The organism is Pseudoalteromonas sp. 2CM39R, assembly GCF_023161845.1.
In genome coordinates this window covers 528,253-585,350 of record NZ_JALNTM010000002.1, presented here as the reverse complement: position 1 = coordinate 585,350, position 57,098 = coordinate 528,253, and the positions used below count along the sequence as shown (strand labels likewise).

59 protein-coding genes and 2 riboswitches (2 of these 61 only partly in view) are annotated in these 57,098 nt (G+C 40.6%); of the genes, 36 read left to right on the top strand and 23 right to left on the bottom strand.

Annotated features, from left to right (window positions below; all coding sequences use genetic code 11):
• A protein-coding gene (locus MTF66_RS06740) for a S66 peptidase family protein (protein ID WP_248526843.1) crosses the window boundary here: on the top strand, positions 1-152 show its end. It extends 892 nt beyond the left edge of the window; 152 of the gene's 1,044 nt are visible here — the last part of the coding sequence; its start codon lies beyond the left edge, outside the window; it ends in the stop codon at positions 150-152.
• 36 nt (positions 153-188) lie between these two features.
• Here the strand turns inward: MTF66_RS06740 and MTF66_RS06735 are convergent, their stop codons facing one another.
• Positions 189-845 carry a nitroreductase family protein gene (locus tag MTF66_RS06735; RefSeq protein WP_054562008.1) on the bottom strand — a complete coding sequence of 219 codons (657 nt, stop codon included), beginning with the start codon at positions 843-845 and terminating at the stop codon, positions 189-191.
• A gap of 102 nt (positions 846-947) precedes the next feature.
• On the opposite strand from MTF66_RS06735, the gene MTF66_RS06730 reads away from it, so the two are divergent.
• Together MTF66_RS06730 and ribB are read left to right on the top strand one after the other, a co-directional pair.
• The gene (locus MTF66_RS06730; RefSeq protein ID WP_248526929.1) at positions 948-1,886 is read left to right on the top strand and encodes a LysR family transcriptional regulator; all 939 of its coding nucleotides are present in this window, start codon (positions 948-950) and stop codon (positions 1,884-1,886) included.
• A gap of 47 nt (positions 1,887-1,933) precedes the next feature.
• Positions 1,934-2,081, top strand: a riboswitch (FMN riboswitch).
• 106 nt (positions 2,082-2,187) lie between these two features.
• Positions 2,188-2,841, top strand: a complete 654-nt coding sequence (gene ribB, locus MTF66_RS06725) for a 3,4-dihydroxy-2-butanone-4-phosphate synthase (protein ID WP_248526928.1) — start codon at positions 2,188-2,190, stop codon at positions 2,839-2,841.
• A gap of 56 nt (positions 2,842-2,897) precedes the next feature.
• Here the strand turns inward: ribB and MTF66_RS06720 are convergent, their stop codons facing one another.
• From MTF66_RS06720 to MTF66_RS06695, 6 genes are all read right to left on the bottom strand, one after another.
• Positions 2,898-4,340, bottom strand: a complete 1,443-nt coding sequence (locus tag MTF66_RS06720) for a serine hydrolase domain-containing protein (RefSeq protein ID WP_248526842.1) — start codon at positions 4,338-4,340, stop codon at positions 2,898-2,900.
• Positions 4,341-4,362: 22 nt separating this feature from the next.
• Positions 4,363-5,364, bottom strand: coding sequence for an alpha/beta hydrolase (locus MTF66_RS06715; RefSeq protein WP_248526841.1), 1,002 nt, complete (start codon positions 5,362-5,364; stop codon positions 4,363-4,365).
• 71 nt (positions 5,365-5,435) lie between these two features.
• A complete protein-coding gene (locus tag MTF66_RS06710; RefSeq protein ID WP_248526840.1) occupies positions 5,436-6,299 on the bottom strand; it encodes a D-Ala-D-Ala carboxypeptidase family metallohydrolase in 864 nt (287 codons plus the stop codon).
• 8 nt (positions 6,300-6,307) lie between these two features.
• Positions 6,308-7,924 carry a murein L,D-transpeptidase gene (locus MTF66_RS06705; protein ID WP_248526839.1) on the bottom strand — a complete coding sequence of 539 codons (1,617 nt, stop codon included), beginning with the start codon at positions 7,922-7,924 and terminating at the stop codon, positions 6,308-6,310.
• Positions 7,925-8,080: 156 nt separating this feature from the next.
• Positions 8,081-11,233, bottom strand: a complete 3,153-nt coding sequence (locus MTF66_RS06700) for an efflux RND transporter permease subunit (RefSeq protein ID WP_248526838.1) — start codon at positions 11,231-11,233, stop codon at positions 8,081-8,083.
• A gap of 3 nt (positions 11,234-11,236) precedes the next feature.
• Entirely contained in the window at positions 11,237-12,409 is a 1,173-nt protein-coding gene (locus tag MTF66_RS06695) for an efflux RND transporter periplasmic adaptor subunit (protein ID WP_248526837.1), read from the bottom strand.
• A 158-nt stretch (positions 12,410-12,567) separates the two neighbouring features.
• On the opposite strand from MTF66_RS06695, the gene MTF66_RS06690 reads away from it, so the two are divergent.
• On the top strand, positions 12,568-12,816 hold the full coding sequence (locus tag MTF66_RS06690; RefSeq protein ID WP_054562006.1) for a YkgJ family cysteine cluster protein: 249 nt from the start codon (positions 12,568-12,570) through the stop codon (positions 12,814-12,816).
• 166 nt (positions 12,817-12,982) lie between these two features.
• Here the strand turns inward: MTF66_RS06690 and MTF66_RS06685 are convergent, their stop codons facing one another.
• From MTF66_RS06685 to MTF66_RS06665, 5 genes are all read right to left on the bottom strand, one after another.
• Positions 12,983-14,821 (bottom strand): TonB-dependent siderophore receptor, encoded by a 1,839-nt coding sequence (locus tag MTF66_RS06685; protein ID WP_248526836.1) that lies wholly within the window; start codon positions 14,819-14,821, stop codon positions 12,983-12,985.
• Between the two features lie 162 nt (positions 14,822-14,983).
• Entirely contained in the window at positions 14,984-15,538 is a 555-nt protein-coding gene (locus tag MTF66_RS06680) for a DUF4136 domain-containing protein (protein ID WP_248526835.1), read from the bottom strand.
• 122 nt (positions 15,539-15,660) lie between these two features.
• Positions 15,661-18,447 (bottom strand): ATPase, encoded by a 2,787-nt coding sequence (locus MTF66_RS06675; RefSeq protein WP_248526834.1) that lies wholly within the window; start codon positions 18,445-18,447, stop codon positions 15,661-15,663.
• Positions 18,447-18,992, bottom strand: coding sequence for a hypothetical protein (locus MTF66_RS06670; RefSeq protein WP_058585203.1), 546 nt, complete (start codon positions 18,990-18,992; stop codon positions 18,447-18,449). Before MTF66_RS06670 ends, MTF66_RS06675 begins: the two co-directional genes overlap by 1 nt.
• 2 nt (positions 18,993-18,994) lie before the next feature.
• Positions 18,995-20,269 carry a hypothetical protein gene (locus MTF66_RS06665; protein WP_055196777.1) on the bottom strand — a complete coding sequence of 425 codons (1,275 nt, stop codon included), beginning with the start codon at positions 20,267-20,269 and terminating at the stop codon, positions 18,995-18,997.
• A gap of 148 nt (positions 20,270-20,417) precedes the next feature.
• Between MTF66_RS06665 and nhaD the strand changes: the two genes are divergently transcribed.
• Complete coding sequence (nhaD, locus tag MTF66_RS06660) at positions 20,418-21,668, top strand: sodium:proton antiporter NhaD (RefSeq protein ID WP_248526833.1); 1,251 nt, start codon at positions 20,418-20,420, stop codon at positions 21,666-21,668.
• A gap of 88 nt (positions 21,669-21,756) precedes the next feature.
• Positions 21,757-21,929, top strand: a riboswitch (Lysine riboswitch).
• Between the two features lie 81 nt (positions 21,930-22,010).
• Entirely contained in the window at positions 22,011-23,390 is a 1,380-nt protein-coding gene (lysC, locus tag MTF66_RS06655; RefSeq protein WP_248526832.1) for a lysine-sensitive aspartokinase 3, read from the top strand.
• Here lysC and MTF66_RS06650 read toward each other — a convergent pair.
• Complete coding sequence (locus MTF66_RS06650; protein WP_248526831.1) at positions 23,367-24,104, bottom strand: 4'-phosphopantetheinyl transferase superfamily protein; 738 nt, start codon at positions 24,102-24,104, stop codon at positions 23,367-23,369. The genes lysC and MTF66_RS06650 overlap by 24 nt on opposite strands.
• 148 nt (positions 24,105-24,252) lie before the next feature.
• Here MTF66_RS06650 and MTF66_RS06645 point away from each other — a divergent pair, with 148 nt between their 5' ends.
• Positions 24,253-25,578: a sodium-dependent transporter gene (locus MTF66_RS06645; protein ID WP_055020819.1), complete on the top strand. Its 1,326-nt coding sequence runs from the start codon at positions 24,253-24,255 to the stop codon at positions 25,576-25,578.
• A 111-nt stretch (positions 25,579-25,689) separates the two neighbouring features.
• On the opposite strand, the gene MTF66_RS06640 is transcribed toward MTF66_RS06645, so the two are convergent.
• Complete coding sequence (locus MTF66_RS06640) at positions 25,690-26,673, bottom strand: 2-hydroxyacid dehydrogenase (RefSeq protein ID WP_054561682.1); 984 nt, start codon at positions 26,671-26,673, stop codon at positions 25,690-25,692.
• Positions 26,639-27,154, bottom strand: coding sequence for a glutathione peroxidase (locus MTF66_RS06635; protein ID WP_248526830.1), 516 nt, complete (start codon positions 27,152-27,154; stop codon positions 26,639-26,641). Before MTF66_RS06635 ends, MTF66_RS06640 begins: the two co-directional genes overlap by 35 nt.
• Before the next feature lie 114 nt (positions 27,155-27,268).
• Between MTF66_RS06635 and MTF66_RS06630 the strand changes: the two genes are divergently transcribed.
• Positions 27,269-28,150: an NAD(P)-dependent oxidoreductase gene (locus tag MTF66_RS06630; RefSeq protein ID WP_248526829.1), complete on the top strand. Its 882-nt coding sequence runs from the start codon at positions 27,269-27,271 to the stop codon at positions 28,148-28,150.
• Between the two features lie 39 nt (positions 28,151-28,189).
• On the opposite strand, the gene sbcB is transcribed toward MTF66_RS06630, so the two are convergent.
• Positions 28,190-29,641: an exodeoxyribonuclease I gene (sbcB, locus tag MTF66_RS06625; protein WP_248526828.1), complete on the bottom strand. Its 1,452-nt coding sequence runs from the start codon at positions 29,639-29,641 to the stop codon at positions 28,190-28,192.
• 138 nt (positions 29,642-29,779) lie between these two features.
• Here sbcB and MTF66_RS06620 point away from each other — a divergent pair, with 138 nt between their 5' ends.
• From MTF66_RS06620 to MTF66_RS06605, 4 genes are all read left to right on the top strand, one after another.
• Positions 29,780-30,976 (top strand): site-specific integrase, encoded by a 1,197-nt coding sequence (locus MTF66_RS06620; RefSeq protein WP_248526827.1) that lies wholly within the window; start codon positions 29,780-29,782, stop codon positions 30,974-30,976.
• Between the two features lie 80 nt (positions 30,977-31,056).
• Positions 31,057-31,893, top strand: coding sequence for a DUF2971 domain-containing protein (locus MTF66_RS06615; RefSeq protein ID WP_248526826.1), 837 nt, complete (start codon positions 31,057-31,059; stop codon positions 31,891-31,893).
• A 273-nt stretch (positions 31,894-32,166) separates the two neighbouring features.
• A complete protein-coding gene (locus MTF66_RS06610; protein WP_248526825.1) occupies positions 32,167-32,916 on the top strand; it encodes an Eco47II family restriction endonuclease in 750 nt (249 codons plus the stop codon).
• Between the two features lie 202 nt (positions 32,917-33,118).
• Positions 33,119-34,357, top strand: coding sequence for a DNA cytosine methyltransferase (locus MTF66_RS06605; RefSeq protein WP_248526824.1), 1,239 nt, complete (start codon positions 33,119-33,121; stop codon positions 34,355-34,357).
• Here MTF66_RS06605 and MTF66_RS06600 read toward each other — a convergent pair whose 3' ends face one another.
• The 4 genes from MTF66_RS06600 to MTF66_RS06585 are packed head-to-tail and all read right to left on the bottom strand — an operon-like array spanning position 34,358 to position 37,519.
• Positions 34,358-34,636 (bottom strand): helix-turn-helix domain-containing protein, encoded by a 279-nt coding sequence (locus MTF66_RS06600; RefSeq protein WP_248526823.1) that lies wholly within the window; start codon positions 34,634-34,636, stop codon positions 34,358-34,360.
• Positions 34,636-35,688 carry a putative phage abortive infection protein gene (locus tag MTF66_RS06595; protein ID WP_248526822.1) on the bottom strand — a complete coding sequence of 351 codons (1,053 nt, stop codon included), beginning with the start codon at positions 35,686-35,688 and terminating at the stop codon, positions 34,636-34,638. Before MTF66_RS06595 ends, MTF66_RS06600 begins: the two co-directional genes overlap by 1 nt.
• 1 nt (position 35,689) lies before the next feature.
• A complete protein-coding gene (locus tag MTF66_RS06590) occupies positions 35,690-36,874 on the bottom strand; it encodes a hypothetical protein (protein ID WP_248526821.1) in 1,185 nt (394 codons plus the stop codon).
• Between the two features lie 30 nt (positions 36,875-36,904).
• A complete protein-coding gene (locus MTF66_RS06585) occupies positions 36,905-37,519 on the bottom strand; it encodes a LexA family transcriptional regulator (RefSeq protein ID WP_130167120.1) in 615 nt (204 codons plus the stop codon).
• A 190-nt stretch (positions 37,520-37,709) separates the two neighbouring features.
• On the opposite strand from MTF66_RS06585, the gene MTF66_RS06580 reads away from it, so the two are divergent.
• The 8 genes from MTF66_RS06580 (at position 37,710) to MTF66_RS06545 (ending at position 43,907) form a co-directional block, all read left to right on the top strand.
• Complete coding sequence (locus MTF66_RS06580) at positions 37,710-37,928, top strand: YdaS family helix-turn-helix protein (protein ID WP_130167121.1); 219 nt, start codon at positions 37,710-37,712, stop codon at positions 37,926-37,928.
• Complete coding sequence (locus tag MTF66_RS06575) at positions 37,925-38,218, top strand: AlpA family transcriptional regulator (RefSeq protein ID WP_248526820.1); 294 nt, start codon at positions 37,925-37,927, stop codon at positions 38,216-38,218. The genes MTF66_RS06580 and MTF66_RS06575 overlap by 4 nt, the downstream gene beginning before the upstream one ends.
• Before the next feature lie 11 nt (positions 38,219-38,229).
• Positions 38,230-38,631, top strand: coding sequence for a hypothetical protein (locus tag MTF66_RS06570; RefSeq protein WP_248526819.1), 402 nt, complete (start codon positions 38,230-38,232; stop codon positions 38,629-38,631).
• Between the two features lie 9 nt (positions 38,632-38,640).
• Positions 38,641-39,231 carry an SAM-dependent methyltransferase gene (locus MTF66_RS06565; RefSeq protein WP_248526818.1) on the top strand — a complete coding sequence of 197 codons (591 nt, stop codon included), beginning with the start codon at positions 38,641-38,643 and terminating at the stop codon, positions 39,229-39,231.
• 29 nt (positions 39,232-39,260) lie between these two features.
• Positions 39,261-39,542, top strand: a complete 282-nt coding sequence (locus tag MTF66_RS06560) for a hypothetical protein (RefSeq protein WP_248526817.1) — start codon at positions 39,261-39,263, stop codon at positions 39,540-39,542.
• Positions 39,543-39,544: 2 nt separating this feature from the next.
• Complete coding sequence (locus MTF66_RS06555; protein ID WP_248526816.1) at positions 39,545-41,974, top strand: replication endonuclease; 2,430 nt, start codon at positions 39,545-39,547, stop codon at positions 41,972-41,974.
• Between the two features lie 93 nt (positions 41,975-42,067).
• Positions 42,068-42,979 carry a hypothetical protein gene (locus MTF66_RS06550; RefSeq protein ID WP_248526815.1) on the top strand — a complete coding sequence of 304 codons (912 nt, stop codon included), beginning with the start codon at positions 42,068-42,070 and terminating at the stop codon, positions 42,977-42,979.
• Positions 42,980-43,139: 160 nt separating this feature from the next.
• Positions 43,140-43,907: a hypothetical protein gene (locus tag MTF66_RS06545; RefSeq protein WP_248526814.1), complete on the top strand. Its 768-nt coding sequence runs from the start codon at positions 43,140-43,142 to the stop codon at positions 43,905-43,907.
• Here MTF66_RS06545 and MTF66_RS06540 read toward each other — a convergent pair.
• From MTF66_RS06540 to MTF66_RS06530, 3 genes are all read right to left on the bottom strand, one after another.
• Entirely contained in the window at positions 43,893-44,135 is a 243-nt protein-coding gene (locus MTF66_RS06540; protein ID WP_248526813.1) for an ogr/Delta-like zinc finger family protein, read from the bottom strand. The two genes, MTF66_RS06545 and MTF66_RS06540, sit on opposite strands and share 15 nt — an antisense overlap.
• A 74-nt stretch (positions 44,136-44,209) precedes the next feature.
• The gene (locus MTF66_RS06535; protein ID WP_248526812.1) at positions 44,210-45,223 is read right to left on the bottom strand and encodes a phage portal protein; all 1,014 of its coding nucleotides are present in this window, start codon (positions 45,221-45,223) and stop codon (positions 44,210-44,212) included.
• Positions 45,202-46,977 (bottom strand): terminase large subunit domain-containing protein, encoded by a 1,776-nt coding sequence (locus tag MTF66_RS06530; RefSeq protein WP_248526811.1) that lies wholly within the window; start codon positions 46,975-46,977, stop codon positions 45,202-45,204. Before MTF66_RS06530 ends, MTF66_RS06535 begins: the two co-directional genes overlap by 22 nt.
• 131 nt (positions 46,978-47,108) lie before the next feature.
• On the opposite strand from MTF66_RS06530, the gene MTF66_RS06525 reads away from it, so the two are divergent.
• The 16 genes from MTF66_RS06525 to MTF66_RS06450 all read left to right on the top strand — a co-directional run.
• On the top strand, positions 47,109-48,110 hold the full coding sequence (locus tag MTF66_RS06525; protein WP_248526810.1) for a GPO family capsid scaffolding protein: 1,002 nt from the start codon (positions 47,109-47,111) through the stop codon (positions 48,108-48,110).
• Between the two features lie 44 nt (positions 48,111-48,154).
• The gene (locus MTF66_RS06520; RefSeq protein WP_248526809.1) at positions 48,155-49,162 is read left to right on the top strand and encodes a phage major capsid protein, P2 family; all 1,008 of its coding nucleotides are present in this window, start codon (positions 48,155-48,157) and stop codon (positions 49,160-49,162) included.
• A 66-nt stretch (positions 49,163-49,228) separates the two neighbouring features.
• Entirely contained in the window at positions 49,229-49,837 is a 609-nt protein-coding gene (locus MTF66_RS06515) for a hypothetical protein (RefSeq protein ID WP_248526808.1), read from the top strand.
• Positions 49,838-49,839: 2 nt separating this feature from the next.
• Positions 49,840-50,496, top strand: coding sequence for a phage terminase small subunit (gene gpM / locus MTF66_RS06510; RefSeq protein WP_248526807.1), 657 nt, complete (start codon positions 49,840-49,842; stop codon positions 50,494-50,496).
• Positions 50,497-50,604: 108 nt separating this feature from the next.
• Positions 50,605-51,054 carry a head completion/stabilization protein gene (locus MTF66_RS06505; protein WP_248526806.1) on the top strand — a complete coding sequence of 150 codons (450 nt, stop codon included), beginning with the start codon at positions 50,605-50,607 and terminating at the stop codon, positions 51,052-51,054.
• The gene (locus MTF66_RS06500; RefSeq protein ID WP_248526805.1) at positions 51,051-51,533 is read left to right on the top strand and encodes a phage tail protein; all 483 of its coding nucleotides are present in this window, start codon (positions 51,051-51,053) and stop codon (positions 51,531-51,533) included. The genes MTF66_RS06505 and MTF66_RS06500 overlap by 4 nt, the downstream gene beginning before the upstream one ends.
• The gene (locus tag MTF66_RS06495) at positions 51,530-52,186 is read left to right on the top strand and encodes a phage virion morphogenesis protein (protein WP_248526804.1); all 657 of its coding nucleotides are present in this window, start codon (positions 51,530-51,532) and stop codon (positions 52,184-52,186) included. Before MTF66_RS06500 ends, MTF66_RS06495 begins: the two co-directional genes overlap by 4 nt.
• A 4-nt stretch (positions 52,187-52,190) precedes the next feature.
• Entirely contained in the window at positions 52,191-53,297 is a 1,107-nt protein-coding gene (locus tag MTF66_RS06490) for a DUF2586 domain-containing protein (protein WP_248526803.1), read from the top strand.
• A gap of 11 nt (positions 53,298-53,308) precedes the next feature.
• A complete protein-coding gene (locus MTF66_RS06485) occupies positions 53,309-53,758 on the top strand; it encodes a phage protein (protein ID WP_248526802.1) in 450 nt (149 codons plus the stop codon).
• Between the two features lie 12 nt (positions 53,759-53,770).
• The gene (locus MTF66_RS06480) at positions 53,771-53,971 is read left to right on the top strand and encodes a TraR/DksA C4-type zinc finger protein (RefSeq protein WP_130167137.1); all 201 of its coding nucleotides are present in this window, start codon (positions 53,771-53,773) and stop codon (positions 53,969-53,971) included.
• Positions 53,972-53,975: 4 nt separating this feature from the next.
• Positions 53,976-54,524: a glycoside hydrolase family 108 protein gene (locus MTF66_RS06475; protein ID WP_248526801.1), complete on the top strand. Its 549-nt coding sequence runs from the start codon at positions 53,976-53,978 to the stop codon at positions 54,522-54,524.
• Positions 54,525-54,534: 10 nt separating this feature from the next.
• Entirely contained in the window at positions 54,535-55,089 is a 555-nt protein-coding gene (locus MTF66_RS06470) for a hypothetical protein (RefSeq protein WP_065978201.1), read from the top strand.
• Positions 55,086-55,340: a hypothetical protein gene (locus MTF66_RS06465; protein ID WP_065978200.1), complete on the top strand. Its 255-nt coding sequence runs from the start codon at positions 55,086-55,088 to the stop codon at positions 55,338-55,340. The genes MTF66_RS06470 and MTF66_RS06465 overlap by 4 nt, the downstream gene beginning before the upstream one ends.
• A complete protein-coding gene (locus MTF66_RS06460) occupies positions 55,337-55,600 on the top strand; it encodes a putative phage tail assembly chaperone (protein ID WP_130167141.1) in 264 nt (87 codons plus the stop codon). The genes MTF66_RS06465 and MTF66_RS06460 overlap by 4 nt, the downstream gene beginning before the upstream one ends.
• 41 nt (positions 55,601-55,641) lie before the next feature.
• Positions 55,642-55,791, top strand: a complete 150-nt coding sequence (locus MTF66_RS06455) for a hypothetical protein (protein ID WP_248526800.1) — start codon at positions 55,642-55,644, stop codon at positions 55,789-55,791.
• A protein-coding gene (locus MTF66_RS06450) for a phage tail tape measure protein (protein ID WP_248526799.1) crosses the window boundary here: on the top strand, positions 55,788-57,098 show its 5' portion. Its footprint extends 444 nt past the window's final position; only the first 1,311 of its 1,755 coding nucleotides appear in the window; it begins with the start codon at positions 55,788-55,790; the stop codon falls past the right edge of the window. Before MTF66_RS06455 ends, MTF66_RS06450 begins: the two co-directional genes overlap by 4 nt.

Below are 57,098 nucleotides of genomic sequence, written 5' to 3'. Positions count from 1 at the left end.
TTAAAGGTAATTTATTCCCAGTTATCGTTGATGCCGACATTGGACACGTAGCCCCTAATTTAGCATTAATTAATGGTGCTGTTGCCACAATAACTGCAGATTTGTGTGAAGGTATGGCGAGTAATGTGGTTGTGAAGACTGACCTTAAATAACAATTATGCAGGCCAAGCCTGCATAATCTTTAGGCTTTAAACTACAGTAATCACCGCATCTTTATCTAAACGCGATTTTGGTAATGCAGCATTATAATCTTGCTCTGGCTCGTGATAACCAATAGCGAGTGCCACTTCACATACATAACCATCTAACTCATCAGCGAATAGCTCTCCGAGTAAGTCTTTATCGACACCTTCCATCGGTGTTGAATCTAAACCTAAACGAGCCACTGTGTGCATGGTATTACCTAATGCAATGTAGGTTTGAGCTTTAGTCCAAGCGGCGTTATCACCTTGCTCATCAGTATTTAAATCAACAAAGGCGAAGGCACCAAAAGCCTGTTCTTTGTTTTCTGCTTTTGTACGGCCATTAGCAATATCGGCATCAATTACTTTCTCATAATCAGCACGTTTATAGCTTGGGTTATAAGCAAATAAAATGGTGTGTGATGCCGCTTTTGCATGAACTTGGTTAAACTGAAACTTATTTGCAAAACTATCATGCAGACGCTGTTTACCTTGCTCTGATTCAATTACCACAAATTTCCATGGTTGAGAATTAATAGACGATGGCGACAGGCGTAATGCTTCTAAAATTACAGCTAAGTCTGCTTGGCTAATTTGTTTTGAAGCGTCGTAACGTTTACTTGTATAACGGCGTTGTAAGTCAGAAATGATTGGGTGTGTCATGATTTGCTCCCGCATGTATAACAATTAGGTGCAGTTTACGCCTTGCATACTTTACGATAAAGCGCATAATTGAATAAACATTATCAAAAATTTTTAGTTAATATGTTGGTTGAAGATCTCAAATTAATCCTCAAGGTTGCTGAGTTTCGTAGTATTACAACCGCAGCAGCCAAATTAGACATGCGAGCCGCTACCGCCAGCGCTGCTATTAAACGTGTTGAAGCAGCGCTGGGTGCTGAGTTATTTGTTCGTACAACTCGTCATTTGCGGTTATCTGCGGCTGGGGAGCGCTTTTTACCTCAGTGTCAGCAAGCAGTGCTCATGCTAGACCAAGCCACACTTGCCTTAAAAGGTGAGCATGATGAAATTGAAGGGGAGCTAAGAGTCGCATTATCTTCAGATTTAGGCCGCAACATCATTATCCCATGGTTAGATGAGTTACTTGATGAGTATCCAAAGCTGAGTATGCGCCCGCATATTAGCGATAGTAATGTCGACTTTTACCGAGACTCCGTTGATTTTGCACTTAGGTATGGCTCGCCATCCGACTCAAATTTATATGGCTTTAAAATTTGTAATGTTCCGCGGCTGTTATGTGCAACCCCAGAGTACATTGCTGAACATGGCGCGCCGACACATCCAGATGAATTAAATCAGCATCAAGGCCTATTTTATCAACTACAAGATATCATCAATAATGTTTGGGAATTTACCGATGGAACCGAGCGTTTTAAAGTGAAAATGCAAGGCCGTCGAGCATCTAATGATGGTGATTTGGTAAGGCGTTGGTGTGTGGCTGGTAAAGGCCTAGCGGTTAAATCATGTATTGATATCAGTGATGATTTACTAAGTGGGCGGGTAGTGCCAGTGATGCAAAATTATCCTCACTTATGTGCAGAGCTTTGGCTTATATGCCCAAGTCGACAGTCCATTACACCCGCGGTTCGTCTAGTGCGTGATATATGCCGAGCAAAAACCAAGGCGATACTCAATCAACTGATTGAAAAAGGCATATTAGATAAGCGGGTACTCGATAACTAATTACTTTAGGTATAGAATAGCTTGGCTTATTCATCTTATTGATTAAGCAACATTCTCAGGGCGGGGTGAAATTCCCCACCGGCGGTATACTTTGAAATTAAGTGAGCCCGCGAGCGCTTTAACTTCGGTTAAAGGTCAGCAGATCTGGTGAGAGGCCAGAGCCGACGGTGATAGTCCGGATGAAAGAGAATATAGTTTATCTATAAAACAGTAATTGGCTGCCTGCGGGTGGTCTTTTTTGCTGTGCCTTTCAATGTCCTGAATCTTTTCATATTTAATTTAATAGGTATTAAAAATGATGATTCAGTCTTCTTTACTCAGCCAATTTGGCGAACCACTCGAACGCGTTGAACGTGCGATTGCTGCTTTGCAGCAAGGTGAAGGCGTACTTGTGGTAGATGACGAAAACCGTGAAAACGAAGGTGATTTTGTGTACTCAGCACAGCACCTGACCACAGAGCAAATGGCCATGATGATCCGTGAAGGCAGCGGTATTGTGTGTCTTTGCATGGGCGATGAGCGTGTTAAACAGCTTGATTTACCGCAAATGGTTGAGCATAACACCAGCCAGAACAAAACAGCTTATACAGTGACTATTGAAGCTAAAACGGGCGTGACAACCGGCGTTTCAGCGGCTGATCGTGTAACCACCATTAAAGCGGCAACAGCAGACAATGCAAAGCCTGAAGATTTATCTCGCCCAGGGCATGTGTTTGGACTGCGTGCACAAACCGGTGGTGTATTAGTTCGTCGTGGCCATACTGAGGCATCGGTTGATTTAATGCAGTTAGCGGGTTTAACACCGTTTGGTGTTATTTGCGAATTAACGAATCCAGATGGTTCAATGGCTCGCTTGCCTGAAGTTAGCAAGTTTGCCAGTGAGCACACTATGCCCGTTGTATCGATTGAAGATTTAGTTGCCTATATCCAAGCAACGCAAAAACAAGCATGTTAAAAGCTTTAAGCTATAAGCTGTAAGTAAAAAAATAAGGCCACTATTGTGGCCTTTAATTATTGTAATTTCTCAATTGCTTGTTTAGCACTTTCACTGTCAGGATTAAGTTTTAGCGCACTTTTGTAACTTGCTAATGCTTTTTGTTTATCACCTGCTGCTAAATATGCTTCACCTAAACTGTCAAACGTATTTGCTGATTCTGGATAAGATTGATTATTGAGTTCAAACACCGTGATTGCCGCGTCTAGCTCATCCATCTGCATTAACTCATAGCCAAAGTAGTTTAGCGACCTTTCTCTAGGCGTATTACCCTCACTCACCATTTGCTGATAGGTATTCTTCAGTCCAGCAATACCTTCACGTTTAAATACGTTATAAAGTTTACTATCTACATGCTCTGTCGCTTTTTCGTAGGGTTTGCCATAGTAGATTGCAAGTAAGCCATTAGTCATGGGGGTGAGTGGCGCACCACCGGTGTTATTTAAAATGACAACCAGTAATTTGTCTTCGATTATTCTACTTATAAACGCATTAAAACCATTGATGCCACCGCCATGTTGAATACGGGTTAGCGGTTTTCCGTAGGTGCTTTTATCAAGGTTTGTAACTTCCCAACCAAGCGCATAATTTCTTTGCTCAGAAACTTGATACATCTGCTTCTTATATTCTTTTTTCAATAACTTATCCGTGTAGAGAGCTTGATCCCATTTTAGTAAATCCTGTGCTGTTGAGTACATTGATCCTGCAGCATACGGGATAGACATATCTAAATAATCAGTATTGCTATAACCTGCTAGGCCATTGTCGTAACCCGATACGCGAAATTTAATGATTTTATTGTGAGAATCATAGCCTGTATCCTTCATATCGAGTGGATCTAAAATATTCTTCTGTAATACGTCTTGATATTTTTGACCTGTTACCTTTTCGATTACCGCACCCAAAATAAAATAGCCAGAATTGCTATAACGAAATTCAGTGCCAGGCTCGAACACTAGATCATCACTACATAGCAAGCGAATAAATTCATCAACACTATAAGGGTTTCGGCTGTACTCATCACGAAACGATTTTGCCTGAGTATAATTTCCAAGACCAGAGGTGTGATTAAGTATTTGGCGAAGGGTAATTTTAGTGGCTATATCTTTTCTGTAATCAGGGAGGTATGTTGCAAGGTGATCATCGAGTTTAAGTTTTCCATCTTGTGCCAATTGCAGAATTAACATGGCGGTAAATTGTTTGGTAATTGAACCAATTCTAAATTTACTTTTATTACTATGTCTTATATCCCATTCAAAGTTGGCATAGCCAAAGCTTTGTTCAAACAGTACTTTTCCATCCTTAGCAACTAATACATTGCCATTAAACTGCTTAAAGTTATGAAAGCCACTAATAAAGTCAGCCATCTCTGCTTGCATGTTTTGGCTATGTGCGAGGCTTGAAATTGCGACTAAATAAAAAACTACAAGCAACCTTAGTTTATTAAAGAATATGTTCATTGCTGTCCTTGTTATTTGTTGGTTACATTAATCGATGTAAAACCTCATTGCGCATGGCTTGATTAATAAAGCTTACCATTCTGGTGTGGTCTAAATTACTGTAATGCACTATGGATACACTCTTATTTTGAAGTGCTTGCCAATAACCAGCAGGGCTTATTGGATCTGCGTTACTGACATAGAGTGTGGTTCTATTAGCTGATTGTTTGCCGTTCAGTAGGGCGATTAAATCAAGTTGTGTTTCATCAATACCACTGCCTTGAATTACATTTTTTGCTGCGTTTTTAAAATCATTATCTTTGACAAAGTAGCTTAAGGTTGGGTGATAACTTTTAGCTACGGACATTAATGCGGTGTCAAAGTGCACCATTGGTGCAACCATTATCTGTTGCTTTACATTAGGTATTTTCTTTGCAAGTTGCATAGCAGCAATACTGCCCATTGAATAACTTAAAATATCAATTTGTTGGTATTGGTTGGTATTTAAAAAATGCTTTAATACATCAAGACTATTTAGACTAAACTTGAATTCACTATACTGATTGCTCGCGGGCATGAGGATGACATCTTTGCCGGTAAAATGGCTAAGCCAACGGGCTTGAAAGCTATAAATTAAACTACTCACACCATAACCTGGGAATACTATAATTGCTGAATCGTTTTTCTGTTTGGCACCATTTATAGAGGTCAAAGTTGTTTCAAATGTTTCCATTTCCTCTTTAGATTTTAGTTTAAAAGTTATGCCAAATTGTTCACCTTGCTCAAAATATTCTATTAAATCGTTATGGGAAAATATTCTAACTGCTATACAGTTATGCGTAGTGTTACATGTTTTGTGAGGTATACCTTCGTAAACGGTATTTAACATTGGGTCGTCAGGGCCACCGTAAGATATCTCTTCTACAGGTTGAGTGATTTGATAAGCAATAAAACTTTGACAACCACTAAGGACTGAAATATAAAAAATGCAGAGGATAAAGCGCATAATTCCCTTTGTTGTTATTGTAGTATTTCCATTAATCACAACAACTTACCAATCAAGCAGTAATAATGCAATTGGATAATATTTCTTCAAGGGTTATATGAAGCTTGCAATTACCACCTAGCGGTAAATCCACGGTTATCTATGTGAACAAAACCACCGTGATGGGAGGCGGGTTTATAGCGGCCAATACCGCCATTATAGCGGCTCTGTTTTTGGAACTTTTCAAACACTTTATAAAGCACATCAACATCTGCAATCGTTAGTTTGCCATCACCGTTTAAATCGTCCATCCGCCCATCACCATCTTCATCTATATATAGGTCAAAGGCATCGCCGTATTGGTGTCGGCTGTGTTTGCCATTACCAATTGAGCGATTGTAATGGGGTGTTCTATAGCCGCTGATAAAGGCAAATTTACTGACTTTAATCCCTTCACTTTGTACAAACGAGAGCAGATCTTCGAGCATCATCAAGCCATCGTTGTTGACATAAACGTACTTCGGAAAGCCACTTACTTGCTTACAAATTACATTTTTAACTTGCACATGAGGAGTCAGCTGGCGTGTTAGGTCTTTCTCAAAAATTTCTATAAACCCGTTTGGTGCACTGTATTGTGTATAGCCTTTATAAGGGGCAGGGTAGAGGCCTATTTGATAATTATTCAATTGCTTATTGTTAGCATTGAATGGCTTTTTCACTATAACGAGTAAGCGTTTGCTGGTTTTGTTGTTACTCAGAACTAGGCTATAAAACCCTGCATTTTCTGGGGCATAAACGGCAATGCTATTTGGCCCTAATCGCTCAGTCTCAACATCTGATACTGCCGTAGCTGTAAAATCAGCCGTGTTATCAAGTGTTAGCACTTGTTTTGCATCAAGTACAAGGCTGTGCAGCGAGTCAGTTAACTCAATGGCAGCAACAGAGCATGTAGTTAACGCTAAGCACACACTAAAAATAATACGGCTGAAATACATAGTGACCTCTAAATTGTATTGTTTGCTAATGGCGTGGTGAGAGCTTTTAATAACGCGCCATCGCGATTATAAACGTCGGTATAAAATTGTAGGCCCTCGTCGTTACCCGCAACGGTCCAATACATTAAAAGTACGTCTAGCGGTTTTGATAAGCTGACTTTTTTAGTTTCTTTTGCAGCAATGGCGTCATCAATTTCACTACGGCTCCAATTATCCGAGGTTTCTAATATTTTCTCAGCTAAGGTGAATGGATCATCAACTCTTACACAGCCGTGGCTAAATGCACGTTGGTCTTGCTGGAATAAACTTTTTGCAGGGGTATCGTGCAAATAGATTGAGTATTTATTTGGGAACATAAACTTGATTTGCCCCAATGAATTATTCTCTGAAGGCTGTTGTACAAACCAATACGGGAAGTTTTTGCGGCTAGCATTCGGCCAATCAATACTCTCGCTATCAACTGGGTTACGGCGACTATCAACTACAACAAAATCTTTCTCGTTTAAGTAGTTTGGGTTTTCTTTCATTTTTTTTATGATGCCACCTGAAATACTCCGCGGTACAGTCCACGTTGGATTCATCACGATATAGCTCATTTGCCCTTTAAATATTGGAGTTTTGGTGTAGTTTCTACCTACAACTACATTGGTTTGCCATTTCAATTTGTTGTCTTCAAACAAATACAGCAAATAGCCTGCGATATTTACCACTAAGAAGCGATCTGTAAGGGTATTATCAACCCAACGAATGCGCTCTAGGTTCACTAAAATATCATTAACGTACTCACTGTAATCTTTGTTGAGTAGCTTTAAAGTGGCGTTGCCAATTATACCGTCATCAGCAACTTGATGGGCATTTTGAAAGCGTTTAACTGCTGCTACTAGCTCATCGTTATAATCAGTGGCATCACTGTTACTGCCTTCAAAATACTTTAGTCGTTTTAACTTTTGTCTTAAAAGCGGCACTGCTGGGTCCGACTGCCCAGGCTTTAATACCTTGTTTTGCAGTGCGAAGTCAGGTAACTCGCCAGTGGCATCAAGCTCTCGATAAAACACAAGGGCGTTTTTTAAACGCTTATAATGAGGCAAAACAGGTTTTAGGTTTTCAAGTCCTTTATCAAGGCTTTTTGATTTTACATGTTTGAGTAATGAGGCCGCTGCGGCATCTGGGCTGACATCAAACTGTTCATAGTTCCATGTGGCTGCCAATTGTTTTGGGTTTACTTTTCCGCGAATTAAATGTTTTGCATAGGTCATCACGGCATCTGTCATTAGAACATCAAACTGTGCTTCGACGGCATCCGCTCCGCGTTTATCTATTTCGCTGGCTAGCGCCATTAATGTATCAAAGTGATAGTCGTTAGGAGATAGCCCTTCAAGTTCTGCTTGCGCAATTAAGTTGAGCGCTTGCTTGGCATATTTTACGTTGTCCCATACTCGTTCAAAACTATTTGCTTTATAGGTGGCAACGGTCATTTCAGGAGAGTGGATTTGTTGTCCTTCTATACTGTGAGATTCACCAATCAGAATAGGCTCAAGCTGTTGTTGTAAGTATTGGTTTTCAGCCAGCACAGGCATACAAATGGATAAACAACTTACCAAAGCTGTGTAGCGTAGAATTTTCATAGCTATGTCCTTATAACGTATTTAGTAATTTCTTGAATTGTTTCTTTTTTGCTCATTTAAGCTTAGCAAAACAATACGATTTATAGGAACATATTTTTAAATAAAAAACGCTTGGCAAATTTATTGCCAAGCGTTCGGTTGGGATCTTGAGAGGGGTTAATTACTGGTTGTTTGTAATTTAGCTTCTGGCTCTGCTTTTTTACCTCTTAGCTTGCCAATTAAGCGTTTAAAATCTTCTAAGGCGACGTACTGACAAGGGATTAAAATAAGCGTAATGACCGTTGCAAATAACACCCCGAATGCTAGAGATACAGCCATTGGGATAACGATTTTTGCTTGCAAGCTTGTTTCCATAATGATTGGTAATACACCAATAAAGGTCGTTATTGAGGTCAGTAATATCGCTCTAAAACGACGCGCACCGGCTTGCATCACAGCCTCTTTGATTGCTACACCTTCGGCGCGAGCTTTATTGACAAAGTCGACCATCACTAGCGAGTCGTTTACGACCACACCTGCAACAGCGATGATACCGAATACTGATAGGCTACTCATTGTCATACCTAAGATCATGTGGCCAAACATCGCACCAATGACACCGAATGGAATAACCGACATGATAATAAATGGCTGTGAGTACGAGCGTAGTGGAATAGCAAGTAACGCAAAAATAATCATCATTGATAAAGCAAAGTCACGTACTTGTTCTGCCACACTGTCCATCTCTTCTTGAATACGACCGGCTACATTACTTTCTACACCTGGGTAGCTTTTCAGTAGGCTAGGTAAGTACTCGTCACGAATTTCTTTTGCAATGGCAAATGGTTCAGCTTGGTCAGTATTAACCGCAGCCCAAACGTTTACAGTACGTTTAGCGTTTTCACGGCGAATACGGTTTACACCATCCACAATGTTGACTTTAGCAACTTCAGCAAGCGGTACTTCAACACCTGTTGGCGTAATGATACGTGCATCTGTGATGTCACTTACTGCGTTTCGTGATTCACGAGGGTAGCGGATCATTACTTTGATCTCTTCACCGTCACGTAAAATACGTTGTGCTTCTAAACCGTAGTAGCTAAAGCTAACTTGTGATGCCACATCTGAAAGGGTTAAACCTAAGCTGTAAGCAAGCGGTTTAAGTTCAAGTTGAACCTCGTCAGTTGCAGATTGTAGCGAGTCATTTACATCACCTACGCCTTGCATGCTATTTAGCTTTTCTTTTAACTTAGCGGCAACTTCTTTGAGTTTATTGATATCTTTGCCTTCTAAGCGAAAGCTCACATCACCGTCATCACGACCACCGTTCATGATACTGTCTTCAATATTAAGCGTTTTCACACCTGGCAGTGGTGGCATTTGTTCGCGCCACATTGCACTTAATTGAAAGGTATCAATAGGGCGTAAGTCTGGTTCGACCAAAATCGCCATAATGCGTGCACTTGTACGGCCGCGTAAACTAACCGATAAGTCGCGGATCATCGCTTGACCATATTGCTCTTCAAGTTGTTTATCGACATCTAAAATTAGCTTTTCAATAGTTTGCGCTGTCTCAAGGGTTGCTTGCTCAGACGAAGATAAGTTCATTTCAACTGAGATACGCGGGAAATCATGTGGAATTTTAGGGTTCGCAACAAATTTCACTAAACCACCAGCGAACATACCGCCACTAACAATAAGCACACAGATAAAGCCAACAATCACGGTGTAACGGTAATGAATACAGCGACCAATAAATGGTGTGTAGTAATTATCAACAAAGTTCTTGAGGCCTTTATCCATACCTAAACGTAAGCGATGTAATGGATTTTTAGGGTTCGCAGGTTTATTTTTCATTGCCGCTAAGTGAGCCGGTAAAATTAGTTTTGACTCAATTAGTGAGAAAATTAAACATAGGATAATTACACCACCAATGGCTTTAGAAAACGCAGAGCCAGGGCCTGATGCCAGTGTTTGTGGTAAAAATGCGGCAATTGTAGTTAACACACCAAAGGTAGCAGGAATAGCAACGCGTTTTACGCCGCGTACTACGTTATCTAGGCTGTGACCGTGCTTTTCAATTTCAGCACTGGCAGACTCACCGACGACGATAGCATCATCAACGACTATCCCGAGCACCAGTATAAATGCGAATAAAGAAGCTAAGTTAACAGTGATGTCTATAAAGCCTAGTGGCATCATTAAAAATGCACCTAGGAATGACACAGGTAAGCCCATCATTACCCAAAACGCTAAGCGTAGTGGTAAAAATAGCGCCAGTACCACCATTACCAAAATACCACCCCAGATCATGTTGTCGATCATCATGTTTAGACGACCTTCAAGGTAGTAAGTTAAATCAACAATAGGTGATAGTTTTACGCCTGCTGGTAACTGTGGTGCTTTATCATCGAGGTATCTTTTTAGTACTGCAGCAACTTTAGTGATGTCTTGATCTTTCGACGCATTTACTTCAAAAGTCAGTGAGTTTTTACCATTGTATTTAGAGTACTGTAAGCCTTCTTCAAAGCCGTCGTTAATTGTTGCTACATCACCTAAGAAAACTTGTGCACCATCTGGTAAGTGTAATAAAGGCAGATTTTCGAACTCTTTACCACGATACGCTTGATTTTCAACACGCATCGAAATGTAGCCATTTTCAGAACGAATTTGACCTGCTGACATATTGGCAGAGAAGCTGCGAACGGCTGTGGCAATATCACGGAAAGTTAAACCATACTCACGTAGTTTATCTGGGCTGATTTCAATGCCAATTTCGTAGTTTAAGCCACTGTAAAAGTTGACCAAGTTAATTTGTGGTAAAGCTTGTAGCTCATCTTTTATGTCGTTACCAAGTTCTTTGAGCTGGTAGTTACTCATATCGCCATACAGCGCGAGTATCATCACTTCTTGCTCAAACTTTTCACGGCGAACAATTGGGCGTTCCATCTCTGCAGGGAAGGTATTGATTGAATCAACCTGCATCTTGATTTCATCGAGTACTTCTTGCGGGTCGTACTTTTCTTCGATTTCTATCCATGCTTGTGAAAAACCACGGTTCGAATAGGTAATTAAACGTTTAATGCCTTCGAGGCCTTCTAAAGACTCTTCGACCTTAATGGTGATGCCTTCTTCTACCTCTTGCGGCGCAGCCCCCGGATAAACAGCTTGAATACTGATCCAGTTACTTTCAAATTGTGGGAACATTTGCTTACGCACCGACATTGCTGTCAATAAGCCACCCACTAAAATGAAAATCATAAGTAAGTTTGCTGCTACTGGGTTGCGAGCAAACCAGGCAATAAGCCCTTTTTCTCTGTGCGTGGTCATGGCTTATTCCTCTTTTAACGCTAACTGCGTTGTTGGCAGACTCAGTTTTGCGTCATCTAGCTTGACCGCCATGCCTTCAGTTGGGTATTCAAGTGCCGAGGTAATAAGTTGCTCACCATTAGCAAGGCCATTATCGGCGATCACCATGCCATTTTGTTCGCGAACGATGTTAAGTGTTTTAAAGGTAAGCGTTTCGCCATCTTGTAAAACAGCGACTTTTTTGTCTTTAACTAAATGGTGCGGAACAACAATCGCATTGTCCAGCGCTCGACCTTCGATAGTGGCATTAATGTATGAGCCAAAACGTAATGGCTGCTTTTGCTCATAAGGCGTTGCTACTTGGGCTACTAAGTAATTCATGCGGCTACGTTGGTCTACAACTCCTTCGCTACGTACGATAGTTGCTTGCCAGGTTGTTTGTTTACCTGCAAATTCAGCGTTAATTGATACGCTTGCACCAATTCCTTGGTTATTTAGGTATTGCAGATCTTTATCTGCTACAGGTAAACGAATTTCAGCCAATGACGTTGAGCTCAGACTACCAAAGCTGTTACCTGGGTTTACCACACTGCCTAAACTAATTAGACGCTCGTCTATAATCGCATCGTATGGTGCTTTAATGTATGTGCGCTCAAGATTACGTTTAGCGCGTTTTACACTTGCTTGCGCTGCACGGTAACTTGCAAGCTTTTCAGCAAGTTGTGGTTTACGTAAATAAAGCTCAGAAGGAATAACTTGGTTTGAGTCGCCCTTGATGCGGTCCCACTCAGCTTGCGCAACCGACACCTGTGCACGTTCTATCTCAAGCGCTGAGCTTGCTTGTGCCAAACCGGCTTCAGCTTCAATGAGTGCCGCTTCGTAATCATTTGGGTCAATACGTGCTAGAATGTCGCCTTGCTTAACAAATCCACCTTGTACAAATTGATCTGATAAAGACACAACCTGACCACTCACTTGCGCAACAAGCTCAGTTTGGTTTTTAGGTTTAACGATACCGTATGATTTTACATCAAGGGTAATAGCGTCAAAGCTTAACGGTTTAATTGATACAAGCGGGCGCATATCTTGTTCTGGTTTTTCGACTGGCGGTTGCTTCATAGAGGCAAATGCGAATGCCATTCCAAGTCCGCCGACTAATACGGCGATAGGGAGAATGATTTGTTTTTTACTAGCCACGGGATAGTCCCTCACGGTTGACGGTAATTAAAAATAAATTTGATAGGCTAAGCATACGCAATAAAGTGTTTACAAGGCGTTTGAAGATGTAACAAACCATTACACATATTACAAAGGCGCTACAAAGGTTCTATAAGAGGTACTCAATGACAGATAAAATGGCATGTAGATTAGGCTGTGGCGCCTGTTGTATTGCACCCAGTATTAGCTCACCGATCCCAGGAATGCCAAACGGCAAAGCAGCGGGAGAGCGCTGTATTCAACTTGATGATAATAACCTATGTAAATTATTTGGTGATGAATCAAGGCCTAAGGTGTGTAGTGACTTTTCTGCCACTATTGATGTGTGTGGCACCACTAACGAACAAGCACTGTATTTAATTACCGAACTTGAGCAGATGACTTAAAAAAGATTAAACCTTTAACACTTTTTAACGGTTGCTGAGGTGTATTTTTTATAACCAAAGTTTTCTTTATGGCGTTTAATATAATTTTGGTTATGGTTTGATAGATACCTCGAAAGGTAACGTAACACAATAATGCCAGTCAATTGACTGGCATTATTGTTTTTGCTTACCACGTATAAGTAGCGCTAAGAGTGTATTGTTCGCCGCGGCCTGGGGTACCCGGTACTTCTTCGAATGATTCATCCCAAATGTTGTCAGCTGCAAAGGTAATAAACACATTATCAAGCTGAGCTGGGGTGAATTTTAGCGTTAACTGTGTGAAGAAGGCTTCATCATCAGAGCTACGCAGGCGGTTACTATGTTGCTTACGCCATTCGTTATCGATACGCAGCTCAAGCACATCCATTGGTTGCCATACTGCACCCAGTGTTACACGGTGATCAGGGTAGTTAAGCGCATAAAAGCTCGCATCAATATCTGCCGTGCCATAGTCTTCTGACTTTTCTAAATAGGTGTAGCTGGCAATTAACTCAGTGCTTTCGAACGTTTTATTCGCTAAAAACTCAACGCCTAAGGTGTCTATATCAACCGGGTTTGCAAAACGTGCTGAGGTTGCATCAAAGCGATATGTCCAATCCGTAAGGTTTTTATCTTTACGGTAGAAAATAGCTGAATCTAAACGCCATGAAGACTGTTCAATCAGTAAACCTAATTCAAGGTTATCGGTGGTTTCGCGCTCAAGGCTGTAGTTACTTCTGAATAATCCGCCCGTTTCACTGCCGCCGATGGCGGTATAACCGGGAACTTGTGTTGCTTCTGCGTATGACGCATACCAAGTATGTTCAGTGCCATTTTGATTAGCAACTTTAAGGCTGGCATCGGCAATAAATGAGGTATCTGAGCTATCACGGTTGGTATCATCAAATGCAGCACCAACACGTAAAGTAAGCTCTTTGTTCGCTGTAAGGGCTGATTTGTACTCAGGCAAGATACTTAGCTTAGTGTAATTACGTGATGTAAAGTTGTTTTCAAGAGACGTTGACTCAATTTCATCAGCAATAAATTGCCCAGCATAATTAATTGCATAGCGGTCATTTAAACGGTGACGTCCAGAGAGTGCCAATGACTTAACCGTGGTTTCGTGGAACGCTTCAAAAATAGCTGGGTTTTCACGAGACAAAACGTAATGGTCGTTATGTTTACGATAATAACCAGTCACTTCAAGGCTATTGCTCTCACCATACATTTGCTTGTGATTGAGCATGAAAAGCTTGGTTTCAAGATCTTCGGTTTCGTTAAAATTAAATGGCGTGTATAGGTTTGGCCAACCAAAAAACTTCTCTTGGCGTCCGAACATTAAATCAGTTTGCGAGGTAGAGCTTGCAAGTTGAATACGCGCTGAGGCACGTTCAAAGTCGTGGTCGCCATTATCAATTGAGCCATCACTTTTTGAGTGCGAGTATTCACCCTCAAAACCTAATCGCCAATCTGGTTTGCTATCAAGCTTTTGGCTATGGGCAGCATGAATGCTTTGTAAATTAAAGCCATTCGTACCTGTGCCAAGTGAAACACTACCGGTACTTGTGATAGGGCGCCAGCCAAATGAAACCGTACCAACCGAGCTATTCATTCCATAAAGGGCATTATCAGCACCTGTAAGCACTGAAGGGCCTGTTAGCATCTGTGGCGCAATGGGAATTTCAGCAAAGTAGTGACCAGATTGTGGGTCAAATAACGTACTGCTACCAACACGAAAGCCAGTATTTTCAAAGATACCACCACGTATGGTTACATCAGCTTGTGCTTCAGCCATATTGCGCGATTGCAAATCGACACGTGGGTCATATTCTAAGTTTGATACTGGCGCATCAAAAGTACCTACTGGTTCTTTATTTGCGGTTGCTGAAACTTCAACGGTGATTTGTTCAATATTGTTGGTGTCTTCTGCTAGCACTGAGCAAGTGACGAATAATGCGGGAAGTGTAAGCTGTACTGCGCGTACCATCTAAAACTCTCTTGATTTTGTTTAATCTGGGGTAGTGGGCTAGTTAGGCGCACTGAAATTGCGGGTATTGTATCTGAATCACTGAGTTATACCACTCCAACCAGATTTCAGCAGGCAATAAAAAACCGCGCTAATTGCGCGGTCTTTTAACTAAAACAGTGTTTAGTCTTGATTAATCGATTGCGGTGGGAAGTTACTTAGAATGTTAGCAACAGTCTCTTTGATAACTTCAGTGCGCTTTTCAGGTGATTGGTTCTTTTGCAAACGACCTTCTTTAGCACCGCGCCAAACTAATTGGTTAGAAGCACGGTCTACCACGTCTAGAATTAACGTACCCACCTCGTATTCGCGAGCAGTTGTTTGCGTGTTATAACCCATACCCCAGTAATTCCAGCGTGCACCGTAACCCACGTTAAAGGTATCAACATCAATTTTTGTATCAACTGAGGCATGATAGTTAATCAGTACATCTGCTTGCGCTAAATCAACTAGCTTCATACCGCTTTTTTCAAGTTCAGCATTAACAGCGTCACGAACGCGTTTTTCCATTAAAGGACTAATTTGGTAGTTCGCTACGTTTTTAGTCAAGCTGGCATTAGGTACCCAAGAGAAGGTTTTATAATTACTAAAATCTGCTGATTTGTCGTAATCCCAATCAGGCGTTTTAGCGCAAGCCGCTAAAAATAATACAGCCGTCGCGATTAATAAGTTCTTCATATTGTTTGCTCCTTGGCAAAATTTCCACTACTTGATTGATAACATATCATAAAAATAATTCAACGGAATGATTATTTAAAAACTATGGCACATTTACAAAAAAGTACTGTAATAGTTTGTAATTAAACGGTGTGTTCCACTTCTATCCAGTCTTTTTCATCCACCCAGTTTTGTGCACCATCTTTAACAGTACGAATAGGGACGATGTAATCACAGCTAACTTGTGGTTTAACTGAGGCAAAAATCGGCACAAAGCCAAAGCTTAGCGCTGTCTCGATAATTGCTTTTTGGTTTTGTGGATCTATATCAGCTGCTTCATCGATATAAATCGGAATACGATACAAGTTTTGTTCTTGGTCGCTTAATAAGTAACGAATAAACAGCATGCCACAAAGTAGCTTAATTGTGATACGGGTACCGTTAGAGCCGGCTGAATCGATTTTTTCGAAGTGCTCAGTTTCACCAGCACGGTTCACGACTTCAAAACGAATATCGAATAAGTCGGTCAGTGTTAAACCGGCTTTTTCTGAGGCAAGCTTAATCAAATGATCTTTCGCTTCGTTTACCGCAGATTCGCTATAAGGCTCTTGGCTTAATAGGTCTAGGGTATCGCCTTGCTCAAACTGATTTGAGGTACTAATAATGGTATCAATGCTATCAACCAACATCTTGCGCGGAATAACATTAATTTTGAATGCTTGAAGATTAGAAATCCGATGCTGACTAATACCTTTATTAAAGCTGTTCATTTCCCGGCGTAGGCGGTCTAAGTCTTCACGCAAGCCCTTAATAGTGGCGGCAACTTCGGTTAACGCAACTCGGCCTTGACGTTCAACCGCATCGCGCTCGTTATCGATGTTATGAAACGCGCTGATAAGCTTTTCGTATTTAGTAAACTCATCGTTTTCGTTATCAAATTTAGTAATACCCGCATTGTAAATATGCATGTAGGTGTTACGTACGTTGATATCAAAGTTACGTAGCTCTTGGCAGTCTTTGTTAAAGTGATGAATGAGGTCACTTAAGTTATCAAAATCTATACTGATTTCAATCATGTACGGAGTGACTTTGCCTGAGTAAAAATCAAGCGTGTGATCGATACGTTCAGATTTAACTTGGCGTAAACGGTCAGCTTGGCGGGCAAGCAGATCTTTTTTCGATTTGATAATCGAACGACGATCGCTAATTGAGCCACTGTTCTTTTGAATATCTTGCAGGTAGTCGTCAACTTGTTCGCGTTCTGCATTTAACTGCTCTTTCAGCAGAGTTTGTGCGTCGACAGATTGCTGCATCACTTCAAATTGTTCAAAGCGTTTTAACGCTTCTTCTGAGGCCATTAGCTCATCATACAAGGCATCTTTTTCTTTTTGCTTTTCGGCGACATTGGCAGCGACCTCGCGCTGCTGTTTAAACTCTTTCAGTGAGTTTTCAAGAGCAGCAAGTTGCGCGGTTAATTGCTCTTTATTTTCGCCCGTTTGCATTTGCACTGGGCTTAGCTTTTTAAGTTTGATGCTTGCACCAGGGAGTGTCAGTACACCACCTTTTACGTTAGCCGATAATTGCTCTAAAAACTCACCAAAAGCATCTTCGTCTGTGATGTCAACATCACCATTGCTGGTGGTGGCAAACGATAAGATATCTGGGTTTAGAATACGCGAAATTTCTTCAACTTCTTTTAAAGACAAATCTTCACGCATGCGAGTGAATAAATTGAACTCGAGGTTCTTTAACTGCAGTTTTAAGCTCTTAATTTGCTTTTGTGTTTCGCTGATACGGTAATCTAGCGTGTGCAAGCTTTGACCTTGAGCACTGCTTAATGAATGCGATAGCGATTCATAATCTTGTTTAAGCTGAGTAAGGCTTACTTTTAAAGTGGCTTTATTAACTAGTTCAAACTCAGATTTAAGCGCTCGATAGTCTAAAAACCATTGTTCAATTTGTGTTTGCTTACGTTCAATATCACGGGATTGCTGAATATACAGCTGCTGCTTTTGGTCGAACTCATGCTTTTCGTGTTCGATATCCTCAAGGGCAATATTGAGCTCAGTGAGTTGCTCTTGTTGATAGGTTTCAAAGTCAATCAATGCTTGGTCAATTTTTGGCGCATAGGCAGCAAGTTTACCTTTTAAAACCGTTTGGTTTTCAAGCATTGATTCAAGGGCTGCGATAGGCTCTTGCATTGACTCAAGGGCTTTTAATTCACGTTTAGCGCGATTCACTTTATCAAATGAGCGTCGCCACACTTCATAAAAGTCGACCCGAGAGTTTGACATATGGCGCTCAAATACACGTAACATAAAGCGTTTAACATCACTGGCACCTAACTTATGCAAGTTAAGAATACGGCGGAAAATTTCTTTGTAAATCGCTGAATCTTGCACGTTATTGAGGGGGATCATCTTTAAGTTGATATCGCCATCAAACGGCGTAGCGCCGCCAGTGAGTAGGGCGTTTAGCTCTTGCGCTTTTAATTCAATTGGATTGAAACCTTGCTCTTTTAAGTGATTAAAAAGCTTGGTGAATTTTACAATGGTTTTGCCTTGAGTATAGTGATCAAGGTTCAACTTACCTTGGTAACAAAAAAACTGATGCGCGTAACCGGCAATTTTACCAAGGCCGGCAACACCAATCACCACAGGGCCATTAGGTAGGTCAGCTTCGAGTAAAATATAGGATTGGTCTGACGAAAAGTAGAATTTTCGGGTTTCGTCTAAATCGTGGCCATCCCATTCTGTTAAACGTAAATCATTGATCAGTGGAAATTGCAGGGCATTAATTACCGAGCTTTTACCGGTATTATTCGGTGCACAAATAGAGCTACTTTTATCCAGTGGGATCACGCATTTTGCATAGCCTGCGGTATTTAAAAGTGCAAGTTTGCTGAGTCCGTATAGGCTTTGGCTTTGCATTAGTCGTCATCTCCTAGGTAGGTTTCTTCGTTTACTTCCATTAATGCATCGATATAACGATAAATAGGTGCTTGCAGCATAAAGCCGTTTTCTACTTCGCGAGCTAGACCTAAACGCACCATACGTAAGTAGACGTCTTTGCGTAAATCTGAGCCTGAGAAGATTTCTAATTGATCAAACAGGTGCTTGTTGATTTGCACTAAGGTTTGCATTAGTTCAAGGTCGTTTACTTCGTCAAACAAAGCACGCATTGGATCTTTACCAGTATTGGCATAATGCTCAATCAAGATGTAGATAGTCAGTGCGATGGCACGCGAAATTTTACCCATATTTGGGGTGCTTTCATCGCTGCCAAAATAGTAATAGCCACGGCTATCGTGTTGTAGGTCATGGCCAAGGGCGTTAAATAACGCGCGATAAGCATCAATGTGTTGATCAAGCTCTTGCCACATCAGCGTGTCTTGTTCACTAATGTGGTAGCCTGATGTGAGCTTTTTATTAATAGCTTGAAGATGCGTTAAATCATCTAAATTAATATCTGTCATGGTTATTGCTCTGTTGCTTTTTTATCGTCAGCAATCGATGAGTTAAATGGGTAAAGAGAGAAGTGTTGCTGGGCAATTTTTATTTTTACTTTCTCTTGGCTTTGGCTAATTTCAAGGTCGCCATCGCTAATTAATTTTTGATACAAGAACAGCATTTCGTCAGCTTCTAAGTCTGGATAGCTTTCATCTAAGAAACTAAGCAGCGGCTGAGCTTTTTTGCTGGCTTTTTTAAAGCGTTTTCTAAATTGTGTTTTAACGTCGTTATAATCAGGAATATGTGGGCTTTGATAGGCGGGCACATCATCATGTTCAGGAAGCTGATATTCATCGTGCTCAAAGTCAACTAAGCCTGCCATATAGGCCACAATATGACGTTGCTGACCAAGTGAAAAACGTTGCGCGTCTGAGACAAAGTTAGGCTGTACTGCACTTAACATGTTATCGACGCCATTTTTACGCACTAAACCAAGCACTTTAGCCGCTTGACGCGTAATTAGGTTGTTGCGTCGTAATTCTTCACGCAGTGGCATCAACATATCGGCGCTTTTACGTAAACTTTCACGGCCAACTAAATGCATTTCTAAAATACGGGTACGTAATTGTTCAAGCATGCGCTTGTCTTGATATGACTTACCAAGGCGGTCAATTTGCTCTATTTGCGCGCTAATTTGCGCTTCGATGGTATTAAAGCAAGCGTGGAAGTCACCACGAATATCCACCATTTCAAGCATAGGCTCGATGTATTCATCGAACGCTTCAATTACAGCTTGATAGCGTTTTTGCAGTGATTGCACCGCGTTATCAGCTTTCGCTTGCTCAACAATATTTAAAATCGCGTTTTCGTTGTGGGCAAACAATTTCATTATTTTGCGTACCCGATCATCCATAATGCGGCTGAAGCGGCGAAGCTCGTCGTAATCTTCAATTTCACCGGCTTTAGCAAGGCGATTACCAAGGCGAGCTAAGTCATCAACAAGCACACTAATTTCTTGGGCAAGACCTAAGTGTTCTTCTTGTAGCAAGAAAGTCGCAAAATCGGCGATCGCACGGTTGATTTCTAACTGCGATGATTTTGCCAGTGGAATGATAATATCTTGATTCAATAAACGATTTGTTTCTTTATAAATGCGTTCATTTGACCATGAAGGTTGTTTTTGTTTTATCGCATTTTGTACGTCTTTCAAGCTGAAATCAGCCATCTTAAAACGTTTAAATAGCAGTTCTAACACCCCCCAATGTTCAGTAAGGGTATTTAATAACTTTTTAGCTGGGATCATAAGGCTCCAGTAAATTCAGACTTTGGTGTTAGCGATTAGTATTAAATTATGTAATTGAGAATAGTTTTATGCTTTCTATGCTGCTAGAATCCGCGCCGAAACACTCGACTTACAATTTTTACATTATTATAAAGGTTGTTCAAACACCATGGTAACCCCACTTATCCTAACCCTGATAGCGGTGGCATTTTTGCTTATCGTTATAGAGGATATTATCCATGTAAACAAGGCCAAAACGACGCTTTTTTTTGGCACTTTATGCTGGATTATCTTATTTATCTCTCCTATTCATGGGCAAAGCCCAGAAACCATACAACATCAACTGGATCACAACATATTAGAAATCGCGACTTTGTGGCTGTTCTTAATGGCTGCGATGACCTTTGTAGCGTATTTAAACTCTAAAGGCTTTATCCAGAATATTGTTCATAAAATTATGCCAAATCAAATCAGTGAACGAAAGCTGATGTTTCTGATTGGTGGCTTTGCGTTTTTATTTTCATCAATATCAGACAACATAACTGCAACTTTAATCTCGCTTGCGGTGGTGATGTCACTGAAATTAGATCCTAAAAAATTAATAAAATATGCGACCTTAATTGTATTTAGTGTTAACTCGGGTGGGGTGTCGTTGATCACAGGTGATGTTACAACCCTGATGATTTTCTTAGACGAAAAAGTCACTATTGCTAATCTACTATTATTAATTGCGCCTGCACTGACAAGTGTTGCTCTGCTCGCGGCGATGTTGTCGGTGGGTATGTCGGGTAATGTTGTGTTTGAAAAACAAGCAGCCCGTCGTATCGAAAAAACAGATATTACCATTGCGGTTATCTTCTTCTCGACGATTGTTGCCACGTTAACTTTGAGTGTGCTTTATAGTGTGCCGCCGTTATTAACTTTTTTATTTGGTTTATCTCTGATGTTTTTGGTTGCGCAATTCTTAATGCGCAAAAAAGACGTTAACAAAAAAATCATCGATTATATTCGTGAAATTGAATACGACACCTTATTGTTCTTCGTTGGTGTGTTATTGCTGGTTGGCGCATTAAAAGAAGTTGGTATGCTTGCTAAATTTACTCACTTATATGAGTTGATGGCGCCGGAATATGCCAACTACTTGATGGGGCTATTATCAGCGGCGGTAGATAACGTACCTCTAACTGCAGCACTTTTAAAAGCTGATATTGTGATGAGCCCTCAGCAATGGCTGTCGTTTACTTACGCAACTGGGGTAGGTGGCTCAATGCTTATAATCGGCTCTGCGGCAGGTATTATCGCCATGAGTAAGGTAAAAGCACTGACCTTTATGAGCTATCTTAAAATGTCGGTTTATTTACTAATTGCTTATACCGTTGGTTATTACGGTTCGCACTTAGCGGGCAGTTTAATTTCATAAAACAACTTGACAGCTAGACGTCTAAACGTTAACTTTCGAAGCCTGCTTTTAACAGCAGGCTTTGTTATTTTAACCAGGTGTTAACTTAACATTCAGAAGAGGTGCGATACTTAGGTAATTAATGTGAGGTGACGAACGCCGATGACCATTAATGAGGGAAGTACTCGCCGAGAAAATTAACCGGACGTCACGGTTATTTTTCGGTTTATGGGGCTGAATCCTCAAAACTGTCACCAAACTAGGTGGAGAGCTTCTGGCATGGACTACTCTTTATTTTCAAAGCACCCCCTTGCCGAGTTCTTCTTGAATTACTGTGGATAGTTTTCCACAAAAGGAGACGACATGAATACCCAATTAGCCGCCAACACAAAATCAGATTACGTTGTTGCAAAATTTGGTGGCACCAGTGTAGCTAACTTTGATGCTATGAGCCGCTGTGCAGAAATCATTTGTGCTGATAATCAAGTACGTATTGTTGCTGTGAGTGCCAGTGCAGGCGTGACCAATCATTTAGTTGCATTGTGTAAAGCTGATTTGAGTGCGGCTGAACGTGGCGAGCACATTACTGGCGTTGTCGCCATTCAAGAAGCTATATTAGCTGAACTGTCACTGGATGCTGATTTAGCACATGGCTTTAATGAAACGCTTAAGGCTTTTCAAAAGCTAGCATCAGACGGGGCTAAGTCAGTAGCAGATCAAGATGAACTACTGAGCTTTGGCGAGCGTTTGTCATCGTATTTATTTACTCAAGTATTACGCGGTCAAGGTCTTGATGCGGTGCGTTTTGATGTACGTAAAGTGCTAAAAACAGATAGCCAATTTGCTAAAGCTACCCCAAATGTTGCAGCAACCGCTGCGGCTGCTAAAGAGCATTTAGTGCCGCTACTTGATGACCATGTTGTGGTAACTCAAGGTTTTATTGGTAGCAATGAGCACAATCAAACGACCACTTTAGGTCGTGGTGGTTCAGATTACAGTGCTGCATTACTCGCTGAAGCAATTAACGCAAAAAGCGTGCATATTTGGACCGATGTTGTGGGTATTTTCAGTACTGATCCGCGTTTATGCGCTAAAGCAAGCCCAATTGCACGCTTAAGCTTTGATGAAGCGGCCGAAATGGCAACGTTTGGTGCAAAAGTACTGCACCCTGCAACCATTTTACCTGCAAGCCGTAGCCATATTAGTGTGTTTGTTGGTTCAAGCCGTGAGCCGCAGTTAGGTGGTACATGGATTGAAAAAGAAAAATCTCAGCAACCAGGTATTCGTGCCGTAACACAGCGTAAAAATCAAATTCTGTTAACGGTTAAAAGCCCAGAAATGCTCCTAGCGAGTGGTTTCTTAGCCCGTGTATTCACCATTTTAAGTGAGTTTAATATTTCGGTTGATTTGGTTACTACCTCCGAGATCAGTGTTGCAATCACTTTAGATAACGCACCAAATGCATCACGCCCTGAGCTTGATCAAGCATGTTTAGATAAGCTTTCTGAGTTTTGTCATGTGTCGGTTGAGAATAACCTAACGCTGGTGGCTTTAATTGGTTCTGAAATTCAATTACGTCAGCAAGAAATGAACTTAATGCAGGTATTAAGCGATTTTAATATTCGTTTAATTTGCCACGGTGCAAGTAAACATAACCTGTGCTTCTTAGTTGAGCAAAGCGAGTCAGATGAAGTCGTGCAGGCTATTCACAGCCGATTATTAGAAAGCCAAGTCGCGGCGTAAGTCATTAAAGTTAATAAAAGAGCACTGCCAGTCAGTGCTTTTTTGTGCCACAACACTTATATCAAACCCTTCAACAGAGTTACTACTCGCGCTGAAATTATGTTTGCTCAATTCTTCAAATACATTAGGAGCAAGTAGTTTCGCAATCGGCTGGGCGCTTGCTTTGGCAAGCGCCTCTTTTAATGTCCAAATTCTAAAAAAGCACTGTGCCTGTTCATCGGATGCATCAAAACGGCTAATTAAGTCAACTTCATCTTGATGATAAAAGTGCTTTGCGAGTTTGATAAAAGGGCGAGGCTTACTGCTTTGTTCAATATCAAAACCAAATCGCTGCTGTTCAGGGTTAAGGGCTGCGCCAATTAAACCATTTGAATGTGATAAACAGGCCCACACAGGTTCTCTGCGTTTTGTATGTAATTTGAGCTTACTGTCTTTGTCATCAAACTGGCTCGATATTTCATTGAGGGCTAAATCATCATGAGGGTAAGCATGTTGATACAAATACTTTAACGTTAGGCGAGTCGCTAAGTACTCTTGCTTGGCGCTAGGAACTTTGCGTTTTTCAAGCACACTTAATTCAAACTCACTGAGTAATTTATCAACGGGTAAACTTGCAACATCAATACGTGCTGCATCCATCAGCATAATTTTTTTGGCCGTTGTTTGGCTTTGCTGCTCGATGATAAGAGTGTTCGAAAAGTAGTGACTGCTCATGGTTTAACGCTTACACGAAGGCTCGTATTTAGTTTTGTTTATTTTTACAGCAGATGCACATTTATAGGCACGAACAAACGCAAATAGTTTACGCAGTTGACTGTAATTATGGTTTAATGAGGAAAAATAATAACAGATTTGTAGATGTATGGCACAAGTTCGTGACGGCTTTCAAAGTCGATTAGGTTTCGTTTTAGCAGCTTCTGGTGCGGCGGTAGGTTTAGGTAATATTTGGGGCTTTCCAACACAAGCGGCAAACCATGGCGGCGGTGCATTTTTACTTGTTTACTTCATTGTTATCTTCTTATTGGCGCTTCCGGCTCTTTATACTGAGCTGTATTTAGGCCACCAAGCGCAAGCGAATCCAGTAAAAGCATTATCTAATGCATGGCAAGACACAGCACCTAAAGTGGGTGCTGCAGCAGGCTATATTGGCCTCTTTGGTGCGGTTGTGATGTTAAGCTTTTATTCGATAGTTGCTGGGTGGATGCTGGCTTATGCGCTTGAGCCAGTCGCAAGCTTCTTTGGTTTTACTGAGTTAAGTAACTTTTTACACAGCGACTCTATGGCACGTAATTTTGTGTTTACGCCACTGATGCTTATCCTTACAGCGAGTATTATTTTAAAAGGCGTTAAATCAGGTATCGAAACTTGGTCACGTCGCTTAATGCCATTATTGCTAGTGTTATTAGTGGCATTAATTGCTTATATCGCTACCTTAGACGGTGCGATGGATGGTTTTGCAGCCTATTTAGTGCCAGATTTTAGTCAAATTCTTGATGCAAACTTAATTATTGCGGCAATGGGGCAAGCGTTCTTTTCATTGTCGTTAGGTGTTGGTTGTATGATGGTTTACGGCTCTTATTTAAAACCAGATGCGAACCTGCCTAAACTAACCGGCACTGTGGCACTGCTTGATACCGGTGTGGCCTTTTTAGCGGGTTTATTGATTATTCCGGCTATTTTTGTTGCTCAACATAACGGTGTAGAGGTATTTAGCGGCGGTAAATTGGTGGGTGAAGGGCAGTTAATTTTTGCAATTTTACCTGAACTGTTTAGCACGATGGGCCAAGTGGGTTTACTCGTTGGCTTATTATTTTTTGTATTAATGTCGATTGCCTCAGTGACATCAACCATCTCATCGACTGAAATTCCAGTGGCATTTTTAGTTGAGAATCACAGTGTAGAGCGCAAAAAAGCGACCTTATTTGTAACGCTAATCGTGTTTATTGCCTCGTCACTGATTATCTTAAACTTTGACTGGTTATTTGGTTTAGTCATTATGGTACTGACACAGTACCAATTACCTTTAATGGGACTGTTCTATTTCATTACTGTTGGCTGGTTATGGCAGCGTGGTAATAAATTGCATCAAGTATCGAGCGGCCCCCATTATTGGTTTGCCCAGTATATTCGCTTTGTTTGTCCGCTATTAATGACGGCGGTTTTTGTGAACGTAGCGTTGTTGAAATAGAGTCTTGAGTTGCTAGTTGCTAGTTGCTAGTTGCTAGTTGCTAGGGAAAAGGAAAAAGTAAAAGGCGTGGGGTTTAAATCTCACGCCTTTTTAATTTAAGGTGCGCTTGCTTTAAATAACTTCGTTAGTTAATGGTAAACCTTGGCTTATTTCATTGGCACTTTGTAATGTGGTGCAAGCGATTTCGCTAAGTGCTTCTTGGGTGAAGAAGCCTTGATGGCCTGTCACTAACACATTCGGAAAGCTAATAAGGCGTGAAAAAATATCGTCTTGCATGATTTCTTCACGGTGATCTTTAAAGAATAACTCTGACTCTTGCTCATACACATCAAGCCCTAGGTGTCCGAGCTTTTTAGACTTGAGCGCTTGAATACATGCTTGGCTATCAAGAAGTGCACCACGAGAGGTGTTAATCAGCATGACACCGTCTTTCATTTTCTCAAATGCGCTAGCATCAATTAAATGATGGGTATGCTCGTTGAGCGGGCAGTGCAATGAGATGACATCACTTTGTGTAAGCAATGTGTCTAAATCGCATAGGGTGTAAGGGCCTTCACCAGCCATAGGGTCGCACACGAGTACCTTAGCTCCAAAGCCATTTAATATATTTACCAGCGCTAAACCGATTTTGCCACAGCCGATAATCCCAATAGTTTTTTTAAACAGATTAAAACCAAGTAAACCGTTTAAATCAAAGTTGCCTTCACGTACGCGGTTAAAGGCTTTATGGGTTTTTCGGTTGAGCGTTAGCATAAGGGCAATACAATGCTCTGCTACTGCTTCTGGGCTGTAAGCGGGCACGCGGCAAACCTTGATGTTATGCTCTTTGGCAGCATCAAGGTCAACATTATTAAAGCCTGCACAACGTAATAAGATTGCTTTAATGCCAACAGCCGCCATATCTGCAATGACGTGTTTGTCGACCGTATCGTTTACAAACACGCACACTGCATCAAAACCTTGGCAGAGGGGCGTGGTATTGCTGTTTAAGGATTGCTCAAAATAACTGAGCGAAACAGACTCAGCGTATTCAGTTAGATTCCTTTCAAAAAACGGTTGCTCATACTTTTGCGCACTGAATAAGGCCAGTTTCATCATTTAAATTACTCTCTATCACCATTTTGAGGGTTTCGGGTTTGGTGCGCGGGGCATATCGCGCAACGAGTTGACCCTCTGAGTTTATAAGAAATTTGGTGAAATTCCATTTAATTGCACGGTTTTGTGCAATTCCACGGGTATGACACTTTAAATAATTAAATAAAGGATGGGCGTCTGGGCCGTTGACTAACACCTTGTTAAAAATAGGAAAGCTGACATCAAAGTGTTGCTGATAAAAGGCTTTAAGCTCATTGCCATCAAGTGGCTCATTGTGGCCAAATTGATTGCAGGCAAAACCGAGTACGGTAAATCCTTGCTGTTTATATTCTTGATACAGCTTTTCAAGACTTGCCACTTGAACTGAAAAATTACATTTGCTGGCAATATTGACGATAAGCGCTGTTTTTCCTTGTAACGATTCAAGGCTAAAGTGTTCACCAGAAGCAAGCTGGGCATTGAAACGATATATACTATCCATGTTTTACCTGTGTGTTTTTAAACGGTTTAAATGAACTTTTTTTCATTCGCTTTTTAGTTATTCGGTTGAGATAATGAAATTGTTACTAATTTATCACTCAAATAGGTCAGTTTTATGTCAATGAAAGTCGCCTTCATCGGATTAGGTGTAATGGGTTACCCAATGGCGGGTCACCTTGCCAACGCAGGTCACAGTGTGACAGTTTACAATCGCACAACGGCTAAAGCGCAAAAGTGGGTTTCAGAGTATCAAGGTGAATATTCTGAAACGCCAAGTGAAGCCGCAAAAGGGGCTGATATTGTTTTCATGTGTGTAGGCAATGATGATGATTTACGTTCAGTTGTTTATGGTGAAAATGGTGTGCTGGCAAGCATGCATGAAGGCAGCTATTTAGTTGACCACACTACAACATCAGCTGAAGTGGCACGTGAAGTGGGTACTCAAGCGAAATTACAAGGCATCGCATTTTTAGATGCGCCGGTTTCTGGCGGCCAAGCAGGTGCAGAAAATGGTGTATTAACTGTGATGGCTGGTGGCGACGAAGCTGACTTTAATGTTGTTCAACCTGTCATGGCAGCTTTTAGCCGTTTTAGCCAATTATTAGGTGAAGTAGGTTCTGGTCAACTTTGTAAAATGGTAAATCAAATTTGTATTGCTGGTGTGGTTCAAGGCTTGGCTGAGGGTTTACACTTTGCAAAACAAGCTGGCCTTGATGGTGAAAAAGTAATTGAAACCATCTCTAAAGGCGCTGCAGGCTCATGGCAGATGGAAAACCGCTACAAAACAATGTGGGCTGGCGAATACGAATTTGGTTTCGCTGTTGATTGGATGCGCAAAGATTTAGGCATTGCTTTGGATGAGGCAAAGGCAAACGGCGCAACTTTGCCGATGACGGCAACGGTTGATCAATATTACGCCGATGTACAAGCTTTAGGCGGCGGCCGCTTCGACACTTCTAGTTTATTAGCGCGTATCGAAGCGTTACATAAAAAGTAATATTCATAAAAAACGCGACAATAATTGTCGCGTTTTTTATTACATGCTTTGTGCGTAATTGTACAACGCTTTTAAAATATGCAGGTTCTTCTCGTTATCATCATTTTCATGAGCCAGATTTTCTAGGGTGATCATGAAATCTTGGCCACTGATCGACGGGCTATCTTCACCATGCATTAGCTTGTTTTGGCAATATTGGCGCCAAGTGGCTAATTCATCTTGGCTAAGAGTGTGTGGCCAGTTTCGAGCGCGGTATCTAAATAACAAGGTAGCAAACTTTTTATCATCAAAATCAAGCTGCATTGAGGCTAACTGCTCAGGGCTTGCATCACGTATCATAGCAAATTTTGCTTTATCAGCATGGCTGGTAAAACCATCATAAAGTTGATAGTCAGGGTTAGTGGTTTCGCCGTAATCACGTTGTTCGTTAAACACTTCGGTTACTTTGTCGCGAAGCTCAGTGTTGGCTTTTAAAATAGCGAGATTTTGTAAGCACTTTTCTCGGTCAATACCTAATCGGGCTGCGTTCTCTGGTAACAAGGTTTTTGCTGGTGCAAGAATAGGGCATTTATTTAAATGCACGAGTTTTAAGCCTACCGGTGCTTCGTCTTCGCCAAGGTCGCTGTGTTTTGTGTAAAGGCGCGTTCGTAGCTCTTCAACTGATAAATCTAATAAGACTTGCGGATCTTCAGTTAAATTAAAGCAAATAATGGCGTTTTTATTGACTGGGTGAAAGCTCATTGGTGCAATCCAGCTGGTGCAGCCTTGGCTTGCTGGAATTCGTGATGAGGTGTGCACCAATGGTGTCATGTTAAACACATCAACTAAATCAGCCAGTGCTTTTTTAGAACGTAAGCTAAAGAAAAACTGATACAACTTAGGTTGTTTTTCTTTTATTAATTTTGCCAACGCTATGGTTGCCGTTACATCACTTAATGCATCGTGAGCGGCAGCGTGTTCAATGCCATTGGCAACGGTTAAATGCTCGAGCTTAAAGCTCGGCGTACCGTCTTCTTTGAGCGGCCACTCAATGCCTTCTGGGCGTAGTGCATAACAGGCACGCACTAAATCAATAATATCCCAGCGGCTATTATTGTTTTTGTATTCACGCTCGTATGGGTCATAAAAGTTACGATATAAGCTGTAACGTGTGACTTCATCATCAAAACGGATACTGTTATAGCCCGCAACACAGGTATTAGCTTGGCTAAATTCAGCATGGATCTTTGCCATAAACTCAGCTTCGACTAAGCCTTTTTGCATCGCAACTTGCGGGGTAATACCCGTTATTAAACACGCTTCAGGGTGGGGCAAGTAATCGGCTGCTGGCTTGCAATACTCAATTAACGGCTCACCAATAATATTCAAATCGAGATCGGTACGAATACCTGCAAATTGACTCGGGCGGTCTTTTTGCGGGCTTGCGCCAAATGTTTCGTAGTCGTGCCAGTATATCGTAGGGGGTGTGTCGTAGTATTCTCTGTTTGCCATGCAATATCCTAAGCCTTTAAATTCAATACATTTGGGCTTGTTTTTAGTTCTTCTAGTTACTTCGTGTTTCTTGCAATGATCTCAAGGTGTGTATAGTATCGTGTATAAATTTTTTTGTAAGTGTGTATAAAAAATTAAATGCCGTTAAGCGATACCAAACTTCGAAATTTGTTAGGCAAGAACCAAGAGCCCAGCACATTATCGCACAGAGATAGCCTTAGTGTAAGGATATCAGCAAAAGGAACGATCACTTGGCAATATCGTTGCCGAGTCGACGGCAAACAAGTGATCATCACACTTGGTCGTTATCCTGGCCTTTCTATTAAAGAAGCCCAATCGTACATACCACAGTTTCAAAACTGGCTCAGTCAAAAGAAAGACCCTCGCATTGAATTAAAGCTAATGCGTAACAATGCAAAGGGCTTACCCACAATGGCTGAAGTTGCTCATGAATGGGTGGTTACTCGTGTGCCAGACCTCAAAGAAAAAACGCAAACACTCTACAAAAACCATGTAAAGAAATGGGTGGCTCCTTACTTAAGAGATAGAGCCTTACCTGTCGACAATATGACTATTCATGACTGGGTAAAGTATTTTGATATGGTAAAGCGTGATGGCAGTGCTAAAACCGCCGGTACAATTTTAACACGTATAAAGTCAATATTAGGCTGGGCTGAAAAGCGAGGCCTAGTGCAACCTTTTAATCCGGTGTTAAACCTAAATGTAAGTGACGTTGGTGAACAGGCGAGTGTAGGCCAACGAGTTTTACAGCTAGATGAAATCGCCAAACTTTGGTTGCAGATTGAATCAACCAGAGCAACATTAGCAACCAAGTCTTGTTTGCAACTTATTTTCATAACAGGCGCGCGGCAGTCTGAGATTCGTTTAGCTAAGTGGGAACATTTTGACTTTGAGAATGATGTTTGGACAGTACCACCAGAAAATTCAAAAACGAATAAAGCTATAAGGCGCCCAATCTCTAGTTTGATGAAAGAAATCCTGAACAGGCTTGCAACAGTTTACGGGAACTTTGAATACATAATACCAGGTAGCAACCCACGAAAACCGATGACCACACATAGCATTAACCGTTATTGTTGTCGCGTTTGGGAACAGTTATTTGAAAAATACAACATGCCTAAATTCATACCACATGATGCACGCAGATCATTATCTACATTATTGAGCGAACATGGTGTTGCACTACATGTAACAGAAAAGATGCTCGGACATACGATGCGTGGTGTTATGGCAGTCTACAACAAACATGATTGGATGAATGAGCAAAGGGAAGGGTATGAGTTATATTGTAAGTTGATAATAAAGTATTTTTAGTCTATTCAATTTTAACTGAATTAAAGCTACCTAGATATGGTATAACAATTCTATATATTTTTTGTTCTACAAGATTGAAAATGTCAGAAAAAATAGCTCGCTACTTAACTCCTGCAAAGTTCCAATGGTTATTGGAAGATAGAGGAATTTATTTTTCTCAATTGTCACAGCAATCAGATAAAGCTGATGGTACTAATGATGCTAATCTCATAGTAGATTTGTTGTTCAATTACGCAGAAAAAAAGAGCAAAGGAGATTTAAATGTAGATAGTATTTCAAAAAATGAATTAGCTACCTCCTTAGCCTCAATGAATAAATACGAAAGAGATATCATATGTATTTCTTCTTGGTATTTAGGTGATTGTGAATCTGAGTACATGTGGAATAATTACGCAAAAGATATTAAAACTGGCGAAGTTGGTGTATGTATCATTAGTAGTACTTCTAAAATAAGGTATAGTATCCCAGATGATCTAAGCGCTTTTGTTGAATTAGATAAAATTGATTACAATTCATCTAAGAAAGCAATATCTATTGGAAGAAACTACTATTACAAAGATGATGCATTTGCAGATGAATGTGAGTTTAGGCTCGCCTTCTCTCTAATGCAGTATTCTTTAGTCACAGGTTTTGAACACCCTCTAGTTCCAAAAGTCACAATAGGTAGCAATCTTAAACCTTCTAGTGAAGAATTTTTAAAAGATTATGTTAAATCTCCTGATACATTTCTCTCCCAAGAATTAGTAAAGCAGAAAGGGGATATTGGTTTTATTCTTAAATTGGAGCTCGAGGACATTATTTCTGAAATAAGGTTACCTCCTAATTGTAGTGAGGAACATCAAAAATATTTTCAGAAACTTATTGATGAATCAAACTACAATTTTAAGTTAACACATTCACATTTAGATGCCCTTTGATATCTCATCGTGTATCTGGAAACTTAATTTCTTCCTATGACATTATAAAAGTATGCTGATTCGCTTTAAGCGGTTTTAGTCTTGTTTTTAGAAACTACAAGCTTACTATCTATCAATTTGACGGTTTTGAGGTTACTCAAGAGTTAAAGCAGAAGCTATTCTATTTAGCTTTTGTAAATTGCCATTAAAATTCACAGGCTAAAACTTTCAAGCTGAATTAGATAAATATTTAAATAAAAAGATTTTTTGAGTTGCAAAGTAAAGGAATTATTTATGAACGACAAGTACGGCTTAACATTTATTTCTGATGAAAACTTATTTAACCATGTAAAAGAGACTATTGAAAAGTATAGATTTTCTATCAATTTAAAAGAGTTTAATAAAAACTTAATCGACCCTATAAAATTAACTTTTGACTCTAAAATCTATAACAAATCAATAGAAGAAATTATTGAGTCAGAATCTTTGAGGCAAATAGACAAATCCAACACAAACCACATAGGTTATTTTCATCAAAATATTTTTAAGTTTTTTGATGGTTGGGTTGTCCCTCCAAAAGGGTTTGACACCATGAATGAAGATAAAAAGATCTTCGTTGAGATGAAAAATAAGCACAATACAATGAATTCGTCTTCATCACAAAGAACTTACATAAAGATGCAAAACAAGATTCTTCGAGATGATGAAGCAACGTGTTACCTTGTAGAAATAATTGCAAAAAATAGCCAAGACATAACGTGGAAAATCAGCCTTGAAGGTGAGCAAGTTTCTAATAAAAACATTCGTCGCACATCAATTGATAAATTTTATGAGATAGTTACGGGTGAACCAAATGCTTTCAAAGACTTATGCGAACAAATTCCAAAAGTTATTAGTGATGTAATTGAATCAGGTGAAGTAAATAAAACTCATAACTCAGTGTTTGACGAACTAAAAGCACTATCCCCAGATCTTCTTAAAAGTATCTACTTACTTTCATTTGAGAGATATCAAGGGTTTGATGATTTAAACTTAGTAAAGTAATACGAAGTTAGCTTTCTATTTTTATCGTACTAAATTGATGGCTATCTAACAGAAAAAAGAAGCAATTTTGTTCGCTTCTTTTTTTGATAAAGATTTGAACCGTTATGGGTTCTCAATTGTGTAGGGTGTGATGCTATATTTATCTTACCTTCGGTTTCTTTTTCAGTATAATTAAACAGTAGTTTTAATCGCGGTAAAGTACATGCTTAATTTAGAGAAATCCCCAAACAGTTTTAGTGCAGAGTTATTAGCAGACATACTATCTTTGCCAAAACGTTCTATTGAATCAAAAATAAACAAAGGGGAGTTAATACCTTGTTCTGAAAATAATTTAATTCCAATTGAACAAGTGAAGCACTACAAGGAGATTAAAAGCTTTCTTGAATCTAAGTGGGAAGCCGAGGAAAAAATTAAGCCTAATAGAACCTATAACCTTGTTGAACTGTTTGCTGGAGGTGGTGGTTTAGCTCTGGGGATGGAATCGGCAGGTTTTAATAGTGTATTGCTTAATGAACTAGATAAACATGCATGCAGTACCTTACGTCATAATAGGCCTGATTGGAATGTTATAGAGGGCGACATATCACAAGTTGACTTCACTAAAATTAAAGAGCCGATTGATGTTCTAACTGGCGGTTTCCCATGCCAAGCATTTTCTTATGCAGGGAAGAGTCTTGGCTTTGAAGATACGAGAGGTACTTTGTTTTTTGAAATGGCAAGAGCCATAAAAGAAATAAACCCAAAGGTTTTCATGGCAGAGAATGTTAAAGCCCTTCTTAATCATGATAATGGAAGAACCCTTGACGTTATTAAGAATGTAATTGATGAGCTTGGGTATGTATTAGTCGAGCCAAGAGTATTAAAAGCAATATTCTATAAAGTGCCACAAAAACGTGAAAGATTGATACTAATAGGAATACGTAAAGATCTAGTTAATAAAGCTGATTTTATTTGGCCTTCACCTTATAAGAAGGTGTTAGCCCTTAAAGATGCTTTATATAAAGGTGAACTCTACAACTCAGACGTTCCTGAGTCATCAGGGCAGCTTTATCCTGAAAATAAGAAGGCGATAATGAAGCATGTACCTCCAGGTGGTTATTGGAGAGATTTACCTGATAAGCTTCAAAGAGAGTATATGAAAGCTAGCTACTTTTTAGGTGGTGGTAAAACTGGAATGGCTCGTAGACTATCTTTATCAGAGCCAAGCTTGACCCTTACAACAGCTCCCGCTCAAAAACAGACTGAAAGATGCCACCCTATAGAAACTAGGCCTCTACAATCTAGGGAGTATGCCAGAATTCAGACATTCCCTGATGATTGGGAGTTTAAAGGCCCGCTTTCTGCTATTTACAAGCAAATTGGAAATGCAGTTCCTGTGAATATGGCAGCTGCTTTAGGGCGAGCCTTGGTAAGGCTATTGAATGATATAGAAAGTTCTTAGCTAATAATTTAACGTTTCTTTAATTCTTTCAAGATTATTAATTACCCAGTTTTTGTCTATGGCTCCCCAAGAACGGATCTCGTAATGACCGTTCTTGGTTGCCCCTTCATATATACACTCAATATCTAATTCTTCCAAAGCGATAATTGTATCTTGAGCGGTTCTGCGTGGGATTTTTATCTCAGCCATTAGTTTAGGAATTGTATTAATTCTACTTTCTATTAAACCTGCAATTAATAGCCTTCGATAAAATGAGCTTTTTGTTTTACTTATATCCATCAGTTATTTCTTTCTAAATTAATATCTTCTTCTTTACAGTTGGTAGCTTTTTCATTTTCGCAATAGCTTGATATTTGATTATTCCTACCGAAGGCGGATTTATTTACCTCTCCGTTACAGTTAAAAGAAATATATTCATCAACTTCAATTGTTTCTAAAAAGAAAGTAGGGTTGTTTACTCTAAAAATTGATCTAAGTTCATCTTTGCCTCGGACATATGTAATATCTAAGTGCTCAAGTAATTCAAAATGAATAACAAGCTCTCTAAATTGTCCTTTATCAACTTTTGGACATAAACAGTTTAGAAATAGAAGAAGCAACTCTTGATTAGATAACTGAGCTCTTAATATGTTGCTATATTTTTTTTGTTCTTGAACGTTTTGTACACTATCTTTTATCAATTTCAGAACTTGGTAGAGATTTCTGAAATAGATACCAAATTCTTTATTTTCATACCTATAAAAAACATTAAATGTATTAATTATAGATTTTTCACCATTTGATTGTGAACTTTTAACATTCTTATGCGCATCGCTAATAGAAGTAAGTAACCTATTAATATAAAAGATCCCTGGTTTAGCATCTTTGCTACTTCCAGCACTATAATGATCTATATTCAGCTCCTCTTTAATTCTTACATATGAACCGGAATAGTCGTATGAGAAGTTATCTAGTAGACGACTGTGTAATTCCAGCATATTAAAAAATGTGGTTTCAAAGCTCTGTACAGCAAGTAATTTTGCTTGTTCTTCTAACGCGGTTGCTGAGTTGGCAAGTTCATTGCGAGTAAGAGCTAGTTCCTGATTGCTGACTTGTAAAGCCTTTTCACTTTGCTCTAGAGCTTTCTTATTTTGCATTAACGTATAAGCTATTAAAATTAAACTAAGCAATGCAAATGTAGGGTTTAGAACGCCCCCGAAAAAGTCGCCAACTGCGCCCCAATCACCAATAGTTTGAGCATAACCAAAACCGAAATTATCTACGTAAAATAAAATGGCAGTTATTCCTATTACAACCGCTAAACAAAAAATTAGTAGTATCATCCGTTTCATGTTAAGAGCCTTTCTTTAGTGAAGAGAATAATTTGGTTAATTGGTCCATACCATCAAAAGTGCTAGGTAAATTCTCAGAGTCACTTGTAATTCCACTGAATATTAAGTTTTCAAACTTTTCTAATGGGTTAGATGTCTCAGTTCGAACATCTTTAGAGTATTCAGAATAACTTTGTATAAATTGACAGAGCGTTTGCCTAAGTTCAATTTGTAATATTTGTGCTTCAATTGATTTATAGTTATGCAAAACGACTCTGAAAAAATATATTAGTAATAACTCTAATGAAATTAATGGGAATAGTGATAGCAAGTGGTTTAGAAAAGAAATATTTTGTGAGGTGTTCACGCCATGAAAGAAATAAACTACAGATCCAATTAATGGTAGAGCTAATATCGATGAAGCGAGGACAAGCAAAATAAACAATGTTGATTTTGCGTCAACTTTCTTACTCTTAGCTAAATCATTGAAGCCTTTATATAGTCCTACAAAATTAAAGGCATTCTCATGCTTTTCTAGAGTCTTCTGTAATGCATTTACATTATTTTGTTTTTCAATTAGTCTTGATTCAAAACTTGAAATCTTTTCATTTAAACTATCAGAGCAACTTTGAATTTTATCTAATGTTTCTTTCGCTAAATTGGTTTTCTCATCAAAATTTGAAAATAATGAAAATTCATCAGAATTGAATAGATTTTTTAAAACATCGTAAGGAACGGAATAAATAATGTAATCTATATGCTTTCTAACGTCATTACTGAAAGTTTCATTTTTGGAGTTAATAGCAGCATTTAGTTTTATTTTTCCTAACATTGTATCGTTAAAAAGGGTCGAATATATCTCTTGATTATTTCTTTTAAAGTCAACTTCATAAAGAATTCTCAGCGTACATAAATAAAGTATTTCAATAGGTCTTTGCAAATCCACATAATCATTTTCTAACCTGTTGAAATATTCACATATTCTTATAAATTCTTGTAGGTTTTCAGATTGAGGAATAATGTGTTGATCCCAAGTTTTTGGGTGATTGAAGATTTCTTTTACAATTGCCAAAGAATCTACTAATAAACTCATTAATTCATCAGTGACCTCATGATTAGCACTAAGACTTTTCTTACCTTCTTGACTCCAATAACGGCTTAACAGCTTTTCCAGAATGCTTAGGTTTTTTGCTTTTTCAAAAAACATGTATTAGTCCTTTAATTATATATTTCTAAGTTACAGAGATTTACCAGTAAAAATTACTTTCCCTACCAACGTGCAGTTGCCATTGATGGGGATGAGTTGCTCGGGCCAGTTGGGGTTGGCGGCTTTGAGGAACTTTTGATTGCCTTCGATGATCAGCTGTTTGAAAGTAGCTTGGTTGTCGTCATCTAAACGAGCTACAACATACGAACCGTGGATACATTCTGCTTCGGGATCAACAAATATTAGGTCGCCATCATTAAACTTAGGCTCCATGCTTATTCCTTGAACCTTTAGAACAAATGACTGTTCACTGCAATTAACAGGGCAAAGGAATCTTTCAGCATCCACAGGGCTAACTTCAGAAATATCTGACCAAGCACCAGCTTGAACCCAACTTATTAGCGGAAGTTGGTGTTTAGCAATAGGTGTTGATGTTGCATTATCTAGTTCACCTATTCCAAATTGAAGGTACTCAGGGGTACATTTTAGTGCTCTAGCAAGCGACTCTATATTTCTAGGGTTCTTGGTTTCACCCTTTTCTAGTTTTTGAATAGAATTTTGCGCTACACCAACGAGTTCGGCTAATTGATATTGAGTAAGATCTAAAGCTTTCCTTAGCTTTTTCACACGATTAGCAATATCCATATCATCTCCAAAAGTTGTTAAATATAAACACTTTAATTAGTTGTTCGAAAGATTATCACAACTTAAAGTGGTTTAGGTCAAATATCTATTATTGGTTATATATTCTTAAATACAACAAATAGTGGTTTACAAACCACTAAAAGAGATCTTAATATATACCTAAAGTGGTTAGCCATTGAAGGAGATGAGAATGTCAGCAATTGAAAAAGCTATAAAGCTAATTGGTGGGCAGACAAAACTTGCAAAAATTTTAGGAACAAAGCAATCAGTTGTATTTCATTGGGTGCATCGTCATGGCCAAGCCCCAGCTAAATACATTCCACGTATTTCTGAATTAACAAACGGCGAAGTATCGGTAAACGATTTACTGGCCGATCACCAAAAATGCAACAAGGAGAGTGCCGCATGAATACTAAACAAGAAATAGTGAATTTAAACATTCATCCAGATGCAAAGGCTATGTTGTTTGCTTTGCTTCAAGAGAACTTAGCTTTACGTGAACAAGTAAAAGAGCTAGACGAAAAACTAGTTGATTCAAAAGAAGCTATGCAGTTGCTTGGTTGTGGTCGTAAAAAGTTTTGGGAGCTATCAAAAGTTGAAGGGTTCCCGCTGCCTGTCCAGTTCGGAAAATCAAACTACTACCGTGTTCAAGATTTAGTGAAGTTTAGAAACCAGTACCAACAAAACGTAAACAGCTAGGAGCATTGATCATGGCAAATTCTTTAGCACAGAGTGATGAAAAAAATGCAGTTCAACTTGAAGTTGTTGAAGGGCGAAAATTACCAAAAGGCCTTACTGAAATTAAAGCATTGATGGGTGATACAAAGCGTACACCTGGTTACCTATTTGATGCAGTTTTGACAGAACAACAGCGAAAGATTGTTTGTTTTGCTGCAGGGCTTAAACAACGTCACATAAAAATGAGCTTTTACAAGTTTGATGTTCAAGAACGCAAAGCCGTACATAAGGCAATTTTGAATTTACAAAGTATTGTTGCCACGTTTGCTGATGCAAATGTGTTGATGCCTGAAAAGTTTGAACGCACTCAGCCTAAGTTTGAGGTAGTTCCGCACTTGGTTGCTGAGCAACAAACTAACACTCAAACACATTAAGGATTGATCATGAGCTCAACTAATCGCGGAACTGTGCGCAATGCTGATGATTACTATGTAACACCACATTGGCTTATTGAAGATTTTTTAGCGGCCTTCGCTGAAAATAACATTTTGCTTTGCTCACCAGATGAATACCCAAGAGTACTTGACCCAAGTGCAGGTGGCTGTGACAAGTTCGAAATGAGCTACCCCACTGTATTAGAAAAAGAGGGTTTCTTGGTTGAAAGTTGGGATATTCGGAATGATTCACGCGCAGAGATTAGAGGCCGTGATTTTTTAACAACGCCAAGTGCATTGCTGCCAACATTCGACATGATCATCACTAACCCGCCGTTTAAGTTAGCGCAAGAGTTTACAGAAAAAGCGCTTGATATGGTTGATGACCATGGCTTAGTAATTATGTTGCAACGCTTAAATTGGTTAGGTAGCCAAAAGCGTAAAGCAATGTGGCAAAACTTACCGCTTGCGGCCGTTTATGTTCACAGTAAACGACCAGGTTTTAACCCAGAAAAACCAAGTCAAACAGACTCTACCGAATACGCCCATTTTGTATTTTGCAAAGGCTATCCAGCCGCAGCAGAAATATTCGTAATTTAACAAAATCCACACCCTAAAGGACTAATAAAATGACCTCTATCAAAGACCAAGATCTATCTAAAAATCAGTGTTTAGTACGCAATATCGTATTACATGCAGTAGACCAAGTTAACTTTACTTTAAAAAACTTAGGTAAGCGCCCAACGTTTGCCATGTTGATTGAGTGCGAAAACTGCCTGACAGATTTAATACCGGTGATCAAACTAATTGTTGATGACTACCCTGAGTATGCGCACGTTTATCACCAAATGACTAACGCACTGGAAGCGGTACAGATTCATGAAGATGTAAGCTTGATTGAGTTTGCATAGCAATGCTAACAAACCATCCTCTTGATTTAGAAACCCTTAGACTATCGAGCATAGCTAAGGGTTTAATTTCCTCTATAAGTGATATAGACAATCACAACTTCTTAGCGCGAGGCTTACAAAATGTGCCTGTACCACTACAAAGCCGTATAGCCCGCAAGTACATTGACCGATATAACCAAAAGAAAGCAGGGAGTGAATACCGGGCTAATACATGGTTGCGCCGCACTATAAACAGATTAAAGCCACGTTTTGGCGTGTTGTTCAGTATTACTCAAAATATGCCATTGCCGTGGCATATTTTAAGTAGTGTTGAGAAAACAAAAAAACATGCGGGTGATTTGGCAATTGAGTGTGTACAAATAGCACTTGATGTAAGCGAAGAGCACCAAACATTGGGTTATGAGCAAATACTTAGATTTACCTATGAAGCCGTAGCAGAACATGCAAAAGCGATTGGTGTAAACGTGCCATTTTATGCCATGCGTGATGATGACTTACCCAGTGAGTGTTTTGAAATTGCCATACTTAAAATGCAGTGTGATAAGTGGTGGGCTCGTCAATTAAAAACTCTTCGCCGACAATTTATAGAGTTATTAGAAATAGCCACAGGGCAGGTGGGTAAAGACCTTTATCACGACAAGAAAAACAATAAGTTTAAACGCCGTGGTATTAGCCCTTACTCATCTAAGCAAGCACAACGTGAATTTAGCTTTGCGCAAGCAAGCGGGCGTCAGTTCCTTGAAATGATGGAGCTACAAAGCAGTGACGGCGATGTAATTGACCTAATTGAAGCGGTTAAAAGCGGAATGGCAAACCCAGCTAACCGACGTAATGAGTTAATGCTGCGTATTCGTGAGACTGAAGAGCTCGCCGACGAAATGGGATATGTAGGCGTATTTTATACAATTACTTGCCCTGCAAAGTACCATGCAAATTCAGCCCAGTGGCAGGGCACAACTCCTAAAGATGCACAAAGCTATTTAACTCGCACTTGGGCAAGAGCTCGTTCTAAATTGAACCGCCGTGACTTTAAATACTTTGGTGTACGCGTAGTTGAACCCCATGCAGATGGTTGCCCGCATTGGCACATGATGCTTTTCATGCCTAAAAACAAAGTACAAGAAATCAATGCAATTTTACGTTGGTACTTTATTCAAGAAGATAAAACCGAGCTTTATAACCGTTATGGTCCTGAGTTAACCCGAGTCAAAGTATTTAATAAATGGGTGAATGTAGATAAAGAGGGCATTCACCTGAAGCTTGTTGAAGCGTGTGTTCCTTATCGTGCTAATACAGAGAAAGCCCGTTTATTTAAGATTTATAAGCAAAAGCGCCAAGAGTGGGGCTTTAAAAAAAGCCAAGGCAAAAAGGCCAAAGAGCCAAGCAAGTTTTATCGCACTTTTTCCCCGCGTTTTGATGCTGTGATCATGGATAAAAACAAGGGTAGTGCTGCAAGCTATATTGCTAAGTACATCAGTAAAAACATTGATGGTTATGGTGTCACCGATCATGAAGACGCTGAAACAGGTGAAAGCTTAACAAGCCAGGTTAATCCTGTTTTAGCTTGGGCAAGTACGTGGAATATCCGCCAGTTTCAGTTTCAAGGTTCACCAAGTGTGACGGTTTATCGTGAGCTACGCCGTATGCGTACAACACTTGATGATGATGAGTTTGAGCCAATACGCCAAGCAGCTGATGCAGCAAACTGGAAAGAATACGTAAAGCTGCAGGGTGGTATGTGTATTGGCCGCGATGCAAACTTTAAAACCCATTACGAAGAAACCCCACAAGGTAATGACTACGCAGAATTGGTGAAACGCATCAAAGGCGTTTATCGCACCCTAAACAATAACCAGTTAATAACTCGATTAGTCGAGTGGACCAGACAACTCAAAGGCACAGCAGAGAAAACCGCGGCTAAGGACAACACCAACGTCGGCGTAGCCGACCTATCTTGGACTAGTGGTAATAACTGTACGCCCATAGCCACGGGCTCTAGGGACGAGTTGTTACTTGATATGGTGGGTTATGACAAAAAAGAGATCGAGCAGGTTAAAAAGGATCTAATTTCAGGTAAAAGGATCAGGCGAAACGACCAAATTTATCAAATAAGGAATGGTCAGTTGCAGGTTCTGGACGAAGTAGACCAACTGAAACATGAAAAACGACTCGCTATTGAATATCGAGCGAAAACACTCGCCCAAAAATCGGGTAGTTGGCATGTAACCGATGTAAATAGACAACAAGCAAAAGAGTTAATAGATCTTGCATACACATATGCCGAGCATGATGGCCGTGACTCATTAATTGAAACAAGGAATAAGAATGGGCTTGTTGCAATAGGGGACTGGGATTTGGCGCTGTTAGTAAAAAACGATCAAGCTTCTGCTGTAAGTGAGAGTAATTGGTGGTCAATAAGTTCGATAGCCTAATGTGGTTAAATACGAATTTTCATACATGTAGAATCTTGAACAAATAAAATCACATACTATATTTTAACAAATGTAATCAAAAAGGAGTTTGTAATGAAAAATTATATTGTGGTTTTATTTATAGGTAGCTTAGTTGGATGCTCTTATTTTATCCCTCCAAGAGAACACCCAATGCTCACAAATAAGTTTGATGAACAGAGTGGATTCGTTGTTTCCGCCACCGATGCTAATAGGAGGGTAGCACTTATTAATTTAAAAAGTGGCCAAGTCTGTGTTGAGCCACCGCCAGAAGCTGCTAATACTATTTCAGAAGCATTTAGTGCACTTTTTAAAGCTGATATAGAAAATAAAGCAGATATAGCTACTAGTTTATCGCAGTCCATTACACAAAATATCACCCAACTTTATCGAAGGTCACAAACAGTCCAATTATTCAGAGATAGTGTTTTTTCGATTTGCCAAAATGCAATCAATGGTCAGTTAAAGATAAGCCCAGAGACAAATTCGAAGCTATCTGGTTCTGAATTTGAAGAAGTTAAAAAAGATATAAATGATTTAAAGGATAAAGTGATAAATTTCGAAGAAGAAAAGTTTCAAAAGTTTTTAGGTACAGGTGAGTTTAATATAAATGATTTATATAATTTTTCTTCGCTATCAATCGACGATAACAATGATGAAAATGAAACAAAAGAACTTACTCGTAAGAAAGAAGATATAAAACGAATCATGCGGGATAATTTATACAAGGATGAGTATGTAAGGCAGGTTTCAACTTTACTATCTCAATCATATATTTCTCTACAAGGAGAGTTTAAGTATTTTTATGATACTGAAAGGCTAAGGTTTATTGCTGAACTTGCCAAGCCAGTACAAGTATGTAGTAATGTTCCAATAAAATTAGAAAACGATAAAGTGTATCATAAGCAGGTTTGTAAAGCCGAGGTGCCAAAAGAATTGGCTCCTTTAATTGAAAAATTGATAAAGGCAATCGCAAAAGAAAAATAATTTGACCAAAAAGTTACCAGCAAGACAGCGTAACTTATCAAGATACCTTATAAGTTACTTTTTGTAATAGCCAGCTTAACCGCTGGCTTTTTTTTATGCGTAGAATTACTATTGAATGATTTAAAATATTAAAGATATTCATAGAAATGGACTTAGTAGAATGCTGAAAAAGTTAGATAAATACATGGATAATTTAAAATCACCATATTTAGAAGTGTATTTTTGGATCGTCGTCATAGCTTCTGCTATTGCTGGGACAACTGTTATTTTTATTGATCCTATGGGGTTGGCAAGCAAGTTTGGTAATGCAGGTAGCTTCTTGGGTGGCTTATTTACCATTGCAGCGGTATTTGTTGCGGTGATTGCGTATAAATCGAACATTAGAAGTCACCATAACAAAATAATTTTAGAGGCTTTTGGTGAGTTATCTATAGAAATTATTCCAAAATTGTTAAAGACAATAGAAAGTGACTCTAGAAAGTTAAGAGTTGATGTTTATAAACTAATTAATGGTAATTCTGATGTCAGTAAAGAGGTAAGTGATAGAGTTAAAAAAAGATTTTACACTTTAGAAGAATTAAAAAATAAAATTAAAGTAAAGATGAACTACATCAATGTATATTCTAATAACCAGAAGGGTTATCCAGAGCCATTCAAGGAATTGATCAATATCATTAATGAACAACTTAAATTTTCATATTATTTGGTAAATGAAGATAAAGACTTACGAGATCCTATTGAACTAAAAAAATATTTAGAATGGGTTGAGGAAGGATTGTCAGAAATAGACTTTTATAATAAATATATTAAAAGAAGTGTAGAGTTAAAAGGCGGCTTAACGATTCAATGTGATAAAAATGAATTGAGAGTTAGATTGATACAGATTAGAGATAATTTATTTGAAAGTATCAAATTAAAGCCCCATTAATTCTAATTGTTGCTCGCGCGGTAAGTTTTTAAGAAAAGAAGCGGCGAGTTCTGCCGTTGTTTGGCGTGGTGGGTTTAGGTAATGTTTAAATGCCAGTGTACTAACAAACGTTGCCCCACAGTTTTTAACATCAGTACATGATATATAGAGATCAGCTACATGGGTTGATTGGTTTTCTCTTGATGAAATAGTCGCTTTACTTCCACAGTTTGGACATGTTACCCGCATAGCATTACCTATATAAATAACTTAGATATACTGTGATTATATACAGTATATCTATCTATAACAAATAAGGTGTATTAAGCTGCTGGCTCTAAATCAAACTTAAGTTTTAACTTGCTACCTATCTCAGGATCTTGTTCAACAGCATCAACCACGTTTTTGATTAACGGTTTTGTTTCGTTTTTAAAATACATGGCATCGTATTTAGTCGGGTCGCCAAGGCCTGCGGTGTTAGATGGAATAATGCCAGATAAGCCAGGCGGAAAACGGTGAGCGTTCAGCACATCTTGTGCTGATACGTTCTTAACGTTCATAAACTCATCTTTACTTTCAAAGTTACCGACAGGGATTATTTGTAAGCCTTTTTCTTTACCGTTAGGAATATTCACGAACAACGAACGGAAATTTCCCACGCCCTTACTATCCTGAATTTTCTCTTTGATATCGTCTTCAACTTCAGGGTCTAAGTTAGGATCAGTGGCATACATTATAAACCCCATGTGGGCGCCGTTGATGTAGTATTTACGGCGAAACAGGGTCGCATCTTCATTTAAAAGCGTCGCTTGTAAACCACCTAAGTAATCAGGGCAACCATATACTTGTTGAACAGGATCATACTGTTTAATCCAAATGATATCGCGGGCTTTGTATTTTCTCATTTGATTGTTACGTTCAAGCACTACGGCGCCACCATCACCAGCCGCTCGAGTGCGATAACTTGGCAACGGGAATAATCGCACCGGTTGCTTAAAGCCGTTGCGAATTTTAAGTAAGGCCACATCACCAAATTGCACTAGATTTAAAAATGCAGCCTGTACTTGTTGGGCACTCATACCGCCCGATATATAACGACCAGCTGCCATATTGGCACGGCTTACTACAATGCCGCCGTGCTGGGCATTGCGGCGAGTAAGATTTGCTAATAAATGACGGTCTACGGGTGGCTCCCAATAACCGTCCATATCGTTATAAAACAGCGAGTCATAATCGGTTAGCCACATATCTGGCATAACTTGTTCGGGTAAGCTGAACACAACGGGCGCATGTTTGGCTTGATCAGGTGTTTGGTTTAGTTCTTCTGCATGGTCCATCGTGATTTTCTCTTAAATGCGTGGTTAATTGGTTCGTTGATCACGGCATGACTAATTGCAAAGAATACGTCTGCATGACCTGTGGTGTTATCGCGGCTTGCCTTAAAGGTAATTGCGCCACCTGTCTCTGTGCTGGTTTTACGAATGGCTAGGCAGCTCATGGCAATGTCTTTGTGTGATGCATCCCATTCAATCCGGTTTGCTTCTACTAAGTCGATCATTTTAAGCACTAAACGAGTTTTGCTGGTTACGCTGTAATGAATAGCTTGGGCTTCGCGCGGGTAAAGAGTTTCTATTGAATCAAATACACCTGCACCAATGCCTGTGGTATCAACACCAATATAAGTGACGCGATACTTTGCGTATATTTTTTGAATCTCACTTACATGGTGAGCGAAGTTCATTCCACGCCAATAGTGTTTTTCGAGCACACGGAATTTTTCACCGTCTTTTTTAGGTGGCGCTACTACAACTAATGTGGCGTTATCGCGAGTGCGTGAAGGGTCGTAACCTAGCCATACCTCACGGTTACCAAATGGCTGTGCTGCACTTGGTTTGTGATCTTGCCAACGGGATGCATCGACCATGCATTTTTCAAGGTCGCTGAATTTAAATATACTGTCTGCATCATCAACAAAGATGCACATAAACAGGTTATTAAAGTCATCGGCATTGTATTCATCGCGCAGTTCTTCAATGTCAAAGAGGTCACAACCCCCGTTTTGTGCATCAACAATGGTTACTACATAGCGCCATTGTTTATCTGGGCAGAGCCTGCCGCCATCGCGTAATTCATCAAAACTAGGAAACTCGATTTCTTCACGTTCAGCACGGCCTTGTCGCCAGTGATCACCCGTCCAAAAGGTATAAGCGGGGTGTGCTTTTGTTGACGGCGTTGAAAAGTAAGTTTTACGCCACTTTTTATGGGTTGCCATGGCACTGGCAAGTTTATTGAGCTCGTTAAACTTACCTATCCAAAAATACTCATCTATATAAACATGGCCGTGGTAACTTTGCGCCGTTTTGCTATTGGTACTTAAGAACCGTAGCTCAGCATCACCGTGTTTTGTGTGTAAGTTAATTGGGTTACCGGTTAACTCAATCTCAAAGAACTCTTGAGCAATAGCCACAATGTAACTGCGGAAAACCTCAGCTTGTGCGCGACTGGCCGACAAGAATATTTGCGGATCACCACTTAACACCGCATCTTTAAGTGCTTCACCTGCAAAGTAATAGGTTGCGCCAATTTGACGGCTTTTAAGAATGTTTCGAATACGTTGATGCAAGTTTGCATGCATCGTTTTTTGGTATTCAAACAGTGAGTCGTACCAGGTGCCAAAATCTTCTTCGGTTAAATGGCTTACATCATTTTTACGTTTGCGGCCTTTTGGCTTTGAGTTGCTTCTACCGCTTGGTTGATTTGAGTTGGCCTGACTATTTTGAGGTTGCGGATTTTTTGCAGCTTCTTCTTGCGCACGTTGTTTTTTAAGCTTTACATGCTTTTCAATAAGCATGTCGAGTTCTTTTATTTGATTACCTGTTTTATCACTAATATCAGTTAAACAAACAATGCGCCTTGCAATGGCTTCGTCGACTTCTTCTTCACGCAGTAAGTCGCGCCAGCTATATTTATCAGCCCAGTAATAAACAACACGATCATTAGGCAAGTCTAATTCGCTACGAATTTCACTTGGTGTGTAGTGTCGTAAATAAAGCCGCTTTGCTGCTTCGCGTATTTCCGGTGAATAAGCCATTTAAGTGCTAATTACTCATGTAAAAATTGATAACTAGCGACAGTGTATTCATTTATAATAAGCTTATAACTGACTAAAAAACCTACCTTTTCCTAGAACCTCAATCTAGGAATTTCTAAAAACCAAACCGAATGAAACGCCCATTTTTTAGGGCTATGCTGCGCTTAAATATTGGTTTTAAGCAACACGGCAAACAAATGGCAAAGCAATCAGGTTGGGTAATTGCAGCAACAGAAGGTGCAACGGTAGACGGTCGCACCATTTCAAAAGAGTGGATTAATCAAATGGCCGAATCATATTCGGTTGATGAATATACCGCGCTTATTTGGCCTGAGCATTTTCGTTCAAGTTGGGGACCAACTGAGGGCAAAAACTGGGGCACTGTTGACGAAGTTAAAGCCGCTAAAAAAGGTGGCAAGTTACGACTGTTTGTGAAAATTACCGCTAACGACTATCTGCTTGCTGCAAACAAAGACGGCCAAAAGCTGTTTATGTCTATTGAGCCAAACCCAGACTACAAAAGCGAAGGGCGTTGTTATTTACAAGGCCTTGCCGTTACTGATTCGCCAGCAAGCTCTGGTACCAGCCGTTTAAAATTCTCAATTGGTGATAATGAAGCTGAACACGAATATAGCCAGCTTGAAACGCTTGAGCACAGTGATTTTGTTTTCACCAGTTCAGAACAAAAGGCAGATATTACAGCCGACAAGCAAGAAAAAGCGCTCGGCCTGTTTGCCCAAATAGTTAAGTTATTTTCTACGGATCAGCAATCAGTTGATCAACAAGATGAAATCACCGAGGAAGAACCCATGAAACAAGAACAGTTTGATGCCCTAATGGGTAAGTTTGAAGGATTAGAAACCAAGGTGACAGACCTTGAAACTAAATTCAGCAAACCGCCAAAAGGCGAAGAAAAGCCACCAAAGGCCGAAGAAACCCCGCCAGCCGCAGAGACTGAAGGTGATAAAGGCGCAGCAGGTGTCACTTCTGAGCAATTCAGTCAGCTTTTAGAAAAGATGGATGGCGTTAGTCAAAAGGTATCCGGCCTAGAAAGCAAATTTAACGCGCTTAGCCAAGAGCAAGAAGACCAAGAACCTAACCCAACAGGCGGCGAAACCGTAGACCTGGTTTAACCCAGTTCTTCTTTTTATTAATGCATAACAGAGCGAGATAAAGCATGCACTTAAATCAAACAGCCGCTGGGTTCTTACAAAAATACTCGGTGCAAGTAGCAAAAACATTTGGTGTAGAAGACGCATCACATAAGTTTGCTATTTCTGACCCAATGGAAACAAAGCTTCGTGCCGCGCTTTTAGAGTCGGTCGAGTTCTTACGCATGATCACCACCATGCAGGTGGACCAAATCAAAGGCCAAGTTGTAAAAGTAGGTAACTACGGTATTGCGACAGGTCGTAAAGCAGGTGGCCGTTTTACATCAGAGCAAGGCGTTGATGGCCATACCTATGAATTGGTTGAAACCGATTCATGTTCGGCAACAACATGGGCGCTTTTATCTACATGGGCTAATGCTGGTAACTTAAATGAGTTTATGAAGCTCATTAACCAAAATGCCACGCTACGTTTTGCACTCGATATGCTGCGCGTTGGCTTTAACGGTGTATCGGCTGAGGCCACATCAGACCCAGTTGCCAACCCAAATGGTGAAGACGTAAACAAAGGCTGGCACCAAATCGTTAAAGATAAAGCGGCTGATCAAATCATGACTGATCCTGTTTACTTTGACCCGGATGGTGCAGGCGATTACAAAACGTTAGACGCCATTGCTACTGAGCTTAAAAACACGCTTATTCACCCGTCATTACGTAATGACCCGCGTTTAGTTGTGCTAGTTGGTTCAGACCTAACGGCCACAGCTCAAACTCACATGATGAACCAAGCTGATAAGCCAAGCGAAAAAGTAGCCGCACAGCAAATGGATAAAAACATTGGTGGTATGCGCGCTTATACACCGCCGTTCTTCCCGGGCAAGCGCATTGCCGTAACGATTTTAAGCAACTTGCATATCTATACGCAAAAAGGCACAGCGCATCGCAAAGCCAAAGACGAAGAGGACCGCAAACAGTTTGAAAACTCATACTGGCGTAATGAAGGCTACGCAATCGAAGAGTTTGAAGCGTACGCGGCGATTGACGAAAGCGCAATGAACATTGGCGCCAAGCCATAAAAGTGATTAAGCAGCTAGGCGCTAACCGCCTAGCATTTTCTCAAATTATCAAAAGGTAACAGTGCCATGAGTGTCATTGCTGATTTTAAAAAACGCCGCCAAGCTGCTAAAGAAAAGCAAAAAGCAGTTTCTGAAACAGGCAAAAAACTAGTTGATACATTGAAAGGCTTGTCTGATGAAGCCAAAGAAAAAACCGCGCTTAAGTTGCTTGCGCAGTTACTTGGTTGCGATGAAGCTGACGCAATCAACATAGCTCAAGAATATGTTGATCAAAACATCACATTTTTTGACAAGGGCTTTGACCCTGCAAACGGTGAAGAACAAGCCGTGTTTGCAGAAGTAACGCTTGATGATGAAAACAATGTTGAAAGCGTTGAACTAAAGCACGTTGAAACTACAGCAGATGAGCTTAACACAAGCATAGCCAATGCTGACGATGCTGCAGAGTCATTAGCTGAAAGTGCTGAGCAAGCAATTAGTGCGGCAAGCAACATTGAAAGTGCCGCCGATAAAGCCAGCGATGCAGCAAGCGACCTAGCTTACAGCGCCGATGATATTAACCAAACGAACAGCGAGTTAAAGGAAGCGGTTGACGAGTTAAAAAAGCCGTCGGAGGAGCCAAAATCCTCCAATTCAAAGAGCAAAACGCAGCAAAAAAACAGCTCGAAAAAGTAAGCGTGTCGGGCAGTGGTGAATATGCACCCAGCCTGCACCTACAGCTAATTGAATTAGACGAAGACTTAAAACGACTAAAAGGCTTTGTGCGCCGAGCTGACAAAATAGCTCATAAACGCGATGTATTACTGCCTAAGTGGTTACCGATTGTTGAAGACTACTTAACGAAAGAAGGCAAACAAAATGAAGACAACCCGATTTTCTCGTATTGCACTGTATGGCTGTTTGATGTTGGCAACCTCAGTCGCGGCATCGAGCTTGGACTACGCGCCATTGAGCTTAACCAGCCCATGGTTAAAAGTATTCGCCGCCAGTGGCCTGGTTTTATTGCCGACACTGTTTTTGATTGGGCGCAAACGCAAGCAGAAAAAGGCCACAGTATTGAGCCTTACTTCGGGCAAGTGTTCAAGCTTGTTGCGGATCATTGGAAATTACCTGAGCAAGTTACGTCTAAATATTACAAATTTGCGGGCCTTGCGTTATTGCGCACGAAAAATGGCGAAGTTACGCCATCGCACGTTGGCGACTTGCAGCGCTTACAGCAAGCCGATGGCTATTTAGCGAAAGCGCAGGAGCTGCATAAACACGCACAAGTTAAAACCGTAAGAAACAAAATAGCGATGAGAATTAGAGCGCTTGCTGAGCTTAACGCACAGTAAGCAAACCGTCTCCAAACCCTCCAGTGCATTAGCTGAGTGTTTTAAAAGGCGACTTTTAAATAATCACTGTGACGCTAACTGCACTGACCCTATGCAAAGGTAAATGGCATGACATTCGGATTTGAACATACAGCAGATGACAGCATTGAAATTGATGCTGATAGCGGCTGGCCTGTGCTTAGCACAGAAGAGTTCCGTAATCATCGCCGCATACCTGAATATTATGAAGAAACGGTAATTGCTGATTCGCTCAACCGTAGTGTGTTAGAGGTTCAGCAGCAAATTAATAATTATATTGCGAAAGGTAACACGGATGTTTCTTTCACCCTGATTGATGGTGTGCCGCAGTTTAGCCAAAGCCAAGAAAGTGTTTACCGTTGCGCCGTGTATGCCCGTTCACACAGTGATCTTATGGGGTACTTTTCGGCGGTAGACCAAAAAGAAGCAGGCAATAACAAAGCTGAAGACGTTGAACAGCAAAATCAAATTCTAGCGCAATCAAACCGCAGTATTCGCTTATTGCTTGGTCTTGGCCGTGCGGGAGTGCATTCGCTATGAGCCAAACTATTAGCCAGTTACAGCAAGTATGCGAATTTTTAGTTGCCAGCTTAAATGGTGCTATTCGTAAGAACAATATTGATGCTTGGCAAGAACGCGGCAAGTTAATCATTTGCAATTCAGATCAAGGGCAAGACGGTTATTTAGTGGCGAGGTGGAAACACACGGCCATTATTGCAATTGAAAAATTCCCACATAAAAAGGTTAACCCCTACAACCTGTTTGCCATGGTATGCGCCTTTTTAATTGATAGCGGGTGGCAGCGAGACGAATTCGGTTTAGATGATCCCGAAATAGACATTGATTTAATTAGTGATGACAACGCCACGGTACTGATTGAATTAGAACTGATGGATGACATTGAGCTTATCCCTGATGACAGCGGGCCAGTGCAGTTTAATGGTGGTCGTTACTATGTGTCGCTTGCACCAATTAACGTGGCTGAAAATGTCGATGTTGATGTTGTGGGGCGCGCATGAGCATTGTGATCACCCCAAACAAACGCCAAGCACTCAGTGCTAAGCACCAACTACAGCTTTTAGCCTTACCAGCGGGTAAACGAGTGCGTGTTTTAAAAACACTCGGTCGTCACGAACGAGCGCTTGCTCGTAAGCGTATTCGCACTCAAACCACGGTAGATGGTGAGAAGTTTACGCCGAGCAAAAGCGGCAAAAAAGGCAAGCTACTTAAACGCCTAGGCCGAACACTTGAACCGTATGTGAAAAGCAACAACCGCTTAGAGCTAAAGCATAAAGCGGGTTTAACTGGGCGAATTGCTGCCATGCACCAAGAAGGTGGCAAAGAGCGAATGACAGCTAGCCGAATGGCACGAATTCACGGAAAGCCGGATTACAAAGCGCCGTGCACTCGCGGCCAAGCTAAAGCGCTGTCAGCTGAAGGGTTCAAAGTACCAAAGAGCAAGGGCAAAGGTTACCGCCGCGCCAGTGTTAAAGAGATTCAAGCGAGTTTAAATCACGGTAAAGCAACCTTGATGCTAAGCATATTACGTGACGAAAAACAGCGTAAAAGCTGGGATATCCCTGTTGATGCTCGACCATTTTTAGGTGACACCACCATAAACGTTCAGCGCGAACTCGCGCAGATATTAAACCAACTCAATAAACGAGGATAAGCCAATGCCACTCGGTAAAGTGCAAGTTAACAATTTGAATTTAGGGCAAGGTGACATTGAAGGTGTCGAACGACACTTCTTGTTTGTTGGCCGTGCCGGTTCAGTAGATGAAGAGAGCCAGCTATTTAGTGTTGGTGCACACACAGATTTAGATGATGCGTTTGCAGATAGCGCGTTAAGAACGCAAGTTAAAGCTGCACAACTTAACGCAGGCCAAAACTGGACCGCAGCGGTTTACCCGCTTGCAGAGGGTGAAAGCATCGTTGATGCGATTGATCGCGCAAACGAGGTACAAAGCTTTGAAATGGTGGTGGTATGTGACGAGCAGAACACTAGCGCAGGCCTTACCGATATCCATGACCACCTAACATCACTACAAGCCAAATTAGGTCGTTTTGTTTCTAGCTTAGTTGCGTTACCAGGTATTGATGTAGCAACACAAGCATGGGCAGCGTATGAAGCCGCAACCATTGCTATTCAAAATGGTATTGACGCGCATTTAGTGGTGCCAGTGCCACAGCTGCACGGCAATAACGTGGGTGTATTAGCTGGCCGATTATGTGACCGCAGCGTAAGCATTGCAGATAGCCCAATGCGTGTGGCAACAGGCAGTGTGTTAGGGCTAGGCGATGCACCGGTTGATACAGACGGCGAGCCGTTATCACTTGCCACATTAGAAACACTAGCCAATAACCGCATGAGTGTGCCGCAGTGGTACAGCGACTTTGAAGGTGTGTATTGGAGTGATGCACAAACGCTCGATGCAACTGGCGGTGACTATCAATACCTTGAACACTTGCGCCCAGTGCACAAAGCCAGCCGACAAGTGCGCGTATTAGCGATTCGTCGTGTTGCTAACCGTTCGCTTAACTCAACACCGAACAGCATTGAGTTAAACAAAGCGTATTTTATGAAGCCGCTACGCGAAATGAGTAAAAGCACAACTATCAATGGGACGGCGTTCCCTGGTGAAATCACACCACCTATTGAAGGGGACATCACCATTGAATGGACCAGCAATAAAAGCGTGGTTATTTACCTTATTTTGCGCCCATACAACAGCCCGAAAGAAATTACCGTCAACATCATGCTTGATTTAAGCAGCAACTAGGAGCAGCCATCATGCGTTTATCTGGAATGAATTTTAACGTCAACTTAGGTGACATTATGGTGCATGTGGACACGGCCACGTTATCGATCACCGATAACAGTGCGGTATCACAAACGGGCGGTGTACCCGATGGTGCGGTTGATGGTGATGTATCGGCAAATGGTGAGCTGTCAGTTAATGCGAGTAACTTTGCACTTATCTCAGATGCAGCGAAGAGCGCCGGTTCTTGGCGTGGTATGGAAACGTTCGACATCATGTTTTACGGCAAGACCTCAAAAGATGAAATGAAGGTTGAAGCATTTGGTTGCCGCATCAAGCTCAGTGACATTTTAGACATTGATAAAAAAGGCGGGCAATCAAGCTTATTTAAGATCCCGTTTGATGTAACGAGCCCTGACTTTGTTCATATCAATGGTGTGCCGTACTTACGCCCAGACGAAATCGAAAACATAGTGCAGTAAAGGTGAGCGTGAATGGATTTTATTGATCACCTAGTTATTGCACAGGAACGCGCTGAACAACGCTTTGTTGATCAGCGATTAAAAGGACTTAACAACAGCCACAAACTCAGTGCAACGGAATGCATTGAGTGTGGTGACCCAATACCAAAAGCACGGCAAAAAGCAGTACCAGGTGTGCAGCGCTGTGTTCCGTGCCAAGAGTTGAGCGAGTAGCAATATGAATGTATTAAAAATCAGACTGATTAAAGAGCTCATTGACCGTGAAGGGGGTTATGTCAATGACCCAACAGACCGTGGTGGTGAAACCATGTATGGCATTACCAAAGCCGTAGCACGTGACTTTGGCTACACAGGTGAAATGCAAGACATGCCATATCAGACTGCATTTTTAATACAAGATCAGCGCTACTGGTCACCGCTGAAATTGAGCAAGATAAGCGTGTTAAGTGAATCACTTGCCGAGCAGTTATTTGACTTTGCTGTTCATTCAGGTGTGAGCACCTCGGCTAAGGCATTACAAAAAGCGCTAAATGTGCTTAACAAATGCCAATCACTTTACCCAGATTTGGTGGTTGATGGCATACCTGGTAGCAGAACAATCAGTGCCTTAACTGACTATGCTGCAGTTCGAAAAAACAGAGGCCTTGATGTGTTGGCAGAAGCCGTTCGGGGGCAACGTATTAGCTTTTGTATTGACATAGCGGCCAACGATGAAAGCCAAGAGAAGTACCAGTTTGGTTGGTTAGACAGAATTGTGAACTTGTAAGGGGCAGCGTATGGAATGGCAAAAAATCGCAAACACTGTTGGTGGTATCGCTGGTGCTGTAGCTCCGTTATTGAGTGGCCCAGTTGGTTTAGCGGTCAGTATTGGTAGCCAAATTGCGGGAGCTTTAGGCACGGACAACACACCAGAAGCCGTTGCAGCAGAGTTAAAGAATAATCCTGATGCTGCTTTGACGTTGCAAGAGTGGGCGCATGCTGAGCGAGAGCAAATTCGCCAAGCGAATATTGAGTTGCAAAAAATTGCATTGGAAGAATACAAAGCCGAATTGCAAGACAGACAAAACGCTCGTAACGAGCATAAAGATCATTGGATGCCGTCTACGTTAACAATTCTATTGTTTGTTTTATTTTCGGCCGTATTGGGGGCGTTGTTTTACGGGCCTGATATTGAAAGAAATCGAGACTTAATTGTGTACTTGGTCGGTAATCTATTTGTGCTACTAGCAAATGCTGCTGCGTTTTGGTTAAGCGCAAATAAAAGCTCAAATGACAAGGATAAGCTAATGAGCCTAATGCAAAAAACAGCCAGTCAAGGAGCCGTTAAATGACCTTAACGAATTGGATTTTAGTGATCATCGGCATTGTAAGTTTAATTCTAACAGTCGTCATACCGATTATCGTTTACCTATTTAGCAGTAATGCAGCGACGCGCCAAGAGCTGGCGCAACACAAAACCCATGTCGCGGAATACTACGCGACCAAGGATGATGTAAAGGATCTTGGTGACCGCATGGAGCGGCAAATGAAACAGGGATTCGAACAACTTAAAGAATTACTTAATAGCAGGAATACAGCATGAACCAGATCATTACCCTAACCATTGGCAGTAAAGAATTTAAATTTAATGTAAGCACCAATGATTACAACGGCTATATCAACGACATTATGCCGAATAACAAGGTCGCACCTGCGCACAATCTAGTGATGCGCACAGTCGATGAAAGCAATAAAAAAGAGTTGCGAGAGTTAATTGATAAATCACCAGGTGCAGCACTGCAAATTGCAGGTTTATTGCAACAGGAGTTCGCGCCAGCGCTTGAGATCAGCGTAAAAAAATAGACGCGCTGGTTGAAGCCATTAGCAACAACCCGCTTGAGCAAATGTTGACGTTTCGCCGTCATCTTTTACCGCATGAAGATGACAGCGAACATAACTTAGCAAGGGCAGCATGGCTGATAAAACGCCAGCGTGAAGATTTAGAAGCCATTGTTATTAATGCCGTAGGCAAAGCCTTTGGGGGAAGTAAATGAGTTTACCGCAGCCACTTATGTTTACAGTGGGGTTGATTGACCAAATCACTAAACCCATTGCAAAAATAAGCCATAGCTTAAATGGTCTATCAAGTGACTACCAAACGGGCACCATGAAAATGGCGTCTGGTGTGGCAGGCATTGCGGCCAGCGGTTACGCATTACAAAACGCACTTATGCCCGCCATTGAAATGGATCGGGTACTGGGTGAAGTTAAATCTCTCGGTGTGCGTGAATCTGCATTAAAACAATTAACGGATACCTCTTATCAGTACGCCCTTAAATATGGCAAGTCTGCCACTGAGTTTGTGAGTTCAAGTTATGACATTCAAAGTGCGATAGCAGGGCTTAATGATGCTGATTTATCAGCGTTTACGATGTCGAGCAACGTTCTTGCTGCGGCGACTAAATCAGATGCAGCCACCATCACTAATTACATGGGCACTATGTACGGCATTTTTAAAAACCAAGCCGAAACCATGGGTAAAAGTGTATGGGTTGAACAAATAACAGGAATGACGGCGCAATCAGTTCAAGCATTTAAAACCACAGGTAGTGAGATGTCGGCGGCGTTTACTTCTCTTGGTGCTGATGCAAATAGTGCAGGCATTGCTGTGAATGAACAAATGGCAATTCTTGGCACATTACAAGCGACGATGTCGGGCAGTGAAGCGGGGACTAAATATTCCGCGTTTTTGGCGGGGGTAGGTAAAGCACAATCTGCTTTAGGACTGACCTTTACTGACAGCCAAGGACGCATGTTGCCTATGGTTGATATTTTAACGGAAATTCGTAGCAAATATGGTGATGTGATTGATGTTGCCGAAGGTGATCAACTTGCCAAAGCCTTTGGTTCAAAGAACGCGGTATCAACCATCAAGTTATTACTAACAGACATTAATGGCTTGAATGACTCAATTAACTCACTTGGCCAAGTAAACGGCATGCAAAAAGCCGAAGAAATGGCAATGGCCATGACTGACCAAAGCGAACGGTTAGCACAAAGCTGGTATGTGATACGTGCGGCATGGGGCGCAGCCATCTTACCCGCCTTTAATAATTTTGTGGGGCTTATAGCTGATATGGGCACCAATGTTGTGTGGTTTACTGAGCAGTTCCCAACCTTAACGCGGTGGATTGGCTATGCAGCGGTTGCAGTATTGGGGCTTGTTGCGGCAGGCGGTTTGTTCACTGTGATCATGGGCGCGAGCAAAATGGCTATGGTCGCATGGGGTGTTGCGGCAATGACATGGACAGGGATCACAACAGCATTAAGCGCAGGCTTAAGCACCTTACGCAGTGTGATG

Excerpts from the sequence above, each read along its gene's own strand:
- MTF66_RS06490 (WP_248526803.1), top strand. The coding sequence starts at position 52,191 with ATGCCACTCGGTAAAGTGCAAGTTAACAATTTGAATTTAGGGCAAGGT.
- MTF66_RS06495 (WP_248526804.1), top strand. The coding sequence starts at position 51,530 with ATGAGCATTGTGATCACCCCAAACAAACGCCAAGCACTCAGTGCTAAG.
- MTF66_RS06525 (WP_248526810.1), top strand. The coding sequence starts at position 47,109 with ATGAAACGCCCATTTTTTAGGGCTATGCTGCGCTTAAATATTGGTTTT.
- MTF66_RS06605 (WP_248526824.1), top strand. The coding sequence starts at position 33,119 with ATGCTTAATTTAGAGAAATCCCCAAACAGTTTTAGTGCAGAGTTATTA.
- MTF66_RS06500 (WP_248526805.1), top strand. The coding sequence starts at position 51,051 with ATGAGCCAAACTATTAGCCAGTTACAGCAAGTATGCGAATTTTTAGTT.
- MTF66_RS06685 (WP_248526836.1), bottom strand. The coding sequence starts at position 14,821 with ATGGTACGCGCAGTACAGCTTACACTTCCCGCATTATTCGTCACTTGC.
- MTF66_RS06665 (WP_055196777.1), bottom strand. The coding sequence starts at position 20,269 with ATGATCCCAGCTAAAAAGTTATTAAATACCCTTACTGAACATTGGGGG.
- MTF66_RS06630 (WP_248526829.1), top strand. The coding sequence starts at position 27,269 with ATGTCAATGAAAGTCGCCTTCATCGGATTAGGTGTAATGGGTTACCCA.
- MTF66_RS06545 (WP_248526814.1), top strand. The coding sequence starts at position 43,140 with ATGCTGAAAAAGTTAGATAAATACATGGATAATTTAAAATCACCATAT.
- MTF66_RS06555 (WP_248526816.1), top strand. The coding sequence starts at position 39,545 with ATGCTAACAAACCATCCTCTTGATTTAGAAACCCTTAGACTATCGAGC.
- MTF66_RS06485 (WP_248526802.1), top strand. The coding sequence starts at position 53,309 with ATGCGTTTATCTGGAATGAATTTTAACGTCAACTTAGGTGACATTATG.
- MTF66_RS06550 (WP_248526815.1), top strand. The coding sequence starts at position 42,068 with ATGAAAAATTATATTGTGGTTTTATTTATAGGTAGCTTAGTTGGATGC.
- MTF66_RS06560 (WP_248526817.1), top strand. The coding sequence starts at position 39,261 with ATGACCTCTATCAAAGACCAAGATCTATCTAAAAATCAGTGTTTAGTA.
- MTF66_RS06610 (WP_248526825.1), top strand. The coding sequence starts at position 32,167 with ATGAACGACAAGTACGGCTTAACATTTATTTCTGATGAAAACTTATTT.
- MTF66_RS06470 (WP_065978201.1), top strand. The coding sequence starts at position 54,535 with ATGGAATGGCAAAAAATCGCAAACACTGTTGGTGGTATCGCTGGTGCT.
- MTF66_RS06585 (WP_130167120.1), bottom strand. The coding sequence starts at position 37,519 with ATGGATATTGCTAATCGTGTGAAAAAGCTAAGGAAAGCTTTAGATCTT.
- MTF66_RS06690 (WP_054562006.1), top strand. The coding sequence starts at position 12,568 with ATGGCATGTAGATTAGGCTGTGGCGCCTGTTGTATTGCACCCAGTATT.
- MTF66_RS06520 (WP_248526809.1), top strand. The coding sequence starts at position 48,155 with ATGCACTTAAATCAAACAGCCGCTGGGTTCTTACAAAAATACTCGGTG.
- MTF66_RS06650 (WP_248526831.1), bottom strand. The coding sequence starts at position 24,104 with ATGAGCAGTCACTACTTTTCGAACACTCTTATCATCGAGCAGCAAAGC.
- MTF66_RS06620 (WP_248526827.1), top strand. The coding sequence starts at position 29,780 with ATGCCGTTAAGCGATACCAAACTTCGAAATTTGTTAGGCAAGAACCAA.
- MTF66_RS06460 (WP_130167141.1), top strand. The coding sequence starts at position 55,337 with ATGAACCAGATCATTACCCTAACCATTGGCAGTAAAGAATTTAAATTT.
- MTF66_RS06595 (WP_248526822.1), bottom strand. The coding sequence starts at position 35,688 with ATGAAACGGATGATACTACTAATTTTTTGTTTAGCGGTTGTAATAGGA.
- lysC (WP_248526832.1), top strand. The coding sequence starts at position 22,011 with ATGAATACCCAATTAGCCGCCAACACAAAATCAGATTACGTTGTTGCA.
- MTF66_RS06540 (WP_248526813.1), bottom strand. The coding sequence starts at position 44,135 with ATGCGGGTAACATGTCCAAACTGTGGAAGTAAAGCGACTATTTCATCA.
- MTF66_RS06475 (WP_248526801.1), top strand. The coding sequence starts at position 53,976 with ATGAATGTATTAAAAATCAGACTGATTAAAGAGCTCATTGACCGTGAA.
- MTF66_RS06515 (WP_248526808.1), top strand. The coding sequence starts at position 49,229 with ATGAGTGTCATTGCTGATTTTAAAAAACGCCGCCAAGCTGCTAAAGAA.
- MTF66_RS06465 (WP_065978200.1), top strand. The coding sequence starts at position 55,086 with ATGACCTTAACGAATTGGATTTTAGTGATCATCGGCATTGTAAGTTTA.
- MTF66_RS06530 (WP_248526811.1), bottom strand. The coding sequence starts at position 46,977 with ATGGCTTATTCACCGGAAATACGCGAAGCAGCAAAGCGGCTTTATTTA.
- MTF66_RS06580 (WP_130167121.1), top strand. The coding sequence starts at position 37,710 with ATGTCAGCAATTGAAAAAGCTATAAAGCTAATTGGTGGGCAGACAAAA.
- MTF66_RS06615 (WP_248526826.1), top strand. The coding sequence starts at position 31,057 with ATGTCAGAAAAAATAGCTCGCTACTTAACTCCTGCAAAGTTCCAATGG.
- MTF66_RS06640 (WP_054561682.1), bottom strand. The coding sequence starts at position 26,673 with ATGAAACTGGCCTTATTCAGTGCGCAAAAGTATGAGCAACCGTTTTTT.
- MTF66_RS06710 (WP_248526840.1), bottom strand. The coding sequence starts at position 6,299 with ATGTATTTCAGCCGTATTATTTTTAGTGTGTGCTTAGCGTTAACTACA.
- MTF66_RS06720 (WP_248526842.1), bottom strand. The coding sequence starts at position 4,340 with ATGAACATATTCTTTAATAAACTAAGGTTGCTTGTAGTTTTTTATTTA.
- MTF66_RS06455 (WP_248526800.1), top strand. The coding sequence starts at position 55,642 with ATGTTGACGTTTCGCCGTCATCTTTTACCGCATGAAGATGACAGCGAA.
- MTF66_RS06600 (WP_248526823.1), bottom strand. The coding sequence starts at position 34,636 with ATGGATATAAGTAAAACAAAAAGCTCATTTTATCGAAGGCTATTAATT.
- nhaD (WP_248526833.1), top strand. The coding sequence starts at position 20,418 with ATGGTAACCCCACTTATCCTAACCCTGATAGCGGTGGCATTTTTGCTT.
- sbcB (WP_248526828.1), bottom strand. The coding sequence starts at position 29,641 with ATGGCAAACAGAGAATACTACGACACACCCCCTACGATATACTGGCAC.
- MTF66_RS06680 (WP_248526835.1), bottom strand. The coding sequence starts at position 15,538 with ATGAAGAACTTATTAATCGCGACGGCTGTATTATTTTTAGCGGCTTGC.
- MTF66_RS06645 (WP_055020819.1), top strand. The coding sequence starts at position 24,253 with ATGGCACAAGTTCGTGACGGCTTTCAAAGTCGATTAGGTTTCGTTTTA.
- MTF66_RS06575 (WP_248526820.1), top strand. The coding sequence starts at position 37,925 with ATGAATACTAAACAAGAAATAGTGAATTTAAACATTCATCCAGATGCA.
- MTF66_RS06635 (WP_248526830.1), bottom strand. The coding sequence starts at position 27,154 with ATGGATAGTATATATCGTTTCAATGCCCAGCTTGCTTCTGGTGAACAC.
- MTF66_RS06565 (WP_248526818.1), top strand. The coding sequence starts at position 38,641 with ATGAGCTCAACTAATCGCGGAACTGTGCGCAATGCTGATGATTACTAT.
- MTF66_RS06590 (WP_248526821.1), bottom strand. The coding sequence starts at position 36,874 with ATGTTTTTTGAAAAAGCAAAAAACCTAAGCATTCTGGAAAAGCTGTTA.
- MTF66_RS06705 (WP_248526839.1), bottom strand. The coding sequence starts at position 7,924 with ATGAAAATTCTACGCTACACAGCTTTGGTAAGTTGTTTATCCATTTGT.
- MTF66_RS06735 (WP_054562008.1), bottom strand. The coding sequence starts at position 845 with ATGACACACCCAATCATTTCTGACTTACAACGCCGTTATACAAGTAAA.
- MTF66_RS06700 (WP_248526838.1), bottom strand. The coding sequence starts at position 11,233 with ATGACCACGCACAGAGAAAAAGGGCTTATTGCCTGGTTTGCTCGCAAC.
- MTF66_RS06730 (WP_248526929.1), top strand. The coding sequence starts at position 948 with ATGTTGGTTGAAGATCTCAAATTAATCCTCAAGGTTGCTGAGTTTCGT.
- MTF66_RS06535 (WP_248526812.1), bottom strand. The coding sequence starts at position 45,223 with ATGGACCATGCAGAAGAACTAAACCAAACACCTGATCAAGCCAAACAT.
- MTF66_RS06480 (WP_130167137.1), top strand. The coding sequence starts at position 53,771 with ATGGATTTTATTGATCACCTAGTTATTGCACAGGAACGCGCTGAACAA.
- MTF66_RS06505 (WP_248526806.1), top strand. The coding sequence starts at position 50,605 with ATGACATTCGGATTTGAACATACAGCAGATGACAGCATTGAAATTGAT.
- MTF66_RS06570 (WP_248526819.1), top strand. The coding sequence starts at position 38,230 with ATGGCAAATTCTTTAGCACAGAGTGATGAAAAAAATGCAGTTCAACTT.
- MTF66_RS06670 (WP_058585203.1), bottom strand. The coding sequence starts at position 18,992 with ATGACAGATATTAATTTAGATGATTTAACGCATCTTCAAGCTATTAAT.
- MTF66_RS06675 (WP_248526834.1), bottom strand. The coding sequence starts at position 18,447 with ATGCAAAGCCAAAGCCTATACGGACTCAGCAAACTTGCACTTTTAAAT.